Here is a 57671-nt window from a genome sequence, read left to right as displayed (position 1 = left end):
CCCGGCGGAGACCGGCCGGGCCGCCGGGAGCCGGCCCGGCCGGAGCCGGACCGCTGCGGCGTACGCCTCCCCGGCCAGGGCCCGCGCCGCCTCGGCGGCCAGGTCGGCGTCCCGCCACGCCAACCGTTCCCGCTCGGCGGCGGCCCGGTGCTCGGCCCGCCTCGCGTCGCGTACCGCCCGGGCCAGCGCGATCTCCTGCTCGACCGGGTGTCGGCGGGGATCCCAGCCGGCCCGGCGGCCGAACACCTCGCGGAGTTGGCGGGTGGAGAGGTCGCCGCGCCAGTGGGCCGCCACCGCCGCCTGGTGCAGCCAGCGCTCGCGGGCGGCGTACTCGGCGGGCGTGCGCGGGGTGCGCGGGGCGGGCAGGGCGGCGGCCCCGGTGAAGCGGCGGGCGGCGGTCTCCGCCTCGTCGTACGCCCGCCAGGCCCGGTCGGCCTCCTCCTGCGCGGCGAGCCAGTCGGCCCGCCGCCGCCGGGCGGTGCGGGCGGCCCGGCCCGCCGCGACGGCCACCTCCTCGGCGTAGCGGCGCAGGTCGGCGGCCTCCGCCGCAGGGTCGACCGCGGGCGGGGCGACCGGCTCGTCGGCGGGACGGACCCGCTCGGGGCGGGCGACCAGCACCGCGAGCACGGTCAGGGCCAGCAGGAGCAGGGCGGACCAGATGGCGGCGGCCCGCGGCACCTCGATCAGGAACTGGTAGACGACGGTCTCCATGGTCGGCACCTCACGGGGAGCGAGTGCGGCAGCGGGGCGCACGCGGCGCCGGGTGGCGGGGCGCGGCGGTGCCACGTCCCGCCGCCGGGACGGGTGCGGGTGGTGGAGAGCGGAGGACGGGCACCTTCGTCAACGCCTGCGATAGCGGAAGAGGCCCTTCCTACGCCGTTGCGGCGGGTGCGGTCGCGGGGCGCGCGTGCCCCGCGGGGCGGTGCGGATCAGACGTGCGGTGGGCCCCGGGGGCCGACCGTCCCCGGGGTGTGCCCGACCGGCGCGGGGACCGGGCCGACGGTGACGGCCCCGGCGGCTGCGCCCGGGTCGGCCGGAGCGGCGGGTTGGCCGGGGCCGGTGGCGGCCCGGTCGACGGCGGCATCGTCGGCGACGACGCGGTGGTCGGCGACGGCCACGGGTGGGTCGGCGGGTGCCAGCGTGACGGGGAGCGCCGGGGCCGGGGGCGCCCAGGCGTGAGCCGGGGGCGCCCAGGTGTCGGTCGACGGCACTCCGGCCTGGGCCGAGGCGGCGGCGGGAAGAGCCCCGGCGCCGACGGCGAACGCGACCGCGACGGCGAGGCCGGTCAGCAGCCGCGCGGCCCACCGCGCCACCCACCACAGGGGACAGGTGAGCGCGACGGGAAGCACGCGACCACGCTACCGCCGATGCCGCCGGTCCGCATCGCCGCCGGGCGTGTCCCGTGCACGGCGGCCTCGGCGGCCCTCCGGCCCGGTGCTCTGCGCGTCCGGCCGTCCACCCCGGACCGCACGGACCAGGGTGGACGGGTGGTCCGGCCGCCCAGTTGGTCGACCTGCGCCGATGGACGCGGTCGTCCTACGCCCGGGGGCGCGGCCGGCCGGCGGTCGCACGGGAATCGACGTACGCCGGTCGGTGGTCCGCCTCCGGCTCGGTGTGCCGGGGGCGCGGCACGACGCGCCCCCGCTCCCCCGGCACGGCCGGCGGTCGCTGCCGCCCGGCGGCCACACCCTCGACCGGCGGCGTCGCCCGGGCCGGGCGGCGCGGGCCGAGCAGCCGCATCATCGGCGTCTCGACGAAGCGGTGCAACGCTCCGGCGAGGGCCAGGTTGACCAGCAGGAAACCGAGCACCGCGGCCAGCCCCCACCAGCCGCGGTACCCGACGCCCCAGTCCCCGGTGAGCCGGAGCACGGTCACCATCACCAGCACGTGCACCAGGTAGAAGGCGAAGGAGACCTCGCCGAGCCAGACCATCGGCCGGGACCGCCACGGCGACCGCCGCCCGCGCACGTCCGCGTCCGCCGCCGCGGTGATGACCAGGATGTACGCCACCGAGAGCAACGCCGCCCACAGCTCGGCGCGCACCCACTGCGCGGCGACCACCCAGGTGGCCACGAAGACCAGGCTCGCCACCGGCAGCCCCGGCCCCCGCCACCTGCCGCGCCGCATCAGCTCGGCGGCAGCCACGCCCATCCAGAACTCCAGGGACCGGACGGGCGGGAAGATCTGGGTGAACCACCAACGGCTCTCCTCGGGCACCAGGGCCTGGGCCGGCCAGAGCGCCAGGATCAGCAGCGGCACCGCGACGACCACGGTCCACAGTGCCCACGGCCGGGCCCGGCGGAGCAGCGGCAGCGCCAGCGGCAGGCAGAGGTAGAAGAAGAACTCGCAGGACAGCGACCAACTGACCGTGTTGATGCTGTAGAACGCGCCCGGCCGGGGGTCCCACGCCTGGAGCAGGAAGAGGTTCTCCACCGCGACGACGCGGTCCACCGGGTCGGCGAACCAGGCCGCGACCAGCAGGGCGAGCACCCACAGCGCCACGTGGCTGGGCCAGATCTTGGCGATCCGGCGACGCCAGAACGCCCGGCGGGAGTCGGTCGGCCGGGCCGACCACACCAGCACGAAACCGCTGAGGATGAAGAAGAACTGCACGCCGGACAGGCCCAGGGTGAAGACCCAGTTCACCACTGCCCGGTGGTCCGGCTCGGCGATGATCCCCATCGTGCCGGCGTGGAAGCCGAAGACGAGCAGGGCCGCCACCCAGCGCAGCCCGGTCAGCGAGGGCAGCCGACCGGCCGGGGACGCGGGCCGGGCCTCCGCCGCGACGGTCGCGGCCCCCGTCATGCCGGCGGCCCGGCGGTCCGCAGGGTCACCAGCACGTACGTCTCCTCCTTGGCCGTCGGCGGGCGGCGCAGGACGGCCCGCGGCGAGGCCTCCGGTCGGCGCCGCCGCCGGGCACCCTACCCGCCGCCCCGGATGTCCCCCTGCGTCCCCGTCCACCGCGTGACGGTTCCGTCCCTCCGCGTGCCGGAGTGACGCGCGTCTGTGCCGGGGTCGGCCGGTGGCCTAATATTCCGTGACCCGGAGGTGACGAGAGGCGGGGACGGATGCACCAGCGGATCCTGATGCGGGCGAAGAAGGGCCCGTTCGACGTCTACTCTCCCGAGGAGGCCTTCGAGGGGAACTGGATCGGCGAGAACAACGGCAACCTCGTCTTCAGCCACGCCGCGCACAAGCTGCTGCAGACCAGCACCACCGAGATCACCTCGACCGAGTTCAAGGTCAACCCGCGCGACGCCGACATGATCAACGAACGGTACGACGTCTACGTCGTACCGCTCGCCAACGCCTTCCGGCGCAGCTACGCACACCGCATCGAACTCATGACGAAGCTCGTCGAGCGGCTGAAGATCCCGGTGGTGGTGCTCGGAGTGGGTGTGCAGACCGACGTCAAGGGCGACCGGGAGTACCTGCGCCCGATCGACGACGCCGTCACCCGCTTCGTTCGGGCCGTGCTCGACCGCTCGCACAGCATCGGCGTACGGGGTGAGATCACCGAGGGCTACCTGCGCACGCTGGGCTTCTCCGCCGTCGACGTGATCGGCTGCCCGTCGATGTTCCTGCACGGCGACAGCCTGCGGGTGGAGAAGCGGAAGGCGGCGCTGACGCCCGACGACCGGCTCGCGCTCACCGTCTCGCCGTACGTGAAGTCGATGGCGAAGATCATCGCCCGGCACCACGAGCGGTACCCGAACCTGCGCTACCTGCCACAGGACCTCAAGACGCTCGGCACCCTGCTCTACGGCGACGCCCCCGACGACCGGGGCAAGTCCAGCGCGATCCCGATCCACACCTCGCACCCGCTGTTCACCGAGGACAAGGTGCGGATGTTCGTCGACCCCTGGACCTGGATGGACTACCTCTCCGGGTTCGAGTTCGCCTTCGGCACCCGGATCCACGGCACCATCACCGCGCTGGTCGCCGGCACGCCCGGCTACCTCTTCGCGCACGACTCGCGCACCCTGGAGCTGGCCCGGTACTTCGACATCCCGCACCGGGTGATGAAGGAGGTGCCGGCCGACGTCGACGCCGCCCAGCTCTACGACGAGGCGGACTACACGGCGCTCAACGACGGCCACAAGGCACGCTACGAGACCATGCTCGCCTTCCTCGCCAAGCACGACCTGGGCAACGCCTTCGCCGACGGCGACAGCGCCGCCCGGTTCGACGCGCGGGTGCGGGCCACCGCCTTCCCACCCGCCGTGCGCCCGGCCGGCGCGACCGCCCCGGAGGTGCTGCTGGAGCGCCTCCAGTGGCTGCGTGACCGCAACGCCGAGTTGCAGACGGACGTGGAGATGCTCCGTGAGCAGCGCCTGCGGGCCCGGGTCAAGCGGGCCGTCGGCGGCCCGGTGCGGCGGATCCTGAACCGTTAACCCGACGCTGGGCCGCTGTTCAAACACTCCACCCGCACCGGCCACGTGAGGTTCCGGGGCCGTCCATCCGCGCGGTCGATGGTGTCGGCGTGGTCATTGAGCCGACGCAAGCACCGCTGCTGAGCATCGTCGTGCCCGTGTACGGCGTCGAGCCGTACCTGTACCAGTGCCTCGAGTCGATCCGCGCCGACATCCCGGCCGGCGAGGCGGGCGCGGTGGAGCTGATCGCGGTGGACGACGCCTCCCCGGACCGTTGCGGGGAGATGCTGCGGTCGTACGCGGCCGGGCGGGTCGGCATCCACACCGTCCACCTGACCGACAACGTCGGCCTCGGCCTGGCCCGCAACGCCGGTCTCGACGTGGCCACCGGCGCGTACGTCTGGTTCGTCGACAGCGACGACTGGCTGCCGCCGGGCACGATCCCGGCGGTGCTGGACCGGTTGCGCCGGGACCGGCCCGACGTGCTGATGCTGGACCACCTGCGGGTGCACGAGGGCGGCCGGCGGGAGGTCGACGCGAGCAGCCACCTGCTGCGCGGGGTGCCGGGCGTGGTCCGCCTCGCCGACCGGCCACAACTGCTGAAGGTGCAGCACACCGCCTGGAACAAGGTGGTCCGCCGCGGGTTCATGGCCGAGCTGGAGCTGCGCTTCTTCCCCGGCTGGTACGAGGACATCCCGTTCAGCCACCCGCTGCTGATCGGCGCGGAGCGGATCTCCGTACTGGACCGGGTCTGCTACCTCTACCGGCAGGGCCGGCTCGGCGCGATCACCTCCACCCGCAGCCGCCGGCACTTCGACGCCTTCGACCAGTACGAGCGGCTCTTCGACTGGCTGGACCGGCACGCCCCGGACGACCGGCTGCGGGCCGAGCTGTTCACCCTGATGATCAGCCACTACCTGGTGGTGGCGGGCAACGACGGCCGGCTGCACCCGCGGCTGCGCCGGGCGTTCTTCCGCCGGGTCGCCGAGCACTACCGCCGCTACCTGCCCGACGCGGGCTACTCCCGCCCCGCCGGAGTCGCGGGGCTCAAGCACCGCCTGGTCCGGCGGAACAGCTACCTCGCGTACGCGGCGCTGCGCCGGGCCCACCGGGCGGCGGGCCGGGTGCGGGGCGGCCGGCCCGCCCCGCCGGCCCTCCCCTCGCCCGAGGCCGGCCAGGCGGGGCAGGTCGCGGAGACCGGGCGACCCGCGACCGGGACGGCGGCGGACCAGACCACCGCGATGGCGAGCCGCCGATGACCGGGCTTCCGACGACCGGGCTTCCGTCGACCGGGCATCCGGTGGCCGGGCCGCTGCGGCCGGCAGACAACGGCGACCTGCACCGGATGCTGCTCTGGCGCAACCACCCGCAGGTGCGGGCGGTGAGCCTGACCAGCCACGAGATCGGCCTGGTCGAGCACACCGCCTGGTGGGCGCGGGTCCGGGTCGACCCGGACCGGCGGGTGCTGGTGCACCTGCACGACGAGGTGCCGTCCGGCATCGTCACGTTCTCCGGGGTCACCGCCCCGGACCGGGCCCTCACCTGGGGCTTCTACCTCGACGTCGACGGCCTGGACGCCCGGGGGCAGCTGCTGCCGGCGTGGCTGTCGCTGGAGCGGGCCGCCATCGCGTACGCCTTCGACACCCTCGGGGCGGAGACGCTGGGCGGCGAGACGCTGGCCGCCAACAAGCCGGTGCTGGCCCTGCACCGGCGCTTCGGATTTCGCGAGGTCCGGCGCTACGAGCGGGACATCGACGGCACGCCGCACCAGGTGGTGTGGACGGAGAAGAGCAGAGGAAGATGACGGCGACACTCAAGATCGGCCCGCACGCGGTCGGCCCCGGCGAGCGGCCCCTCGTGGTCGCGGAGATGTCCGGCAACCACAACGGCAGCCTGGACCGGGCGCTCGCCATCGTCGACGCGGTGGCGGCCAGCGGGGCGCACGCGCTCAAGCTCCAGACGTACCGGCCGGACACCATCACCATCGACGTGGACGCCCCCGCGTTCCGTCTCTCCGACGGGCACGACCTGTGGGGCGGCGAGCGCCTCTGGCAGCTCTTCGAGCGCGCCCACACCCCGTACGAGTGGCACGCGCCGATCTTCGAGCGGGCCCGCCGGCACGGTCTGACGGTGTTCTCCTCGCCGTTCGACGCGACGGCGGTGGAGCTGCTGGAGGAGCTGGATGCGCCCGCGTACAAGATCGCGTCGTCGGAGCTGGTGGACCTGCCGCTGATCCGGCTCGTCGCGGCCACCGGCAAGCCGCTGGTCATCTCCACCGGGATGGCCACCGTCGGCGAGATCGACGCGGCCGTCCGCGCAGCCCGGGAGGGCGGCGCCGGCGGCATCGTGCTGCTCGCCTGCACGGCGTCCTACCCGGCGCCGCCGCAGGACAGCAACCTGCGCCGGCTGCCCGTGCTGGCCGACACGTTCGGCCTGCCGGTGGGCCTGTCCGACCACACGCCGGGCATCGGCGTCCCGGTCGCCTCGGTGGCGTTCGGCGCCTGCCTGATCGAGAAGCACGTGACGCTGCGCCGCGCCGACGGGGGCGTCGACTCGGACTTCTCGCTGGAGCCGGCGGAGCTGACCGCCCTCACCGTCGAGTCGGAGCGGGCGTGGGCGGCGCTGGGCGGCACCGCGATCGGGCCCACCCCGACCGAGCGGGAGGGGCTGCGGTTCCGCCGGTCCCTCTGGGTGGTCGAGGACGTCCGGGCCGGCGACCCGGTCACCGCGGCGGTCGTACGCTCGATCCGGCCGGCCGGCGGACTCCCCCCGGCCGACCTCGACCGGGTCCTCGGCCGCGCCTTCACCCGGGACGTACCGAAGGGCACGCCGCTGAGCTGGGACATCGTCTGACCGACGGACGACGCGAGGGGGCCCGGTCCGTGCGGACCGGGCCCCTCGGCTCGGCTGCCGGATCGGCCGGCGCCCGGCCCGGACGCGGCGGCCGTACCGGTGTCAGTCGGTGAGGACGACGCCCTGCTTCTCCAGGATCTGCCGGGCGCGGTCGAAGGAACTGAGGTCGATCACTTCGTCGGTGTCCAGCGTGACGCCGAACTCGTCCTCGATGGCGGCCACCAACGACATGTGCGCGAGCGAATCCCACTTCTCGATTCCGCGATATTCGAGACCGTCGACAACGGCGTCGTCGGAAAGCTCCAACGCCGCGCGGAAGACGACCCTCAGTCGCTGAAGTTCCACCGCGTTTTCCTCCGTAACTGGTCCGCACGCGTCGACGTGCGGGCCGAGTGTAGCCGAGTTCGAAGGCCCCTCAACCTGGCCCTGAACTGGCGAAAAGTGTTTGCCTGCAAGGTGTTCCGCATTCACTCCAGGCGCGGCGACCGTTCACCGAGGGGCGTCGAGGTGTTAACCCGCCGGGTCTAGCGTCTCGATCCGGTCGACCGGGCAAGGTCGCCGCGGAAACAACCACGACCATGGGAGCACCAATTGAGCGAGTTGAATGGGTCTTCCATTCTGATCACCGGCGGAACCGGTTCCTTCGGGAAGACGTTCCTCCGGCACGTCCTCACCGAGGCCGACCCGGCCCGGGTGGTGGTGTTCTCCCGCGACGAACTCAAGCAGTACGAGCTGCGCCAGCAGCTCGGCGACGACCCGCGGCTGCGCTGGTTCATCGGTGACGTCCGGGACCGGCACCGGCTGACCCGCGCGATGCACGGGGTGGACCACGTGGTGCACGCCGCCGCGCTCAAGCAGGTGGACACCGCCGAGTACAACCCGTCGGAGTTCATCGCCACCAACATCACCGGCTCCCAGCACGTCGTGGACGCGGCGATCGAGGCGGGCGTGAAGAAGGTCATCGCCCTCTCCACCGACAAGGCGTCCAGCCCGATCAACCTGTACGGCGCGACGAAGCTGGTCGGCGACAAGCTGTTCGTCTCGGCCAACCACTACGCCGCGCAGCATCCGACCCGGTTCGCGGTCGTCCGCTACGGCAACGTGGTCGGCAGCCGGGGCTCGGTCGTCCCGCTGTTCCGCCGGCTGGCCGCCGAGGGCAAGAGCCTGCCGGTCACCGACAAGCGGATGACCCGGTTCTGGATCACCCTCGACCAGGCGGTCCAGTTCGTCATGGACTCGTTCGACCAGATGCAGGGCGGCGAGCTGTTCGTCCCGCGGATTCCCAGCATGCGCATCCTCGACCTGGTCGAGGCGGTCGCCCCGGAGGCCACCACGCACGAGGTCGGCATCCGCCCCGGCGAGAAGCTGCACGAGGAGATGATCGCGCCGGACGACAGCCGCCGGACCCTGCGCGCGAAGGACCGGTACATCGTGCAGCCGACCATCGCCACCTGGGGCTACCAGCCGCCGGTCGGCTGCGAGCCGGTGCCGGACGGGTTCGCGTACCAGTCGGACAGCAACGACGAGTGGCTCAGCGTGGAGCACCTGCGCGACATGCTCGGCATCGCCGCATGACGGGGCTGCTCCCGTACGGCCGGCAGTCGGTGACCGAGGACGACGTCGCGGCCGTGGTCGCCGCCCTGCGCAGCGACTGGCTCACCACCGGCCCGCAGGTCGACGGGTTCGAGGCCGACCTGGCGGCGTGGACCGGCGGCGCCGGCTGCGCGGCGGTCTCCAACGGCACCGCGGCGCTGCACGTGGCGTACGCGGCGGCCGGGGTCGGCCCCGGCGACGAGGTGGTCGTGCCGCCCATGACGTTCGTGGCGACCGCCAGCAGCGCGGTCGCCCTCGGCGCGAAGATCGTCTTCGCCGACGTCGAGGACGAGACGTTCACCCTCGACCCGGCGGCGGTCGCCGCGGCGACGACCAGCCGGACCCGGGTGGTGTCCGCCGTCGACTACGCCGGCCACCCGGCCGACTACGACGCGCTGCGCGCCGCGACGGCCGGCACGGACGCGCTGCTGCTCGCCGACGCCGCGCACTCGATCGGCGCCACCTACCGGGGGCGGCCGGTCGGCTCGCTGGCGGACCTGACCACGTTCTCGTTCTTCCCGACGAAGAACCTCACCACCGCCGAGGGCGGCGCGGTCGCCGCCACCGACCCGCACCTGCTGAAGCGGGCGCGCCGGTTCCGCAACATCGGCCTGGTCCGGGAGCGCGACGAACAGCGCTGGCCGGACGAGGGCGGCTGGCACCAGGAGGTGCACGAGTTCGGGCTGAACTACCGGCTCCCCGACGTGCTCTGCGCGCTGGGCCGCAGCCAGCTACGCCGGCTCGGCGACTTCCTGGCCCGCCGGGCCCGCCTGGTCGCCCGCTACGACGAGGCGCTGGCCGACCTGCCCGGCGTGCTGACCCCGGGCCGGCGGTCCTGGGCCGCCCCGGCGTGGCACCTCTACCCGATCCGGGTGCTCGACGGGCGCCGCCGCGAGGTGTACGACCGGATGCGCGCCGCCGGCATCGGGGTGCAGGTCAACTACATCCCCGTGCACTGGCACCCGGCCTTCGCCGACCTGGGCTACCGGCGCGGATCCTGCCCGGTGGCCGAGTCGTTCTACGAGCAGCAGCTGTCCCTGCCGCTGTTCCCGGACCTCACCGAGGCCGACCAGGACCGCGTCATCGACGCCCTCGGCACGGCGCTGCGCGCCGCCACGGCGCGTTCCGCCGCCTGAGGGGACCCGATGCACCACGCGAACCACTTCTACGGCCACGCCCACGTGCTGGCCCGCTACGCCGGGCTGGGCGACGGCCATCCGCCCCGGATCAACGGGTACGTCCAGCACGGCTGGAACATCGGCGACGGCCTCGCCCCCGGCCACCCGTACGCCGAGCGGACCCCGAGCCTGCTGTGGTCGGAGCAGACCCGGCGGCGGGCCTGGTCGGTGGGGCGGCGCAACGTGACCGTCATCGGGGCGCCCTTCGCGTACCTGCTGGCCATGCGGCCGGAGGACCCGCCGGAGTCGGAGCGGGAGGGCACCATCTGGTACCCGTTCCACGGTTGGGAGGGTCAGCACGTGCGGGGCGACCACCGGGAGCTGATCGCCCGCATCCGGGACACCGAGCCCGGCCCGGTCACCGTCTGCCTCTACTGGCACGAGTACGGCATGCGCCGGGTGCGCCGGCTCTACGAGAACGCCGGCTTCCGGGTGATCTGCCACGGCTACCGCGGCCACTGGTGGAAGGACACCGATCCGCTCTTCCTCGACAAGCAGCTCACCGAGCTGCGCCGGCACCGGCGGGTGGCGTCGAACCGGCTGACCAGCGCCATCTTCTACGGCATCGCCGCCGGCTGCGAGCCGGCCGTGTACGGCGACCCGATGGTGCTCGCGGACGAGGACCCCACCTTCGGCGGGACCGCCCGGATCCGCCGCCAGTGGCCGGAGCTGCACGGCGAACAGGTGGACCTGCCCACCGCCGTCTCGATCGCCCGCGCCGAGCTGGGCACCGACCACCGCTGCACGCCGGCCGAGCTGCGCGAGCTGCTCGGGTGGGCGAACCTCCAGGAGGAGAAGAGTGACGACTGAGACGGCGCCGCGGATCGCGCTGCCGGGCGGGGAGATGCTGGCCTGGTCCGACCTGCCGGCGGAGCGCCTGGCCGAGGGCGGGCCGCTGGCGGCGCTGGCCGCCCGCGTGGTGCCGGCCGGCGCGCGGGTGCTGCTGGCCGGGCCGCACGACCCCGCGCTGCTCGACCGGCTGGCACACGCCGAGGTGACCTGCCTGCTGCGCAGCCACCCCGACGGGGTCGCCCTCGCCGAGCGCGCCGCGCAGGTCGTGGTGGCCGGCCCGGCCGGGCTGCCGGCGGGCGAGCGGTTCGACGTGGTGATCGCCGGCGCCGGCCTGGACGCGGTCGAGTCGGTGGAGGGGACGCGGCTCGGCTGGGCCGGCGTGCTCGACCGGCTGACGGCGGCGCTGCGTCCCGGCGGCGTGCTGCTGCTGCGCCTGGACAACCCGCTCGGCCTGCACCGGCTCGTCGCCACCCCTCCCTGGTACGCCGGGCGTGACGACTCCGCCTGGGCGATCGGCGGGGTGCTCGACGCGGACCGCCCGGCCAACCTGGAGCAGTTGCGCGGGCGGCTGGGCGCCCGGGGACTGCGCGCGGACGCCTGCTTCGCCGCGTACCCGCACCCGGCGGCGCCGACCGCGCTGGTCGACACGGGCGCATTGGCTCGACGGACCACGTCCGGGTTCCTCGACGCGGCGCTGCACGGCGCGTGCTCCCGCGCCGGCGCCCGGGACACGGTGCTCCAGGACCCGGCCCGGCTCGCGGTCGACGCGCTGCACGCCGGCCGGGCGGGCGAGCTGGCGCCGGCCTGGCTGGTGCTCGCCCGCAAGTCCGACGACCCGGCCGGCGCGGACCTGGCTGTTGCGGACCCGGCTGTTGCGGACCCGGCCGGCGCGGACCCCGCCGCCGCAGGCCCGGCCCGCGTGGACCCGGCCGTCCGGGGGCGCGTCGACCTGCCCGTGGCGCTGGTGCAGACCGGGCCGCCCGGGGCCGGCGTGGTCGAGGTGGTCGACGCCCCGGACGGCTGGCGGTGGCGGGCCGCCAGGGCGGAGACCCGGGGCGGGCCGGCGGCGCCGTTCGCCAGCCGGCTGGCCGCGTACCGGGACCCGGGGGCGCTCACCGGGTCGGTGCCGGACGGGCGCCTGCTGCGCACCCTGCTGCTGGACGGCTGCCTGCGGCGGGACACGGACGCGCTGCGCCGGCTCCTGCGCGGGTACGCGCGTTGGCTCGCCGGGCAGGTCGACGCCGACGGCCGGCTCGCCGGCCCGTTCGGGCTGGCCAGCGTGGACAACGTCGTCGTGGCCGGGGACGCCTACGCGGTGCTCGACCCGAGCTGGCGGGCCGCCGAACCGCTCGCCGTGGACGTGGTGCTCGCCCGGAGCCTGTGGCGCTTCGCCGCCGAGCTGCTCACCGGCGGATACGCCCACCCGTGGACGTCCACGCTGGACGTGGCGGGCCTGACCGTGGTGCTCGGCGGCGTCGCCGGCCACGACCTGGACCGGCCGACCGTCGCCGCGGCCGTGGAGGCCGAGGCGGCGATCGCCGCCGCCCTGCACGGGCTGGACGCCGACGGGCGCGTCGCCCTCGCCACCGAACTGCGGGCCGTCGAGCCGACCGACCCGCCGATCGGCAGTCGCAGCTACCAGCAGTTGCGGGAGGCGTGGCTGCGCCAGCGCGAGGAGCTGACCCGGCTGGCCGCGCTGCTCAAGTGGACCGAGGAACTGCTCACCTCGCGGGAGCGGGCGCTGCGCCGCGCCGACGCGACGATCCACCTGCTCAGCGGCTCGCTCAGCTATCGGGTGGGCCGGCTGGCCATCGCCCCGGCGCGGATCGCGAAGCGGGGTGCCCGGGCGGCCAAGCGCCGGGCCCGGCAGGCCCTCGCCCCGAAGCCCGAGGAGAACCAGTGACCGACACACCGACCGCCGGCATCCCGGCGGCGCCCGGCCCGACCGGCACCGCCTCCCGGTCGACGGCGGGCAAGACCGGCACCGGCCCACGGATCGTGGGCGTCGTGCAGGCCCGGATGGGCTCGTCCCGGCTGCCCGGCAAGGTGCTCCGGCCGCTCGCCGGGCGCAGCGTCCTCGGCCGGGTGGTGCGGGCCGCGCGGGAGAGCGCCGTCCTCGCCGACCTGGTCGTCGCCACCAGCACCGAGCCCGCCGACGACGCGGTGGTGGCCGAGTGCGACCGGCTGGGCGTGGCGTGGCACCGGGGCCCCGTCGACGACGTGCTCACCCGCTTCGTCGGCGCGCTGGACGCCCACCCCGGCGACGCGGTGATGCGCTTCACCGCCGACTGCCCGCTGCTCGACCCCGAGATCATTGCGCTGGTCGCGGCGGTCTGGCGCGCGGTGCCCGGGCTCGACTACGCCAGCACGTCCATCGCCCGCACCCTCCCCCGGGGCCTGGACGTCGAGATCGTCCGGGCGGACACGCTGCGGACGCTGGACCGGCTCGCCACCGACCACCACCGGGTGCACGTGACCTCGTACGCGTACTCCCGTCCGGAGCTGTTCCGGGTGCTCGGGGTGACGCTCACCCCGGACCGGTCGGACCTGCGGCTCACGCTCGACACCGAGGCCGACTGGACCCTGGTGCGGGCGGTGACCGACCATTTCGGGGACGTCAGCGTGCCGCTGGCCAAGCTCGCCGACTGGCTCGACGGGCAACCGGCGCTGCGCGCCGTCAACGCCGGCGTACGACAGAAGCGGCTGGAGGAGTCCTGAGCACCGTACGCGTCGGACTGCGCTGCGACGCCGGGCCGCGGCGCGGCGTCGGGCACCTGGTCCGCTGTCTCGCCCTCGGCGAGGAGTTCCTCGCCCGGGGAGCCTCGGTCGAGATGTTCGGCACCGTCGAGCGGGTCGGCTGGGCGGGCGCGCAACTGGCCGCCCGTGGCATCCCGCTGCACCCCGGCCCGGAGACCCCGCAGGAGTTGGTGGCGACCGCGCGCCGGCACGCGCTGGACGTGCTGGTGCTCGACTCCTACGAGCTGGACCCGGCCGGGGCGGGCGCGCTGCGCGCGGCGGGCGTGCTGACCCTGGCCGTCGTCGACGGCGACACCCGGGGGCAGGACGCCGACCTCTACCTGGACCAGAACTTCGGCGCGGCGACCGTCGCGCCGGCCGGCCGGCTGCTCGCCGGCACCGCGTACGCCCTGCTGCGGGACTCGGTGGTGGCCGCCCGGCCGGCGGCGCCCCGGCCCGCGACGGCGGTGGGCCGGCCCCGGGTGCTGGCGTTCTTCGGCGGCACCGACGCGGTCGGGGCGGCCCCGGTGCTGACCCGGGTGCTGCTGGCCACCGGGCACCCGATGGACCTCACCGTCGTGGTCGGCCGCCCCGAGGTGGAGGCGGAACTGGCGGCGGTGCCGCCGGGGCGGGGGCAGTCGCTGCGCCCGGTGCCGCCCACCGACGAGCTGCCCGCGCTGATCGGCGCGGCGGACCTGGTGGTGAGCGCGGCCGGCACGTCGACCTGGGAGCTGTGCTGCCTCGGCGCGCCGTCCGCGCTGGTCTGCGTGGTGGACAACCAGCGGGAGTCGTACCAGCGGGTGGTCGCGCACGGTCTCGTCGCCGGCCTCGGCGAGCTGCCGGAGCTGGCCGCCGCCGGGGTGCCGGGGCGGGCGGCGCGGGCCGCCGCCGCCCGGACCCTCACCGGGCTGCTCGCCTCCCCGGAACGCCGCGCCGCACTTTCCGCCCGCGCCTGGTCCACCGTGGACGGCCTGGGCCGGGGCCGGGTGGCCGACGCGGTGCTCGCCGCCCTCGCCGCCACGCCGGCCTGATCCCGGAGGGGAGCCGTCGGCGCCGCTGGTGTCAGACGAGGCGTTGGATGCGCACCTTCGGCCTTTCGTTCCTCAGGTGGCCCCGCTTGTGCTGGCGGACCTGCTCGTCCCAGACCTCCTGGTCGTAGTCCGGGTCGGGCGGGATCCACTTGTGGGAGCCGTCGCTGTAGTGGAACTTCTCGTCGCCGGCCCGCAGGATGCTCACCGGGTCCAGCCGAGGAAGCGTCGGTGCAGGGTGCCGGCCGGAGCCCAGGTCAGATCCTCGGCGGCGCGGACGAACTGCGCCCCCATGTACAGCGCCAGCGACATCGGGACGTCCGCGAACTCCGCCCGCAACTCCTGGCGACGGGTCCGGCAGGGCCAGGGCGCGCCGCACCCGCCGCAGCTCCAGATCGGCAACACCGGGCCGTGGGTGGTCACGCTTCAACCTCCAGGAAGCGGGCCATGATCGCCCGGGCCTGCCGGCTGGTCGCCCAGTCCATCTGCCAGCACGGGTACGGCACCAGCCGCGACCACCACGCCCGGCACCCGATGCACATTCCGTCGAGTCCGTGGACATGAGCCGCGAGGATCGCCAGTTCCTGGTCGTTCACCTGGCTGTCCCTGCCGGCCAGTCGCCACGGTTGTCCCGCAGCCGCTCCGCCTGGTCGAGCAACCGCCGCTGCGCGGCTGCCTGTTCGGCGGCCTCGTGGCGCTGGCCGACGCCCGACGGCGGGTGCGAGTCAGGCCGTCGCAGTAGCCACCGCACGATGCCACACAGCTCGGACCACATCGCCACCGGTTCCGCCTTTCCTCTGTCGGGGAGGGGAGGGTGGCGAACGGCAGCGCAGACGTCAGGCATCGCACCAGGGTTGACACCGCCGCCACCCATCGGACACGACCGGCAAAGCAGGCGCTTCCTGCCGCCGCGTCCTGATCGGGACGTTATGGACGGCACGGTGCGTGATGGAACACCTACGCACCACTAATGGCTGAAGACCCCCATGCGCTCGCACAGGCCCCGCAGCTCGGTGGAGACGAGCCCTCGACGCAGCAGCCCACGCGCGATCTCCCGCGCAGCCGTCGACGACCGGGCGTGCTGCGGACCGACCCGTTCGGCGGCGAGCAGCATCCGCACCGCGTCTCGCTCCCGGCCGGCCGCCACCACCGCGCGGGACATGTCCAGCCAGAAGTACACCTGACGCACCGCCGGCAACTCGGCTGCGACCACTCCGGCGGCTGTCCGCAACGCCCCCTGCGGGCGCCCCGTGTCGAGCTGGTAGGCCATCCGCCACAACGCCACGTTGCGCGGCCCCCACGCCAGGTCCCAGCTCGTCGTCTCGCCGGTGTGCGCGGCGATCCGGGCCGCCTCGGCGAGGTGATCCTCGGCCGCAGTCTGGTCCTTCATGCCAGCGAGGTGATGCGCGCGGGCCAGGTGCAGGAACCCGAGCACGTCCAACGCCGTGGCCGCGCCACTGCCGTCCAGGTCCGCCCCGGCCCGGTCGCAGTACGCCCGGGCCGGACCGTACGCGCCGGTGTATGCCGAAACCCGGGCGCGGTTCGCCGCCGCCACCCCCACCGCAACCGGGTCGTCGAGCAGGTGCGCCGCCTCGGCACACCGTTCGGCGGCCAACCAGGCGTGGGCCGCGTAGCCGATGTTCAGCAACGAACCCATCGCCACCCCGTACACCGGCACCATCAACCGGTACGCCGCCCGCTGATCGGTCACCCCGTGCAGGGCGGGCAGCAGATCCACCAGCCGACGCAGGGCTCCGGCGTATTCACATCGGCCGTACAGATCGCGCACCAACGCCGACTCCCGGGCCACCTGCTCCACAGTGGCGGCCCCGACGACCGGCGGCGCGGCAAACGGGTGGGCCATCATCATCCGCCACACCCGTTCGGCGTCGATACGCGCACCATCAAGCTGCCGGTCAGCAGGCGTGTACGACTGCCCTGTCAGGTCGAACACCGAGCACTCCAGGGCGGCAGCCAGGTCGACCACCATGTACCGATCCGTACGCTGGACACCGCGCTCGATACGCGACCACGTCGTATGCGAGATGCCCGCGCGGCTCGCGGCGTACCGGATGCTCCAGCCACGCAACTCGCGACGGGCCCGGATGCGGTCGCCCACGGACGGATCAGCGGGTATGGCTCGGCGAGGCACAGCCATCTCCTCGGACAGCGGTCAGTGCGGCGGGCAGCCGAGCACGACAACCGGCAACCGCGCCGCCACCGACGGTACCCCTGACCGATGGCGCTTCACAGACCGCCACCAGCCCCGCTGGCAGGCTGGATCGAGAAGAGCAGTCTCCCGGAACGCGAAACACCCCCGTCAACGCGGCCCTCGGCCAACGCCGCTGACTACAGCTCGCGCCGGGCCTTTCGCGCGACCAGCTCCAACACCGCGATCACCGTGCCGGCGCCCACGATCTCACCCCGCGACACCAGATCCCGCGCCTCCTCCAACGGAATCCACGCCACCCGCTCGGCCTCGTTGACATCCACGGGAGCGCCGATGTGCTCCGCGCCTCGGGCAAGGAACAGCAGGTTCTCCGCGTCCGCGGTCGCCACCCACGGCTGGAACGACAGCAACGGTTCCACGGCAGCCGGACGCCAACCGGTTTCCTCCTCGACCTCCCGGACCGCGCACTCCGCCGGCTGCTCCTCGTCATCGACGTAGCCACCGGGCAGCTCCCACACCCACCGGTCGAACACGAACCGATGCCGCCGCATCAGCAACAGGCGCTCCTGCTCATCGAGGACGGCGACCATCGCCGACCGGGGCGCCCGAATCACGTACTGCTCGAACCTGACACCGTCCGGCAGTTCCACGTCAGCGATGCTCAACCGCGCCCGCCGGCTGTCGTCCACGACCCGCTCGCCATGAATCGTCCACCTGGTCAACTCGGTAACCTGCTCCTCCGCCACCCGACCAGTATCCGGTTCTGTGCGGGTTGTCCGGCGTCGTCCGTCCGGGCCCCGGCCTCGGGGCATTGACCGCACCCGTCCGACGTGGGTCTCCTCTTCTGGGCCAAATGCTGTCAGCCCTGCTGTCGTCGCCTCGGGGAATCAGTCGGATTCGGCAAGCCCTGCGACCAGGCGAGCAGCCGGCGGACCACAGCCAGGCTCAGCCCCTCGGCAGGGTCGATATCGACAAGGAGGGTGGGTGCCGCACGGGCTTCGGCCCATGCCCGCGCCTCCGTCGTCAGCGCGTCATCGATCCAGGCCACCGGACGTGAGCCGACGTACGCGGCCACGGCGGGCACCTTCTCGCGCGGTTCGAACGGGCCCGACGGAAGGCTGATGACCGGCAGTTGCGGAAGACGCAGTACCGGCGCGAGGAGCCGGTTCGCTTCCGCGCCCCACCCGGTGGCCCACACCATCTCGAACCGTTCGCCCAGGTCTCGGAGCCAATCCGCGTGAGCTGGGCACAGCCGTACCGGAGCCTCCCCCGGAAAGAACTGGAACTCCTGGTAGCTGACCGGGCACTGGTCCCCCGCGAACGGATTCAGGACACCGTCCACGTCCAGCAGTAGCAACGGGAGGTCGCGCGCCACGGTCCTCAGGATACGGAGTCGCGCGTGCCGGCCAGCCTCAAGCGGTGCGGAAAGGCGACGCCGTCAGTGCAGCAGTTCGAGGGTGATGCGGGAGCGCAGCTCCGGGCGCTCGGCGAGGAGCCGCTCGACGACCGCCGCGGCCTCCGGCCCGGTGGCGAGGAAGCGGATCGGCCGCCGTTCCTGCTCGACCAGGGCCGCCGAGCGGGCCGGCTCCGACAGCGGCAGGTTGTAGAACGCGGGCGCGGAGTCGCCGTGGGTGCCCTGGAGGGTGGCCAGGAAGAGCGTCTCCAGGTAGCCCTCCCGCCGGTGCTCGCTGACGACGACCGTGACCTCGCCCGCGCGTACCGGCGCGTGGGCCAGCGCGCGGACGGTCACGTCGGCCTGCCTCGGCCGGTCCAGCAGGCCCGACCACCAGGCCGCCGCCCAGGTGGTGGTCCGGGCGCCGAACGGCTGGGCGAAGATCCCGCCACCGCGCGCCACACCGGCCACTCCGACCGTCGCCGCCACCAGCGACAGCGCCACGAGCACCCGGGCGACCGCGCCGGACCGGCCCGGCTGCCGCCGCGCGCGCCACGGGACCGGCCGCAGCAGGAACACCGCGCCCACCCCGACGAACAGCACCACCAGCAGCAGGTGCAGGGTCTTGCCGTAGTAGTAACGCGGGTCGGTGCCCTGCAGGGCGAACCAGAGGTGGAAGCCGGCCGCGAAGGCCAGCGCCGCGGCCAGGGCGCCCGCGTACCGGCGCCACACCGGCAGCCGCAGGCCGCCGGCGAGCAGCCCCGCGGCGACCACGCCGGTCAGCGCCAGGTAGGCGTCGTAGCGCGGGAAGACGCCGCCGCCGGTGGCGGCGTTGTCGACCTGGTCGGTGAAGAGCAGGCCCGCCACGCTCGGCAGCGGCGTGAGCACGGCCGTGGCCAGGGCCACCACGCCGGCCAGCCAGGGCCGCCGGCGCACCGCCCGCCGGTGCCGGACCAGCCAGGCCAGCACCAGCGCCCCGACCATCGGCAGGAACATCAGGTACGCGAACCCGACCCCGACGCAGAGCGCCCCGAGCAGGCAGAGCTGGGTGCCGGTGCGGGCCACCGGGCGGCACACCAGCGCGACCAGGATCGCGGTCAGCGCCAGGCCGAGGCTCTCCCCCGGGTAGCCGTACACCACGAAGCGGGCCAGCTCCGAGTCCAGGGCGAGCGCGGTGACCGCGCCGGCCAGGGCGGCGGCGCGCAGCGGGTCGAGCAGTCGGCCGGCGATCCGCGCGGCGGCCCAGAGCACCGCGAGCACCAGCAGGGCGTACGCGGCCAGCGACCAGCCGAGGTAGTGGTCCAGGGTGCTCGTCGCCGAGCCGGGCGCGGTCGAGGAGCGCAGGAAGCCGTCCAGCAGCGCGGCCGTCACGTGGAAGCCCTGCGGGTACCAGACCATCGCCTCGGGTGCGATCCGGGCCGCGCCGTCCGGGTCGCTGAACAGGTAGCCGCCGACCGCCCGGATGCCCTCCACCGCGGCCAGGTGCCGGCTGTTGTCCTCGCCCGTCATCGCGTACGCGAGCCGGCCGGCCAGTCCGTCGGCGCGCAGGTAGGGCCAGGCCAGGGCCAGGGTCGCCAACGCCGCCGCGACGACCGGCGCCGCGTCGGCCGCCACCGGGCGGGGCAGGCGCGGCCGGACCCCGGTGACCAGGGCGAGGCCGAGCAGCACGGTCAGCGCCGTGCCGGCCACCGGGACCGGGTGCAGGCCCCACGGCCAGACCGAGAAGAGCAGGGCGGCGGCGCAGAGCGCCCCGAGCAGCAGCGCCGTCGCCAGCACCAGCCGGTCCAGCAGGGTGCGCCCGACCCGCAGCAGCGCGGCCGTCAGCACGAGCACGAGCGGCGGGAGCACGGCGGCCACGCCCAGCGCGTACGCCAGCACCGGGACGACCCAGGCGGCGGCGAGCCAACCGGCGGCGACCGCGGCCCGGCGGGCCGGGCCGACCGGGGTCGCCTGCGGCGGGGCCGCCGGGCGGGGCGCCACCGGCACGCGGGTGGAACTGCTCTGCACTGGTCGTCTCCTCGGCGCGCGGCCCGCCCGGGCCCGGACGGAGCCGCCTCACGGTAGGGGCGGCCCGCCGACGCCGGGCGACGCCGACGTGTGCGCCAGGTGACGGGCGGGCAACGAGATCCCCTGCGTCGTACACCTGTGCCAATCGGGGCGGTAGGCTGGGCGGATGACCGGGGCCGCCTACCAGCCGTCGATGCTGGACCTGACCGACGCGGGGCCGTCGCTGGGTCCGCTGGCCGGCCGGCTGCGCCGGCACCCGCTCACCCGGGGCGCGTGGGTCGACCACCTCCCCGGCTGGGTCGCCGGCTCCGACCAGGTCTTCGACACGCTGCTGCGGGACGTGCCGTGGCGGGCCGAGCGCCGCACGATGTACGACGCCGAGGTCGACGTACCGCGGCTGCTGTGCTGGTATTCCGGCCACCGGCCGTTGCCGCACCCGCTGCTCACGCAGGCGCGCGCCGCGCTCACCCGGCACTACGCCCCCGAGCTCGGCGAGCCCTTCGTCACCGCCGGCATGTGCCTCTACCGCTCCGGCCGGGACAGCGTCGCCTGGCACGGCGACACCCAGGGCCGCTCCGCGCACACCGACACGATGGTCGCCATCGTCTCGTTCGGCTCGCCACGCGCGCTGCTGCTGCGTCCCCGGGGCGGCGGCGACAGCCTGCGCTTCCCGCTCGGGCACGGCGACCTCGTGGTGATGGGCGGCTCCTGCCAGCGCACCTGGGAGCACGCGGTGCCGAAGACCGCCCGCCCCGTCGGGCCCCGGGTCAGCGTCCAGTTCCGACCCGCCGGCGTCGCCTGAGCCGCCCTCGGGTCCGGGTCGATGCACCCACCGCCACCGATCACCGTGTTAGCGTGACCACTCAATCACTCTCCGCTGCCTCCTGGAGCTTCTTCCGTGCTCGTTGGACGCCCGGCCGCACGGCGGGCCGGCGCTCGCTCCCTCCCCGCCCTGTTGCGTCGCCACGTCGGGTTCTTCGTCGTGCTCGCCGCCGGGCTCGCGCTGCGAATCACGATGATGGCGGCGTACCCGCCCGCGCTGTGGTTCCAGGGCGACTCCGGCACGTACCTCCGGCTCTCCGCACAGTGGCCGGACATGCCGGCCCGGTGGACGTACCCGTGGCTGCTCAGGGGCTTCGAGTGGACCGGCACCGTCGCCTCCGTGGTGGCCCTGCAGCACCTCGCCGGGCTCGCCCTTGGCGTCGCGGCCTACCTGCTGCTGCGCCGCCTGGGCGTCGGCCCCTGGCCGGCCACGCTCGCCGCGACGCCGATCCTGCTCGACGCCACCCAGCTCACGCTGGAGCAGTACCTGCTCACCGAGACGCTGTTCACCACCGCGCTGGCCCTCGCCGCGCTGCTGCTGGTCCGCCGGGAACGGCCCGGGACGCTCGCCGCGCTGGGCGCGGGCGTCGCCGTCGCGCTGGGCATGGCGACCCGACCCACCGGCGTGGTCGCCCTCGGCGCCCTGCTGCTGTTCCTCCTCGTGTCGTGGCGCGGCTGGCGGGCACCCGCCGCGTACCTGCTCGGCGTCGTCGTGTTCTTCGGCGCCGCCTTCGCCGGCATCGGCACCGTCAAGGGCGCGCTCGGGATGGAGGGCGGGAAGTTCCTCTACGGACGGACCGCGCAGATCGCCGACTGTGACCGGCTGGAACTGCGGCCGGGGCTGCGCAAGCTCTGCCCGACGCAGCCGCTGGACCAGCGCCCCGCCCGGCCCGACTGGTTCATCTGGAACCGGGACAGCCCCATCCGCGACGCCGAACGCCCCGAGGACCTCGACGAGTTCGCCCGGGAGGTGCTCCGCCAGCAGCCCGGCGACTACCTGGCCGCCGTGGCGTCGGACACCGCGCGCTACTTCTGGCCGAGCCCCCTCGCGCCGACCGAGTCGTGCCTGGCCGGCCTGTGGCGACCGCAGCCGGCGCCGACCGACTGGGCGGCCGACTACGACTGCGTGCCGCGCACCGCCAGCCCCGGCTACGAGTGGAAACCGGCGCCGTCGCGGGACGTCGAGCCGAACGCGGCCAGCCGCTTCCTGCACGGCTACGGCCGGTACGGGGTCACCCCGCCGCCGGTCCTGGCCGCCATGGTGCTGATCGCGCTGGTCGGTGCGGTGTGGCCGCGCCGGGGCCGGCTGCGGCTGAGCCTGATCGCCCTGCTGTACGCCGGCATCGGCCTCGGGATCATGGTCTTCTCGGTGGCCACGTCGATGTTTGACCACCGCTACGGCCTGCCGGCCCTGGCGTTTCTCCCGATCGCCGCCGCTCTCGGCTGGCAGCGGCTGCGGTCGACACCTCATCCGACGGGCCGGCCCGCGCCGGCCGACAGCGAGCCGAACCGGCCCACCCCGACCGACAACGAGCCGGACCACCCCGCGCCCACCACGGCAGAGAGCGACGGGAAGCATGACAAAGGAACGGGAGATCGAGGTCACGGTGCTGCTGCCGTGCCTCAACGAGGCTGAGACGCTGGAGGTCTGCGTCCGCAAGGCGCTGCGCTCGCTGCGGGAGTGCGGGGTCGTCGGGGAGGTGCTGGTCTCCGACAACGGGTCCACCGACGGGTCGCGGGAGATCGCCGAGCGGGCCGGCGCCCGGGTGGTGCCCGCCCCGATCCGCGGCTACGGCGGCGCCCTGCTCAACGGCATCGACCAGGCGCGCGGCCGGTACGTCATCATGGCCGACGCCGACGACTCGTACGCGCTGGCCGACCTCGGCCCGTTCGTCGAGGCGCTGCGCGCCGGGCACGACGTGGTGATGGGCAACCGGTTCCGGGGCGGCATCGCACCGGGCGCCATGCCGCCCCTGCACCGCTACCTGGGCAACCCGGTCCTGAGCTGGCTCGGCCGGCGGCTGTTCGGGCTGCGCGGGGTTCGGGACTTCCACTGTGGCATGCGCGGCTTCAACGCCGAGCGGATCCGCGCGCTCGGGCTGTGCATGCCGGGCATGGAGTTCGCCTCCGAACTGGTGGTGCGTGCCGCGCTGGCCGGGTACGACATCGTCGAGGTGCCGACCACCCTGTCGCCGGACGGCCGGTCCCGCCCGCCGCACCTGCGGACCTGGCGGGACGGCTGGCGGCACCTGCGGTTCCTGCTGGTGTTCGCGCCGCGCAAGACCCTCGTCAGGCCGGGCGCCGCGCTGACCGCGCTCGGGCTGGCCGGCGTGGGGGCGCTCACCCCGGGCCCGCTGACCCTCGGCCCGGTCCGGCTCGACGTCAGCACATTGGTGTACGCCTGCCTGATGGTGCTCGTCGGGGTGCAGCTCGTGCTCTTCGGTGGCCTCGCGGAGATCTACGGCCGGCAGGAGGCGCTCGTCCCGCGGCGCGCGTCGGACCGCTGGATCCGTCTGCTGCGGCTGGAGACCAGCGTCACCGTCGGCCTGCTGCTGCTCGTCGCCGGCGTCGCCGGCACCGTCGGGGCGGTCGCCTACTGGGGGCTGGACGGGTTCGGCGACCTGAACCCGCACGACACGCTGCGGGTGGTGCTCCCCTCGGCCACCGCGATCGCGCTCGGCGTGGTCGTGCTCTTCTCCGGCCTGGTGGGCAGCCTGCTCACGCTCCGCCCCACGCATCCGGCACCGGCGATCGTCCGCCAGTCCGGCCCCGACCACGACCGGGTCCTCACCGGCAGATAACCCGCCGCGCCCACCCCGCCCGCCGGCTCCGGTCGGCCTCCGGGCGCTCCGCGCCACCCCGGCCTCGGCCCGTCTCTGGTCCGGTCCGCCGATCTCCCGCTCTCCGCCCCGACGAAAGCGGCATCGTGTGCATGACAGGGCTCAGGTGCGGGACCGATCGTGCCTGGTGGCCGGGGTGGCGGGCGGGGCGAGGCGGCGCTCTGCTAGAAACGACTCCTGGGTTTCGTCAGCGCCCCCGTCACCTCTTGACGACGCGAAGGGCGACGCATGACCAAGTCCTCCACCGAGCCGCGCTCCCGATGGTCCGCCTGGGCGGTCCACGGCGACGGCCGGTCCATCCGCCCCGGCGACGTGGTCCACCCCGACGAACGGCTGTCCTGGCCGCGCACGCTCGGCGTCGGCGTGCAGCACGTCGTGGCCATGTTCGGCGCCACCTTCACGGTGCCGCTGATCACCGGTTTCCCGCCGGCGACCACCCTCTTCTTCTCCGGGCTCGGCACGCTGCTGTTCCTGCTGATCACCGGCAACCGGCTGCCCTCGTACCTCGGCTCGTCGTTCGCCTTCATCGCGCCGGTGCTGGCCGCGAAGGCCGGCGGGGACATCGGCCCGGCGCTGGGCGGCATCGTCGTGGCCGGCGTCGCGCTGGCCGTCGTCGGGCTGGTCGTTCAGCTCGCCGGGTCGCGCTGGATCGACGCGCTGATGCCGCCGGTCGTCACCGGGGCGATCGTCGCGCTGATCGGCCTGAACCTGGCCCCGGTCGCGTGGGACGGCGGCGGCAGCGGCACCGGGGTGAAGGCGCAGCCGCTGATCGCGGTGGTGACCCTGGCCGCGATCCTGCTCGCCACGGTCGCCTTCCGGGGCTTCCTGGCCAGGCTGTCCATCCTGCTGGGTGTGCTGGTCGGCTGGCTGCTCGCCGCCGCGCTCGGCGACCTGGACCCGAAGGCGGTCGACGGGCTGCGGGACGCCGCCTGGGTCGGCCTGCCGGAGTTCCACGCGCCGAGCTTCGGCCTGCGCGCGGTGGTGCTGGTGATCCCGGTGATCCTGGTGCTGATCGCCGAGAACGCCGGGCACGTCAAGGCGGTCGCCGCGATGACCGGCCGCAACCTGGACCGGGACATGGGCCGGGCGTTCCTGGGCGACGGGCTGGCCACCGTGCTCGCCGGCTCCGGCGGCGGCTCCGGCACCACCACGTACGCGGAGAACATCGGCGTGATGGCCGCGACCCGGGTCTACTCCACCGCCGCGTACTGGGTGGCCGGCGTGGCGGCGGTGTTGCTGGGGCTCAGCCCGAAGTTCGGCGCGCTGATCCTCACCGTGCCGGCCGGCGTGCTCGGCGGCGCCACCACCGCCCTCTACGGCCTCATCGCGATCCTCGGCGCCCGGATCTGGATCGAGAACCGGGTGGACTTCCACGACCCGGTGAACCTGATGACGGCGGCGGTCGCGGTGATCGTCGGCGCGGCCAACTACACCCTCACCGCCGGCGACCTCTCCTTCAACGGCATCGCCCTGGGTACCGCCGCCGCCCTGGTCGTCTACCACGGCATGCGCCTGGTGGCCCGCCTCCGCGGCACCACCCCCACCCCCCGCCACACCCCCGAACCCGAACTCTGACCCCGGCCCGGAGCGCCCGTTGGTCATGAGGTTGTTGTCCTCGACACCGGCGTGTCGCGGCAACAACTTCATGATCGACGCGGGAAGTGGGGGCGGGAGGGTGGACGGTCGAGGGGGACGGGTGCGTCAGCAGCCGTCCCCCTCGACCGGTCCGGGGGTCAGTCGCGTTCGACCTGGTGGCCGACGACGGTCGGGCCGAGCATGACGGCGAAGCCGGAGCCGTCGCGGCGCGGGTCGGCCGCCGGCAGTTCCACCGGCTCGCCGGTGGCGGTCGCGCCCACCGGACGCGACCCGACCCAGGCGACCACCACGTCGGTCTCACCCTTGAGGAAGCGATGGGCGCGCACCCCGCCGGTCGCCCGCCCCTTCGCCGGGTACGCCTGGAACGGCGTCACCTTCACCGTGGCTCCCGTGGAGGTGACCACCATCGGCTCGCCGTGACCCGTGTCGTCGGTGCGGACCGCGCCGAAGAAGACCACCCGGGCGCCGGCCGGCAGGTTGACACCCGCCATGCCGCCGCCCTTGACACCCTGGGGACGGACCAGCCCGGCGGAGAAGCGCAGCAGCGACGCCTCCGAGGTGACGAAGGTGAGCGTCTCCGCCCCGTCGGTGAGCCAGGTCGCCCCGACCACCTCGTCGCCCTCACGCAGGCCGATCACCTCGAACTCGTCGGAGCGGACAGGCCACTCCGGCGCGCAGACCTTGACCACGCCCTGCCGGGTGCCCAGCGCCAGCCCCGGTGAGCCCTCGGCCGTCGGCCCCAGCGGCGCCAGCCCGACCACCGTCTCCCCCGGCTCCAGCGGCACCAGCTCGGCGGCCGCCATCCCGCCGCGCAGCGACACCGTCCCGGCCTGCTCGGGCAGCACCGGCAGCGGCAGCACGTCGACCTTGAACGCGCGGCCGGCGCTGGTCACCAGAAGCACCCGCCCCCGGGCGGTGGAGTGGACGATGGCGCGTACGGCGTCGTGCTTGACGCGGCCGTGCCGCCGGCGCCCCTCGGACGCCTCCTCCGACTCCGCCGCGGTCCGGGCGACCAGCCCGGTCGCGGACAGGATCACCTGGCACGGGTCGTCGGCGACCTCCAGCGGGCCGGCCGGCACGGACGCGGCCAGCACCTCCTTGAGGTCGCCGTCGACCAGCGTGGTGCGGCGCGGGGCACCGAACTGCTTCACCACCGCGGCCAGCTCGTCCGAGACGACCTTCTTCAGCACCTTCGGATCGTCGAGGATCGTGGAGAGCTGGGCGATCTCCGTGCGGAGCTTCTCCTGCTCGGCCTCCAGCTCGATCCGGTCGTACTTGGTCAGCCGGCGCAGCGGAGTGTCCAGGATGTAGGTGGCCTGGATCTCGGAGAGCCTGAACTTCTGCATCAGGCCGTCCTTGGCGGCCTGGGCGTCCTCGCTGGCCCGGATTAGCTTGACCACCTTGTCGATGTCGAGCAGGGCGATCAGCAGACCGTCGACCAGGTGCAGCCGCTCCTCGCGCTTGCGGCGGCGGTAGGAGCTGCGCCGGGTCACCACCTCGTAGCGGTGGGCCAGGAAGACCTCCAGCAGCGCCTTCAGCCCGAGGGTCTGCGGCTGCCCGTCGACCAGCACCAGGTTGTTGACGCCGAACGACTGCTCCAGCGGGGTGAGCCGGTAGAGGTCGGCGAGCAGGGCCTGCGGGTTGACCCCGACCTTGCACTCGATGACCAGGCGGGTGCCGCTCTCCCGGTCGGTGAGGTCCTTGACGTCGGCGATGCCGGTGAGCCGCTTGGTCTTGTTGACCTCGTTGGTGATCGCGGCGATGACCTTCTCCGCGCCGACGCCGTACGGCAGCTCGACGACCGTGATCGCCTGCCGGCCCCGGCTGCCCTCCAGCGGGCCGATCTCCACCCGGCCCCGCATGCGGACCACGCCGCGCCCGGTCTCGTACGCACGGCGCACCTCGTCGAGCCCGAGCAGCAGGCCACCGGTGGGCAGATCGGGCCCGGGGACGAACTCCATGAGCTTGTCCAGCGTGGCGTCCGGGTGGTTGATCAGCCAGCGGGCGGCGGAGACCACCTCGCCGAGGTTGTGCGGGATCATGTTCGTCGCCATGCCGACCGCGATCCCGGACGCGCCGTTGACCAGCAGGTTGGGGAAGGCCGCCGGCAGCACGGTGGGCTGGGTCAGGGAGCCGTCGTAGTTCGGCTCCACGTCGACCGTGTCCTCGCCCAGCTCGCCGACGAGCAACATCGCCTCCCGCGACATCCGGGCCTCGGTGTAGCGCGCCGCCGCCGGCCCGTCGTCCGGGCTGCCGAAGTTGCCGTGCCCGTCGATGAGCGGAGCGTTGAGCGAGAAGTCCTGGGCGAGCCGGACCATCGCGTCGTAGATCGCGGTGTCGCCGTGTGGGTGGTACTTGCCCATCACGTCGCCGACGATGCGGGCGGACTTCACGTGCCCCCGGTCGGGGCGGTGCCCCTGCTCGTACATTGACCAGAGGATGCGCCGGTGCACCGGCTTGAGGCCGTCGCGGGCGTCGGGCAGAGCCCGCGAGTGGATCACCGAGAAGGCGTACTCCAGGTAGGAGTCGGAGACCTCGGTGACCAGCGGGTTGTCGAAGACCCGCGCGCCGGCCTGGTCGAAGGCGGACAGGTCCACCTTGGCGCGGTCGTCCTTGCGGCGTGCCATCGGTCAGCTCTCTTCCGGACGGGTGGTGGCGGGCCTGGTCATGCGTCGATCGCCTCGCGGTCGACCCGGTCGGCGGAGTCGATCAGCCAGTTGCGGCGCGGCTCGACCTTCTCCCCCATCAGCAGCTCGAGGATCCGCTCGGCGGCGTCGACGTCGTCGAGGGTGATCCGGCGGACCGCCCGGGTGGCCGGGTTCATCGTGGTCTCCCACAGCTCGTCGGCGTCCATCTCGCCGAGACCCTTGAAGCGCGGGATCGGGGTGACGATCTGCTTGCCGGCCTTTTCCAGCTTGCGGACGGTCGCCTCCATCTCGGCCTGGGTGTAGGTGTAGATCGTCTGCGGGTTGCGCCCCTTCGTGGTGATCTTGTGCAGGGGCGGCATGGCCGCGTAGAGCCGGCCGGCCTCGATCAGCGGCCGCATGTAGCGGGCGAAGAGCGTGATCAGCAGGGTGCGGATGTGCGCGCCGTCCACGTCGGCGTCCGCCATGATCAGCACCCGGCCGTACCGCATCGCCGAGAGGTCGAAGGTGCGGCCGGAGCCGGCGCCGAGCACCTGCACGATGGCGGCGCACTCGGCGTTGTCGAGCACCTGCTGGAGGTTGGCCTTCTGCACGTTGAGGATCTTGCCCCGGATCGGAAGAAGCGCCTGGTATTCGGCAGACCGGGCAAGTCGACCTGTCCCGAGGGCGCTGTCGCCCTCCACGATGAACAGCTCGCTGCGCTCGATGCCCGCCGCGCGACAGTCGACCAGCTTGGCCGGCATCGACGCGCCCTCCAGGGCGGTCTTGCGCCGGGCGGCGTCCTTCTGCTGCTTCTGCGTCAGCCGCACCCGGGCCGCGTCGACGATCTTCTGCAGGACCGTGCGCGCCTCGGCCTTGGTCCTCCGGTCCTCCAGCCAGGACTTCAGGTGCTGCTCGACCAACGACTGCATGACCTTGGTGATGCCGGCCGTGGAGAGCTCGTCCTTGGTCTGCGAGGTGAACTGCGGCTCCGGGATCCGGACGTGGACGACCGCCGTCATGCCCTCCAGGACGTCGTCCAGGGTGGGCGGGTCCTCCTTGGCCTTCAGCAGGCCACGGGTGTTGCGGACCGCGTCGGCGAGGGTGCGTGCCAGGGCCCGCTCGAAGCCCTTGCGGTGGGTGCCGCCGTGGGCGTTGCGGATGGTGTTGGTGAAGCACTCGACGGTGCGCTCGTAGCCGGTGCCCCAGCGGAAGGCCACCTCGACCTCGGCCCGCCGCTGCACGTTGGACTGCATGACGCCGTTGGCGTCGGCGGCGTTCTCCCGGTAGGTGCCCTCGCCGGTGACCAGCAGCGTGCCGGAGACCGGCCGGTCGCCGGCCGGGGCGAGGAACTCCACCATGTCGGTCAGGCCGTTGGGGTAGTGGAAGCGCTCCTCGGTCGGCTCCTCGCCGGTGTGGTCGCGCAGAGTGTAGCTCACGCCGGGGACCAGGAAGGCCGTGTTGCGCAGCTTCATCCGGACGGCGTCCGCGTCCAGCGCGGCGCCGGTCTCGAAGTAGCGCGCGTCGTGCCACCAGCGGATCGAGGTGCCGGTGCGCTGGCCGCGCTTCATCGCGCCGACGATCTGGAGCCCGGGGCCCGGGGTGAAGGCCGCCTCGGGGCCGTCGCCGTCGAAGATCCCCGGCACGCCGTGCCGGAACGACATCGCGTGGATCTTGCCGCCCCGGCGGACCGTGACGTCGAACCGGCGGGACAGGGCGTTGACCGCCGAGGCGCCCACGCCGTGCAGACCGCCGGAGGTCTTGTAGCCGGAGCCGCCGAACTTGCCGCCGGCGTGCAGCCGGGTCAGCACCAGCTCGACGCCGGAGATGCCGGACTTGGCGTGCACGTCGGTGGGGATGCCCCGCCCGTCGTCGTCGACCTGGACAGAGCCGTCGGCGTGCAGCGTCACCTCGACCTTCGAGGCGTGGCCGGCGACGCCCTCGTCGGTGGAGTTGTCGAGGATCTCGTTGACGAGGTGACCCACGCCACGGCTGTCGGTGGAGCCGATGTACATGCCGGGCCGCTTGCGGACGGCGTCCAGCCCCTCGAGGTGCGTGAGGTCGTCGGCCCCGTACAGGGTCTCAGGCTCTGCGGTCAACTGGTCGTACTCCCAGGTCTCGGCGGTGTGGTGCCGCGTCCGACATCGGCGGTCGGCCGGCGCGCCGCAGCGAGCCTAACCGGGAGATGCGACAGGACGACGGCGCCCCGCAGCAAGGCCCGCACCACGTCGTATGGTGCGGGCCTCGGCGGCGTCGTCGCGTGCTCTGTCCGGATCCGGCGCCCGGCGGCGCCGTGACCGGTTCGCGGGTCAGCCGGCCGCGGGCGGGTCCACCTGGACAACAAGGGAGCCGTACCCGACGTTCCCGGCACTGTCCACGGCCGCCACGTACAGGGTGTTCGTGCCGTACGCCGGGGTGGTCAGCGTCACGGAGGCGGTCTTCCCGGGGTAGCCGAGCGTGGTGCCGGCCTCCGCCTCCTCCGTGGGCGGGCTGGTCCAGCCGTAGCGGAAGGTCACCACGTCGGAGTCGGGCGAGCGGAGCTTGTAGGTGTAGAACTGGCCGGGCGGGGCGGGGTTGGTGACCGGGTCGACGGTCACCGTCGGGGCGTTGTCGTCGACGGTGAACTCGCACCACGCCGACCAGGGGCTGAGCAGGCCGTACGGCGCGGGGTCGGTGCTGCGGGCGCGCCACGCGTACGACTTGCCGCCGCTGACGCCCGCCACGGGCGCCGTGGTGGAGCGGGCGCCGGCGGTCACCGCCGAGCCGGCCGGCGGGGTCAGCCGCGGCGTGCTGCTGTCGTAGCTGCCCGAGGCCGGGATCTCCAGCAGCTCGTACGCGGTCTGCAGGGTCTGGCCGGCGTCCTCGTCGGGGAAGACGGCCGACAGGGTCGGCGGGGTCGCGAGGGCGACCCGACCGCCGGTGACGCAGGCCTGCCCGCCGACCTGCAGGCCGGTCGGCTGGCCGGGCAGGGAGTCGTAGTCGACCACCAGTTTCGCGTTGGCGGGGATGAACTTCTTCCAACGGTCCAGGGTGCTCTCACCGGTTCCGGACGAGTCGCTGCACGCGCAGAAACCGTAGGTGATCGCCGTCATGCCGCTGGTGAGGGCGCTGCTGAGCCCGGCGGTGACGCCGCTGCCGGTGAAGTTGACCGTCATGTCCGGCTGGGGCCCGTCGATGCAGCCGCCGCTCTCGTTGGCGTGCGAACTGGCGGACGCCTGCAGGGTGCTCAGCGTCGGCGCCCACGCCGTGCGGGGGGTGCTGGCGATCCCGGCCGACCGGTACATGTAGGTCGGCGTGTCGCCGCAGGAGAAGGAGTGGTCCAGCCTCATCTGCACGTAGGCGGACTCGATGTGCTTGCCCCGGAGGGCGGAGATGGGGAACTCGAAGTAGGAGCGGTAGATGACGCCGGTCCCCGAGTCCTTGCCGACCCGGGCGGCGGTGAGGTCGCTGTTGGTGGAGTTGTTGTTCGTGGCGTACGCCCAGCGGGACGCGCCCGCGGACCAGGCCGGGTCGATGTAGACCGGGAAGCTGGCGTTGGCCGGGTCGAGCAGGCCCGGCGTGGGGCGCAGCACCAGGTCGCCGGCGGCGTCGATCGCGGTGGCGACCGGCGCCGTCCGGGCCCCCACGCCGGGGCCCGCGGCGGAGGACTTCCCCGCGGCCGACCGGCCGGTGGCGGAGGCCGTGGTCGAGTCCCACATCTCGGCCGGCGCGCTGCGTGCCACCTCGGCCGCCCCGGCCAGCGCCCGCAGCGAGCCGTCGGCGTCGCGCCGGACCCGCACGTCGCCGCCGAGGTCGAAGCGGATCTCCCGCAGGGCCGGGTTCGCGGCCGCCTGCGGGGTCTTCACCGCGAGCACATGGGTGAAGCCGGTGCGGGTGGCCCGGAGCACCAGGTCCACGCCGGGCAGCACCTCCGGGTAGGTGGCGGCGTCCCCGCTGACCACCGGCGCGGGCAACTCCCCCGGCCAGGCGAGGGTCAGGGACTTGCCGCCGCTGGTCAGCGTGGTGGCCGGGCCGCGACCGCCGGCCGAGAACCGCACGTCGGCCGGGGAGACCGCCGGACGGAACCCGCCCGCGCCGTCGCGGCGCAGGGTGAGGTCGACGTCGGCCCAGGACCCGTCGGTCTGACGCACCCGCTGCGGGACGGCAGCGGTCTCGACGACGAAGCCGCCGGAGGGCTTGGCGAAGACCTGGGTCAACTCGGTGCGGGCGGAGAGGACCTCCACCCGCTGGCCGGTCCGCTCGGCCGCTGCGGCGGCCCGCGCGGCCTCGGTGGTGGCGCCCGTACCGGCGGCGGCCGGCGACGCGGCCGACACGGGCGGGGCCAGCACGGTGGCGCCGAGCGCCGCCGCGAGCCCGCCAGCCATCAGGCGGCGTACGGATCGTTTCTGGACTTGGACAGCGTGCATCGAGCGGCCGACGGCCACCGCAACCCCCGTGGAAGTAGAAAGCCGGACGCCGGAACTGTAGAGACGGGCTTCGACCGGTGTCCATAGCTGTCACATCCTGTGAGCACAAGCGGGACATAGGCAGTCAGGACAGACCCCGGGCCATCCGATGATCGACGTTCCGTCATGGGCACCCCGATGCCCGGTGGCCGCCGGCACGCGGTGTGGTCGACGCCGGGAGGGCCGCCGCCAGGTGGAAACGGACCGGTGCGGCGGGGCGGGCGCGTCCCGCAGCGGACCATTCCGCGCCGAGCCATTGACGTCCGTCGGGCCGAGGTGATGGGATCGCGGCCGAGAGGATCTTTCACATTTCGATGTACAGATGGAGGACGTCATGTCCAGGTTCCGTCGTACGACTCTCGCGGCAGCGCTCGCCGTCGCCGCCGCCGCTCTGTCGACCGCCGTCGGGCTGCCCGCCCCGGCCGCGGCGGCGCCACCCACCGCCGCGGTCGCCCTCGGCGACAGCTTCATCAGCGGCGAGGGCGCCGGGGCGTACACCCCCGTCGTCGACGTCACCGGGGTCGCCCAGGGCTTCCCCGGTTGGACCGCGCCCAACAGCAACGCGTTCTTCTGTCACCGCTCGGCGAACGCCTCGCTGCACCGGGCGAGCCTGCCGGGCATCCAGGACCGGTTCAACCTCGCGTGTTCCGGCGGGCAGCCGCACGACATCGCCACCGCCTCGTCGGCCCGGGCCGGCGGCCGGCAGGTGGCCGCCCAGCTCGACCAGCTCCGCGCGGTCGGCCGGACCCACGACATCGACCTGGTGCTGCTCGGCCTCGGCTCGAACAACAGTTCGTTCACCTTCGGCGACGTCGCCGAGAAGTGCGCCAACCGGTTCATCGCCGACGCCTGGACCGGCTGGTGGGAGTTCTGGGCCTACCTGGGCGGGCCGGTCGAGCAGGAGCCCTGCACGGACGCCGACCTGGCCACCGCCGCCCAGTGGAGCGCCGCGACCGCGGAGACCACCTCGGCCGTACGCCAACTGCTCACCACGCTGCGCGAGATCGACGCCGACGGCCAGCACCGGATCGTCTTCCAGGACTACACCAACCCGCTGCCGTTCGACCTGGAGCCGAGTTTCCACAGCGAGGACAGCCGGGACGACACCCGGGACAAGTTCCGCGCGCTGGGTGCCGAGCGGTACGCGGCCGGCTGCCCGATCCACCGGGCCAGCCTGCTGCCGGGGCACCGCTTCTCGCAGGGCCTGGGCACCCTGGTGAGGTCCACCCGCGACGCCCTGGCCGCCGAGTTCCCCGGCGCGGACCTGGTCCACCTCAACGTGCAGCGGGCCTTCGACGGCGCCCGGCTCTGCGAGTCGGGGGCCAGCCCGACCGGGGCGCTGGCCACCCCGATCCGCCTCCAGGACAGCCCGCCGAACGGCGTCTTCGTCACCAGCCTCGCCGGCAAGGACAAGATCGCCATCCAGCGGATCGCGAACACCTGCGTGAGCTACTTCCAGACCTGCCAGGAGTCGTGGCACCCGAACGCCGCCGGCCACCAGGTGCTCGGGCAGTGCCTGACCGGCGCGGCCGCCACCGGCGCCCGATCCGTGGCCTGCGTCCGCGCCGCCGACGGCTCCGTCACCGTGTCCTGACCCCGACCGCGTCCCGGAACCCCGTGCCGCCCGGCGCGGGGTTCCGCCACGTCCACGCCCGGATCAGTCACGTCCCGGGGCGGGGCGGGCGCGGGGCAGGCCGAGGGCGAGCAGCACCGGACCGGTCGGCCCGTCGACGAGGCCGCCGAGGGTCACCCCGTCCAGCACGGCGAGGAAGGCGTCACGGGCCCGGCGCAGCTCGTCCCGGAGCCGGCAGGCCGCGCGCAGCGAGCACGCCGGCTCGTCGCAGGACACCACCTCGTCGTCGCCCTCGAACGCCCGGACCACCCGCCCGACCGTGGTCTCGTGGCCGCCCTCGGCGAAGGCGACCCCGCCGGAGCGGCCCCGGATCGTGACCAGCACGCCGAGCCGCTGCAACCGCTGCACCACCTTCGCCACGTGGTTGCGGGGCAGCGCCAGCTGGTCGGCCAGCTCGTCCACGGTCATCCGCCGTGGGTTCGCGGCGGTGAGCATGGCGATCCGCAACGCCATGTCGGTGGACCGGTTGAGCTTCACGTCCCGACCCTAGCCAGCGCCGACGGGCCCCACCACGGGCCGACGGACGCGATCTGTGATCCACCCGAACCCCGACCCGGGACCTTCGGCCCTAAAGAGGTATCTGGAATGCCTGTTTTGCTGGCAGGGTCCGAGCGGTTCAGCGCAGAAGGAGACAAGTCGTGCTCTCGGAGTCCTCAACAGCAGTGGTGACGGCGACCCTGCCCGCCGTGCAGGCGCACGGCGAGGCGATCACCGGCCGGTTCTACCAGCGGATGTTCGACGCCCACCCGGAGCTGCTCGACATCTTCAACCGCGGCAACCAGGCGACCGGGGCGCAGAAGGCCGCGCTCGCGGCCTCCGTGGTCGCGTACGCGGAACACCTGACCGGCGGCAGCGACGCGCCGTGGGGCCCGATCCTGGACCGGATCGCACACAAGCACGCCTCGCTCGGCATCACCCCCGGCCAGTACACGATCGTCGGCCGGCACCTGCTCGCCGCCGTCGGCGAGGTGCTCGGCGACGCGGTCACCCCGGAGGTCGCGGCGGCCTGGGACGAGGTGTACTGGCTGCTGGCCTGCGAGCTGGTCGCCCGGGAGTCCCGCCTCTACGCCGGGGCGGGGCTCGCCGAGGGCGCGTCGGTCTGGCGGGACTGGCGGGTCACCGGTCGGGTCACCGAGGCGGTGGACGTCGTCTCGTTCACCCTGGTCCCGACCGACGGCGGCCCGGCGCCCGCCTTCGTCCCGGGCCAGTACACCTCGGTCGCCGTCGACCTCGACGAGGGTCGCGGGCAGCAGATCCGCCAGTACAGCCTCTCCGGCCGGCCGGGGGCCGACCACTGGCGGATCACCGTCAAGCGGGTACGCGGCACCGGCGCCGGCGCCGACGGCATGGTCTCCACCTTCCTGCACGAGCACGTGGCCGAGGGCGACACCCTCCGGCTCAGCCCGCCCTTCGGCGAGGTCAGCGCCGTGGCCGGGGAGGGCCCGCTGCTGCTGGTCAGCGCCGGCATCGGGCTGACCCCGGCGATGGCCGCCCTGGAGCACCTGGCGGCCACCGAGCCGCAGCGCCCGGTGGTGCTGGTGCACGCCGACCGGGCCGGCGCGGCGCACGCGTTCCGCGGCGAACTGCCACGCCTGCACGCCGCGCTGCCCAACCTGCGCACCGCCCTGTGGTACGAGGACGTCACCGACGCCGAGCTGGCCGGGCTGGCCGCCGAGGTGGCCGGCGGCCGGGTCGACCCCGCGTTGATCCCGCTCTCCCCCGACGCCCACGTGCACCTCTGCGGGCCGCTGCCGTTCATGAACACCGTCCGGGGCGGCCTGCTGCGGCGGGGGGTGCCGGCGGAGCGGATCGCCTACGAGGTGTTCGGTCCGGGCATGCTCCGCGACGACCGGAACTGACCCTCCGCGACCGACCGGCCACCGCTGGTGAGGCGGTTCGCCCCACCACCGGCCGGGTCCGCGCCGCCGGCCGGGCGGCCCGCCGAGAACTCGGCGGGCCGGCGGTTAGGCGACAAGGCCGGGGGTAGGGGACTCCGCATGCGGGTGCGACGGGCTCGCGGGGCGGCACCGTCCGCGGCGCGACCCGTTCCCCGACGACCGGGCCGGCCGATGGAGGAAGACATGCGCATCGCGATGATCTCGGAGCACGCCAGCCCGCTCGCCGTCCTCGGGGAGGCCGGCGGGCGGCACACGCGGGTGGCGGAGCAGGCCGCCGCGCTGGTGCGCGAGGGGCACGACGTCCGCGTCTACACCCGCCGGGAGTCCACCGCCCAGCCCGACACCGTGTCCACTCCGGACGGCTACCAGGTGTGCCACGTGCCGGCCGGGCCGGCGCTGCGGTTGCCCGGAAGTGAGCTGATGCCGCACCTGGGTGAGTTCGGGCGCTGGCTGGCCGGTCAGTGGCGCGACGGCGACTGGACCCCGGACGTGGCGCACGCCCACCACTGGATGAGCGGCCTGGCCACCCTGCACGCCGGCCGGCGCACCGGGGTCCCGGTGGTGCTGACGTACCACTCGCTCGGCACCGTCGAGCGGCGGCAGCAGGGCGCCCGGGACACCAGTCCACCAGGCCGGATCGGCTACGAGCGGGCCCTGGGCCGGGCCGCCGACCGGATCGTCGTGCAGTGCCAGGACGAGATCGGCGAGCTGGTCCGCCTCGGCGTGCCCCGGTCCCGGATGGTGCTGGTCCCCTGCGGGGTCGACCAGCAGGTCTTCCGTCCCGACGGGCCCGTCGCCCCGCGCGACCCGACCCGCCCGCGGATCGTCACCGTCGGCCGGATGGTGGAACGCAAGGGCTTCCAGGACGTCATCCGGGCCCTGCCGGCCGTGCCCGACGCGGAGTGCGTGGTGGTCGGCGGCCCGCCGGCGCGGTTGCTCCCCACGGACGACTTCGCCCGCCGGCTCCGGGCGCTCGCCGAGTCCTGCGGGGTGGCCGACCGGGTGAAGCTGGTCGGCGCGGTGCCCCGCACGGAGTTGGCCGGCTGGTACCGCTCGGCGGACCTCCTGGTGGCCGCCCCCTGGTACGAGCCGGTCGGGCTGGCCCCGCTCGAGGGCATGGCCTGTGGCGTGCCCGTCGTCGGCTCGAATGTCGGCGGCATCGCCGACACGGTCGTCCACGGCCTCACCGGCGACCTCGTGCCGCCCCGGGACCCCCGGGCGTTGGGCACCGCGATCCGCCGGCTGCTCGCCGACAAGGTCCGCCGCTTCGCGTACGCCACGGCGGCGCTGGACCGGGTCCGCAGCCGGTACTCGTGGAAGCGCTGCGCCGAGCAGTTGAGCGCGGTCTACGCCACGGTCAGCACGGTCGGCCGGACCGCCCCGGCCCTGGCCTGATGCGGCGGTACGGTAGGCGGTGACGCGGGTGATCCGCACCACCCCTCGGTTACCCGCCGGTAGCCTCGGGCCGTAGCCTGGGGCGATGAACGCGACGGGGGAATACCGGCAGGAGTTCGTCGAGGTCGACGGGGCCCGGATCGGGTTGCAGGTCTACCCCGAGCCGGACGGCGTCGCCGACGCGCCGCTGGTGCTGGTCTCACCCGCGATGGGGGTGCGCGCACGCTACTACCGGCTGTTCGCCGCCGAGCTGCGCGCCGCCGGCCTCGCCGTGGCGGTGGCCGACCTGCGGGGCACCGGGGAGAGCACGCCGGCGCCGAGCCGCGCCTGTCGCTACGGCTACGCGGAACTCGCCGCCGACGTGGGCGCCGTGCTGGCGGCGCTCAAGGCCCGGCGGGACGGGCGGAAGACCGTGTTGCTCGGGCACTCCCTCGGCGGGCAGACCGCGCTGCTGCACCTCGCCCTGCACGGCGACCACGACGTCGACGGGCTGGCCCTGGTCGCCGTCGGCATGCCCTGGTGGCGCAGCTACCCGGGCCTGCGCGGGTACGGCGTCCTGCCGTACACCCAGGGGATCGCGGCGACGGCCCGGCTGCTCGGCGTATGGCCCGGCTGGGGCTTCGGCGGCCGGCAGGCCCGCGGGGTGATCCGGGACTGGGCGCACACCGCGCGGACCGGCCGCTTCCCGCGCCTGGGCGGGGTGGACGCCGAGGCGGCCGTCCGGGAGCTGCGCAGCCCCGTGCTCGCGGTCAGCGTCGACGACGACCAGTACACGCCGCACGAGACGCTCGACCACCTCTGCGCGAAGCTGGCCGCGGCGCCCGTCGTGCGCGAGCGCTACACCGCGGCCCAGGCCGGCGCCCGGATGGACCACTTCACCTGGGTACGCGCCGCCGCGCCGCTGGCGGCCCGGGTGGCCCGCTTCGCCGCGGACCTGCCGGCCCGCTGAGCCGTCCTCGGCCGACCGCGGCGCGCCACGGTCGGGTCGGTCCCGCCGACGTCACGCCGTCGCCCGCACGCCTCCCCGGGCGGCGCGCGGCGTGCCCGCCGCCCGGGGCCCGGTCACTCGTCGGTCTCGACGGGCACCATCTCGCCGTCCCGCTCGACGCGGGTCTCGCCGCGCTCGGGCGGCGGCGGCACCTGGGACGTCGTCTTGCGCGGATCGTTGCCCGGGTGCATCAGCACCGCGTCGGTGGAGGCGGTCTTCTCCCGGCTCTCGTCGGGCTGCGACATCCTCTTCCCCTCTCGCTCGGATCGTCCGTCCCGCGATCTACCCGCACCGGCCCCGCCGACTCCTCCCGGCCGCGCCCCGTCGCCGGCGCGACCGCCGTACCCGCCGCCGGCGACGGGTCGCGCCGCGGCGCGGGGCGTACCCGTGGCCACCGGTTCCCGGTCTTCCCCGGTATCCGCGTGACCGCGCCCTATCGGCGGGTGACGGACGGGCATAGCCGACCGGGCGGCGGGTATGCCGCAGCGCCCGACACGGTGGAAGGGGATCAGATGTCCGAACGGCACACCGCACTGCGCTCGATGCACGATCTGGGCCTGGCGGCCTGGTTCGGGGGCTCCCTGATGGGAGCGTTCGGCGTCAACGGCGCGGCGGCACAGATGAACGACTCGACCCAGCGGTTGCCGATGGCCTCGGCCGGCTGGGCCCGGTGGACGCCGGTGAACGCCGCCGCGATCGGGGCCCACCTCGCGGGCGCCGTCGGGGAACTGGTGACGGAGAGCCCCCGGGTGGCGGCGCAATCGGGAGTCGCCCGGGTCAGCACCCTGAAGACCGCGCTGACGGTCAGCGCGCTGGCGGTGACCGGCTACAGCCGGTTGCTCGGCATGAAGCTGGAGAAGGCCGGCGGCCCGTCGGTCGAGGGGGTCACCGAACCCAATTCGCAGACGCCGTCGAACGTGGCGTCCTGCCAGCGGAAGATGCGGATGCTCCAGTGGGCGGTGCCCGCGCTGACGGGGGCGCTCATCGTGGTGACCGCGTACATGGGCGAGCAGCAGAAGCCCGGCGAGGTGTTCCGGGGGATGCTCGGACGCGCGGGCGGGCTGCCGAAGGGGATGGGCGCGATGATGGCGATGGGCGCGGCGGCCAAGAAGAGGCGGATGGCGATGTCCGGTCGCTGACCGGGCGACGTGCGCACCGGCGTCCCGCCGACTCCTCGGCGGCGGGACGCCGCTCCGCGTCCGGAGTCGGGCGGGGAGTCCGCCCGGCACGACCCGACGGGGCGCCGGCGCAGGCATGACCGGCCCCGGGACGGGCAATCGGGGCCGGTAGCGGCGGACCCGACCAGCGAGGTGACCATGGCGGCAGGAGACGGACGCAGCGGGGGCAGGCGCACACCGGAGTCGATCACCCCGTGGGTGACCAGGGACGGCTTCGACGCGGAACCGCCCTGGGGCACCGGCGAGCACGACCCGATGGACGAGGGCAGTGAGGAGACCGCCGTGCCGGAGGGCCGGCGCGGGGACCGCCGCGCCGGCGAGCCGGCGGAGCCGACCGGGAAGGGGGGCCGGCACGGATTCGGGCCGGTCGAGCCGACCCGTACGCTGCCGGCCGGACCCGGCGCGCCCCCGGACCCGGCGCCGTCCCGGCGGACCTTCCCCGACGCCGCCGACGTCGAGGAGCGGACGGAGGACGCGCTACGGACCCGGGGCCGGCGCTCCTGAGCGACGTGGGCGGCGGCGCGGTACGTCCCGGCCGTCCCCGGCCTCGGGGCGCGGCCCGGTCAGGCCCCGGGTCCCGCCGCGCGCAGCAGCCGGAGCTGACCGATCTCGGCGGCGTTCTTCATCAACTCGGCGTTGACCCAGCCGAGCATGTGCGTCACCGTGTGCTCGGCGTCGTCCTGCCAGGGGAACGGCGCCGTGCGGTCGAGGTCGGCGTCGGTGAGGCGGTCGAGGACACCGAGCCACTCGGTACGCAGGCCGCGTAGCCACGCGACGGTCGGCTCGCCCGCGCCCGGCCACTCCACGTCGGCGCGCTGTCGTGGCGGCTGCCCCCGGAGGTGGTCCGCGGTGACCGTCCACCACCAGCCGATGTGCCAGGTCAGCCAGCCGATCGTCGGGACCGGAACCGGGTCGGGTTCGGTGTCGGCCCAGTCGGGCGTCCAGCCGCCGTCGGGGCCGCGACGCCCCGTCCAGCAGTGCCCGGCCGGCTCCCAGAGGAAGTCCGCCGGGTCGAGGCGCTCGAGGTGGTATTCGAACAGCGACCACGTCAGGTCGAACTGCCAGCGCAAGAGCGCGCGAGAGGATGCCGCCACCCGGCGATCATGCCGGAGCCCACGCGGCCCGGTCGACGGAATTGGTCCGGCTGGGCCGGCCCACACGGGCCGCACGCCCGCCGTCAGGAGGGCGACGCCGCTCCCGCCCGCGCCGGGCGGCCCCGCCCCACCGGTTCGACGCCCAGCAGTTCGGCCAGCCGGTCCGCGTCGCGCTGGGCCTGGTCGCCGCAGCAGTTGTTGAACAGCACGTGCAGCTCGCCGGCCTGCCCGGCCAGCTCGGTCAGCAGCTCCGACCAGCGGCGCAGTTCCTCGTCGCCGTACGCGTAGCGGAACTTCTCCTGCTTGTCCCCCGTCCCCCAGGCGCTGCTGTGCCCGTGGAAGCGGACGACCGCCAGCTCCGCCGTGGCGAACAGGATGGGCGGCACCGACGAGGGGTGCCCCTGCGGCATGTCCACGCAGACGAACGACAGGTCGCGCTCCCGCAGGAAACCGAGCGTGTCCAGCGCCGCGGTGCCGTCGAACCAGGACCCGTGGCGCAGCTCGACGGCGACCCGCCACGGCCGGCAGCGCTCGGCCAGCTCGGCGATGCGCCGCTCGGCGGCGGCGCCGCGGGCCAGCCACGGCGGGAACTGGAGCAGGACCGCGCCGAGCCGGTCGGCCGCCGCGATCGGGTCGAGCGCCGCCCGGAACCGGTCCCACAGCTCGTCGTACGCGGTCGCCGGCAGGTCCCGGCGCCGGATCCGGCTCGGGCCGCCGGCCGGGCGCAGGTCGCGGGGCAGCGCCGCCACCGGGGTCGGGTGGCCCGTGAAGAGGCTGAACGCCTTGACGTCGAAGGTGAAGCCGTCCGGCGTGGCGTCGACCCACCCCTGCGTCGTCTCGCGCACGGGCACGGCGTAGTAGGAGGTGTCGACCTCGACCAGGGGAAACCGCCTGGCGTAGAAGCCGAGCCGACCGGCCGGGGTGTTCGCCGCGCGCGGGTACCACCCCGAGCGCAGCAGCTCCTGGTCCGCCCAGGACGCCGTGCCCACCTTGATGACACCCATGTGATTCAGTGGATCGCGGATCGGACGAATCGGCAACCGCTGGCGGAAAACCGGCACGGCGGGACGCGGTTCTGTCGGTGGCCGGCCCTATCGTGAGCCCGTTCGGACGTCCGTGAAGAGGGGTGGCGGGATGACCACGACAGAGCAGCTGACCGGTGAGCGGGCCGACCTGGTGGAGACGCTGCGCCTGCACCGCGGCTTCCTCCGGCAGACCGTCGCGGGGCTCACCGACGAGCAGGCCGCGACCCGCAGCACGGTCAGCGAGCTGTGCCCGGGCGGCCTGATCAAGCACGTGACGCAGGTCGAGCAGCGGTGGATGCGGTTCGCCGTCGGCGGCGCCGAGGCGATGAACAGTGATCCCGTCGACTGGGCCGGCCAGTTCCGCATGCTCGACGGCGAGACCCTCGCCGGGCTGCTCGCCGACTACGACCGGGTGGCCGCCGCGACGGACGAGCTGGTCGCCACGCACGACCTCGACGCCGCCCACCCGCTGCCGCAGGCCCCCTGGTTCGAGCCCGGCGCGAGCTGGACGGTCCGCCGCGTCCTGCTGCACCTGATCGCCGAGACCGCCCAGCACGCGGGGCACGCCGACATCCTCCGCGAGGCCATCGACGGCGCCAAGACCATGGGTTGACGCCCCCGCGCGGCCCCGCCCCGCCCCGCTTCCCGGCCCGGTGATTGTCGGACGTCACACTCCACCCCGTGTGACGTCCCGGCATCCGGCGGCGCTGAGGGACACGAGATGAAAGCACACCGGATGGACCAGGAGACTGTCGAGCGACTGCTCGGCGGTCCGGTCGTCGACCCGCGAGACGCTCCGCAACCTGTCGCGTCGCTCCTGACGGCGGTCCGTGCCGCACCCCGCGCCGCTGAGCTCGCCGGCGAGGACGCCGCGGTACGGGCGTACCGGCTGGCGCGGGCCGGCACCCCCGTCGGCAGTCCCGAGCGGAGTCGTCGGGGCCGGGCCCTCGCCGGCTTCGGCGCCCGCGCCGCGCTGGCCGGTGTCGCCCTCGCCGTCACCGGCGGGGTGGCGTTCGCCGCGGCCGGGGGCACCCTGCCCGGACCGCTGCGTGGCCCCGCCCCCACCACCGCCGCGCCCGCGCCGCCCCCGGCCGTCTCCCCCACCGCGGGTCCCGGCCGGCCGTCCGCGCCGCTCACCACGACCGAGGGTCGGCCCGACCCGAGCGCGTCCGTGGCAGCGCTGTGCCGGGCCTACCGGACGGACGGCGACGGCCCGGGCCGCGCCCTGGACAAGCCGGCCTTCGACGACCTCGTCCGCGCGGCCGGCGGCCGCGGCAAGGTGGCCGGCTACTGCGACCGCCTGCTGCCCGGGGAGTCGGCGGGCCCCGGGGCATCGGGCACACCGGTCGACCGGCCCGACGGCACCCCGACGCCCGAACAGCCCGGGCGGCCCACGACATCGCCCTCCGTCCCGGCCGGCCGGCCCTCGGCGCCCGGCAACGTCCAGGTCTCGCCCGGCAACATCCAGGTCTCGCCCGGCAACATCCGGATCTCGCCCGGCAACGACCAGGTCTCGCCCGACCACGGTCGCCCCGCACCGGGCAGCGGCGGCAGCCGCTGACCTCCCCCACGCCATCGCTCCGCGGGGCACGGCGGACCAACGTCTGCGCGGGGTCACGTGCCCCGGGGCATCGTGGGGAAGGGGCCGCACGTGACGAACGCGCCGCGCGGGCGGCTCGGCCAACTGGTGGGACGCCGACGCGCACCGGCCGGCGCTCGCCCGGTGACCCGGCTCGGCCCGGCTGATAGCTTGCCCCGATGAGTCTGCGGCGTCGACGCGTGGCGACGGTCTTCCGCGTGGTGATCGTGATCAGCGTGCTGGCCGGGATCGTGCTCACCGCGCGGGGTCCCGCCACCGTCACCGGCCTGCTGCCGTACTTCACCATCCAGAGCAACGTCGCCGTCGGCCTCCTCGCCGGATACGCCGCCTGGCTGGCCTGGCGGGACCGTCCCGAACCGCCGTCGCCGCTCAAGGGCGCGGTCACCCTCTACATCACCATCACCGGCGTGGTCTACCACCTGGTGCTCGCCAACCCCGCCAGTCCGTTCGCGATGCCGCAGCCCGACCGCGCGCTCGGCGAGGCGCTCGGTAACCAGTTCCTGCACACCGTCGTGCCGCTGCTCGCGGTGGCGGACTGGGCGCTGTTCGACCGGCGGGGCCGGCTCCGCCCGCGGTACGCGGCATGGTGGCTGGCCTTCCCACTGGGCTACCTCGGTTTCGCGCTGGTCCGTGGGCTGGTGGTCGAGCGGTACCCGTACCCGTTCCTCGACGCCGGGGAGCTGGGCTACGCCGGGGTGGGCGTCAGCGCGGTCCTCTTCGCCGTCGCGTTCTGGCTGCTCGGCCTGCTCTTCGTGGGCGTCGACCGGGGCCTGGCCCGCCGTGCCGGGCCAGCGGCCGCCCCCGCCACGGCCCCGTCCGGGACGGCCGCCCCGGCGCAGCGGCCGGCGGCCGTCGATTCCGCTCCGGCGTCGGGCGCCACCCCGGGCGGCCGGCCCGACGCGCCGGCCGTGCCGTGACGACCGCGCTCCCGGCGGCTGTCGCAGAGCTGTACGCGGTCTCCGGCCGGTACCCACGGCCAGCGGTGCGGCCTCGACATCGGGCCGTACCTGCCGGTGTGGGCGGCCGACGGTTCGGAGCGGGCTCCCACCGGCGGGGGTGAGCCCGACTCACCCGGACGGGGTGAGACGCGGGAGGTGGGAGGCGGCCGGCACCGCGCCGCTCGGCGTGGCGCAGGCGCTGCGGCCACCGAAGGCGGATCGTTTGACCGGGCGCTGAGCGGGCAGGCGGCGGGCGGAGCCGGAAACCGGAGGACAGGAGACGTTCATGCGCGCGCTGCGGTTGCCGAACTGGAAGTCGGAACCCGAGCTGGTCGAGGTCGACGAGCCGACCCCGGGCCCTGGGCAGGTGGTGGTGAAGATCGGGGCCGCCGGCGCGTGCCACTCCGACCTCCACCTCATGCACGACTTCGAGGCCGGCGCCGTGCCGTGGAACCCGCCGTTCACCCTCGGCCACGAGAACGCCGGCTGGGTGCACGCCCTCGGCGACGGGGTCACCGGGCTGACGGTGGGCCAGCCGGTGGCCGTCTACGGCCCGTGGGGCTGCGGCACCTGTGCGCGCTGCCGGGTGGGCATCGACCCGTACTGCGAGAACATCGCCGAGGCGCCGGTGCCCGGCGGTGGCGGCGGTCTCGGCCTGGACGGCGGCATGGCCGAGTACATGCTGGTGCCGCACGCCCGGCACGTGGTGCCGCTGCCCGAGGGGCTCGATCCGGTGCTGGCGGCGCCGCTGACCGACGCGGGCCTCACCCCGTACCACGCGATCCGCCGCTCCTGGCAGAAGCTCGGGCCGACCAGCACCGCCGTGGTGATCGGCGTCGGTGGGCTCGGCCACGTCGGCGTGCAGATCCTCAAGGCCACCACCGCGGCCCGGGTAATCGCGGTGGACACCCGCGAGGAGGCGCTGAAGCTCGGCGAGGAGTGCGGCGCGGACCTCACCATGCTCTCCGGCGAGGGCACCGCCCAGGAGATCCGCCGGGCCACCGGCGGCCGGGGCGCCGACGTGGTGCTGGACTTCGTCGGGGCCAGCCCCACCCTCGCGCTCGGCGCCGCCGCCGCCCGCACCGTCGGCGACCTCACCATCGTCGGCATCGGCGGCGGCACGCTGCCGGTGAGCTACTTCGGCGTGCCGTACGAGGTGAGCATCCAGACCACGTACTGGGGCAGCCGGCCGGAGCTCATCGAGGTGCTCGAACTGGGCGCCCGGGGCATGGTGAAGCCGAAGGCCACCACCTTCCGGCTCGACGAGGCGGTCGTCGCGTACCGGAAGATGGCCGACGGCACGCTGGAGGGCCGGGCCGTCGTCGTGCCGTGACCACCGCGTCCTAAAGTGATCATGTGGTCGCGGCGCTGGAGCTCTACCTGGACACCGACGCCACCCGGCGGATCCGGGTGCTCTGGGACGCGCTGGAGACCGAGGGCGTGCAGAGCATGCGGTCGCTGCTGGAGCAGCGCCACCGGCCGCACGTCTCGCTCGCCGTCGCGCCCCGCTTCGACCCGGAGCGGGTCGCGGCGGCACTGCGCGGCGCGGTGGTGGCCGCGCCGCTGCGGCTGAGCTTCCAGCACGCCGGTCAGTTCGTCGGGCGGGTGCTCTGGCTGGGCCCGACCCCCACCGCCGAACTGCTCGCGCACCACGCCGAGGTGCACGGCCGGCTGGCCGAGGCCGGCATCGGGCTGGTCGAGCACTACCAGCCGGGGCGCTGGGTGCCCCACTGCACGCTGTCGATGCGGGTGCCGAACGCGCTGATGGCCGCCGCCGTGCGCCGCTGCCTGGAGGTGCTGCCGCTGGAGGCGACCGTGGTCGGCGCGGCCCTCACCGACCACGCCCGGGGCATCTCGGTCCCGCTGCCGTAGCCGGACCGCACCCGTGGGCGAACGCCGACGATGTCGGTGGTGCCACGTACGGTCGGCGGCCGTGAGCACGATGAGCGATCCGTGGGACGTCGGCCTGCTCACCGTGCCGCCGCCGGCCGACACGTGGCACGGCGACTGGGTGGCGTTCTGGCCGGCGGCAATGCCGGGCTACCGGGGCATGGTCGCCGCCCACGTCCTGCCGACCGTCGCGAAGGGCGCCGACCACAACGCCTCGGGCGCCGCCGCCGTCCTGCCGTTGTTGGCCGAGGGCACCGGGGACGGCGGCCCGGCCCTCGACCTCACGCTGGCCTACGGGCTCGGCGCCCGGCACGAGGCCGACCAGGTCGCCGCCCTGGACGCCCTGCTCATGCTCGCCACCACCGGTGACCTCGACGCACCCGCCGTCGGCGCGCACCTCGGCACCCTGGCCGCCGACGGCGCGTTCCCCCTCTCCCGGGTGCTGCGGCCACTGCGGGACGCGGCGGGGGCCGGCGCCGCGCTGACCGTCTGGCGTCTCCTCGCCGCGGCCCTGCCCGCGGTGCTCGCCACGTCGCCCCCGCCGCGCGGCACCCCGGACGTGCTCGGCCTGGCCGCGGAGACGGCCGGCGCGCCCGGCCTGCGGATCTAGGTGCCGGGTTTGGCGGACGTGGTCGCCCGGGATGGGTCGAGCCGCCTGGTCGGCGAGGCACGACGGCTGTCCGCGCTCCTCGACCGGTAGGTGACGGGCCGGTTCCCGGCGGCAGGCGGGCGGACGGCGCTCGCCGCTTGTCCACGTCAGGGCCCCGGGTGGATCCTGTAGGGAATCGGCAGAGACGGATCTATCGGAGGTTCGGATGCGTCGTCTCCCGCTCGCCCTGCTCCTGCTCGCCGCGCTGCTGCTCGGCCTGCCGGCGCCCGCCCACGCCGCCCCCGACCACGCCGACGCCGCCCGCGCCGCCGCCGTGCTCGCGGCGGTCCGCACCCCCGGCACCGCCTGGGGGCTCGACCCGGCCACCGGGCGGATGACGCTGACCGTCGACGACACCGTCTCGGCCCGGGACGTGGCGGCGCTCCGGGCGGCCGCCGCCCGTGCCGGGGCGCTGCTGCACCGGGAGCCAGGCCACCTGCGCGTCCTCATCGCCGGCGGGCAGGCCGTCTACGGCGGCGGCGGACGGTGCTCGCTGGGCGCCAACGTCCGCAGCGGCACCACCGCCTACTTCGTCACCGCCGGCCACTGCACCGTCGCCGCCTCGACCTGGTACGCCGACAGCGCGCAGACCACCGTCCTCGGCACCCGGACCGGCACCAGCTTCCCCGGCAACGACTACGGTCTGGTCCGCTACACCGGCGGGATCGCCCACCCCAGCGCGGTCTACACCCACCCCGGGCTGCTCACCGTCTACGGCGCCGGCAACGCCTACATCGGCCAGGCGGTCTGCCGCAGCGGCGCCACCACGGGCGTACGCTGCGGCAGCGTCACCGGGCTCAACGCGACCGTCAACTACGCCCAGGGCACCGTGACCGGCCTGATCCGGACCAACATCTGCGCCGAGCCCGGCGACAGCGGCGGGCCCCTCTACGTGGCCGCCACCGGCACCATCCTCGGCATCCTCTCCGGAGGCAGCGGCAACTGCGCCACCGGCGGCACCACCTACTACCAGCCGATCACCGAGATCCTGGCCGCGTACGGGCTGACGATTCCCTGACCGACCGGGCCTTGCGCGCCGCCGGCCGCTCGGCCGTGGAGGCGCGGGTCGACGTCCGCGCACCCGGACCGGCCCGACCCGAACGGCGGGTCGGGCCGGTCCGTGCGTCAGCCCTTGCGGCCGGTCGTGGCGATGCCCTCGACGAAGTGGCGCTGGGCGAGGAAGAACAGCACCAGCATCGGCACGGTCGCGATGACGCTGCCCGCGAGCACGATCTCCCACTGTTGCTCGCCGCCGTAGCCGAAGCGGTCCAGCACCACCTTCAGCCCGCGCGGCAGGGTGTACAGCTCCTCGTCGCGCAGGTAGATCAGCGGCTTCATCAGGTCCGTCCAACTCGCCTTGAACTCGAAGACGAAGGCCACCAGCAGGGCGGGACGGATCAGCGGAAAGGCCAGCTTCCAGAACAACTGCGGGTAGCTCGCCCCGTCGACCCGGGCCGCCTCGAAGTACTCGCGGGGCAGCGAGAGCAGGAACTGCCGCAGCAGGAAGATGTAGAACGCCGAGCCGAACAGGTTGCCCGCCCACAGCGGCACCTGGGTGCCGGTCAGCCGCAGCTCCGACCAGATCAGGTACGTCGGGATCATGGTGACCGCGAACGGCAGCATCATCGTCGCGAGCACCAGCCCGAACAGGATGTCCCGCCCGGGGAACCGGAAGTACGCGAACCCGAACGCCACCCACGCGCTGGACAGCGTCACCGCGACCGCCGCCGCGACGCCGACCACCAGGCTGTTGAGCAGCCAGGTGACCATCGGCACGGCCTGCCACGCCTCGGCGTAGTTCCCCGGCGCGAACGGGGTGGGCAGGAACCCGGTGGAGAAGACGTACTCACGGGGCCGCAGCGAGGCGCTGATCAGCCAGACGAACGGCGCCGTGAACACCACGGCGACGCCGACGAGCGCGAGCACGAGCAGCACCCGACGCCAGACCGGCCGCCCGGCGTCCTCGGCCGCCGGCCGGCGCTCGACGGCCGACGGCGCGGCGGCGGCCACGGGGGCGGCGGCCGTCCGCTCGATCGCGGCCGTCACGACCGGCCTCCCTCGGCCCGGCGCGCGCGGGCCACGCCGCGCCGCCCCCGGTGCCCCGTCACGGCCGGTCTCCCTCGTAGTACACGAAGCGGTTGCTCAGCTTCACCTGCACCAGCGTGATGATCAGGATGATCACGAAGAGTAGCCAGGCCATCGCGGAGGCGAAGCCCATGTGCAGGAACTGGAACGCCTCCTGGAACAGGTGGATGACGTAGAACGACGCGGCGTCGCTGTTGAACGAGCCCTGCGTCTGCCGGTTGCCGAAGTACATGGTGTAGACCTCGGTGAACATCTGCAGGGACGCGATGGTGTTGACGACCAGGGTGAAGAAGAGCGCACCGGAGATCATCGGCAGCGTCACGTGCCGGAACCGGGCCCAGCCGCCGGCGCCGTCGATGCTCGCCGCCTCGTACAGGTCGCGCGGCACGTTCTGCAGGGCGGCCAGGTAGATGATCACTGTGGAGCCGAGGCTCCACAGGCTCATCAGGACGATGCCGGGCATCACCCAGTCGGGGTCGGTGGTCCAGCTCGGACCCTCGATCCCGACCAGGGCGAGGCCGCGATTGATCAGGCCGTCCTGGGTGTTGAGCAGGAGCAGGAACAGGATGCCGACCGCCACCGCCGGGGTCATCACCGGCAGGTAGAAGACGGTACGGAAGAAGCCCTGCAACCGTCCCACCCGCTTGAGCAGCAGCGCCAGCCCCAGCGAGATGGCCATCGCCAGCGGCACGTGCAGGGCCGTGTAGTAGACGGTGTTGCCCAGGCTGCGGGCCACCATCGGGTCGGCCATCAGCTCCCGGTAGTTGTCCAGGCCGGTGTACCGGGGCGCGTTGATCACGTCGTACTCGGTGAGGCTGAGCCAGGCGCTGGCGATCATCGGCCCGGCGTTGAAGACCAGGAACCCGACGATCCAGGGCGCCAGGAAGACGTACGCCCAACGCGCCTCCCGCCGGGCCAGCGGCGTACGCCGGCCGGCGGGGGCAGGGACGGTGGTGGTGGCCATCCCCGGGCCTACTTCGACGCCTTGTCCAGCGCGGCGGTCGCCTCCTGCTGGGCGCGGGCCAGCGCCTGTGCCGGCTGCGCCTGGCCGGAGAGCACCCGGTTGACGGCGTCCGTCCACGCCTTGTCGAACTCGGCGCCGGCGGGCGAGGCGGGCATGGCGAACGCGGTGTCCTGCACCGAGCGGATGGTGGCCACCGCGTCGTCGAACCGCTTGTTGCCGGTGGGCTGGTACAGCTCGTCGAAGATCCGTTTGTCGGCGGCGACGTTGCCCGTGTAGACGCCGGTGAACGGCTGGCCCGCGGCCCTGCGCGCGTCGGCGCGGGCCTTGGCGGCGGCGACCCAGGTGTCGGTGGCGGTCACCGTCTTGGCGAAGGCGCACGCCGCGTCCGGGTTCCTGGCTCCCTTGGGGACCACCCAGGCCTGCCCGGCGGACAGGGTGACCGGCTTGCCCTGCCGATCGACGAAGGGCTTGACGACCAGCTCGGCCTTCGGGCTGTTCTTGGCGGCCTGGTTGAGGAACCACTCCTCCATCGGCCACGCGACGATCTGGTTCTTGGCCAGGGGGTTCTGCGCGCCGAAGAAGTCGAAGGTGTCCCGGAAGGACTTGAACTTCCCCCAGCCACCCTGGTCCTGGATCAGCTTGACGCCGGTGGTGAGCGCCTCGACCACCCTGGGGTCGTCGAGGTTCGCCTTCGTCCCGTCGGCGGAGAGCAGGTCGGCCCCGTTGGCCTTGGCCCACATGGGCAGGAACTCGGGGATCTTCGGGTCGATGCCGATGCGGGAGAGCCGGCCCCCGGAGACGGTGGCCAGCTTGGCGTTGAGCGCCGACAGCCCCGCCCAGTTCGCGAGGTCGACGTCGTCGGGGGTCAGCCCCGCCTGCCGCAGCAGCGCCTCGTTGAGATAGACCACCCGGACGCTGGAGAACTCGGGAATGCCATAGACGGTGCCGTCGAGGGTGACCTGCTCCTTGGCGGCGGGCCGGTACTGCCCCATGTCGATGTCCTGCTTCTCGACGCAGTCCGTCAGCGATTGGATGGAGCCGCGCTCGGCGTAGGTGCCGATCAGCTTGCGGTCCATGTAGACCAGGTCCGGCGGGTTGCCGGAGGCGACCGCGGAGAGGAACTGCTGCTCGTCGAAGGCCCCCTCGGTGATCTTCAGGTCGACGTCCGGGTGGTCGCGCGTGAACGCATCCACCCGGGTCTTGGCGATCTCGTCGGACAGGCCGAAGCCCATCGTGCTCAGTGCGCCCTTGGTGGCCGTGCCACCGCCACCGTCTCCACCGCCGACGCCTCCGCAGCCGCTGAGCGCCAGGGCGAACACTCCGACGAGGGCAGCCGCCCGCACCATCCGTGTCATGACAGTTCCTCCCGAGAGCCGGCGGGCGGCAGTGCCCGCGCCAGCGCACCTTCTCCGATCCTCGGGATCGTCAAACGTCTCGGGAGGAACTGACGTCCGTGGGAGGGCCGGCGCCGCCCGCCGGCACGGCCACCGGTGTGGTCAGGAGGACTGCGGGGTGAGCAGGTAGTCGTCGGCCTCCTGGCTCCACCGCAGGTCGACGATGCCGCTGGTGGCTGCCGCCTTGCAGAACTGGAGGAAGCTGCGGTATCCGAGCTTCTTCTCGCTGAAGTCGGGCCGCGCCCGGCGGAGCTGGTTCTTCAGGCCGGACAGCGCCACCGCCCCCTCGTCGCCGGCCAGGTCGGACACCACCGAGCGGAGCAGCCCGAACGCCACCTCCCGGTCGCCGTGCTCGGGCAGGGACACCTCGGGGTCGCCCTTGGCGGGGCCCTCCCCCAGCTCGACGACGTTGTGCTGGGCGAGGTGTCGCAGCAGCTCGCCGAAGGTGCGGAACCCGTAGTCGGACTCGCTGAACGTCGGGTCCTTTCTAAGCAGGGTCCGCTTCAGTGTCGAGGCGGTCACCTCGCCGCTGGAGCTGCCCTGCAGGCCGGCCACGGTCTGCGCCACCAGCACGGCGAGCGTGTCGACGTCGCGGGCGACCTCCTCGCCCACCGGCTGCGGCTCGGGCTCCCGCTCCGGCTCGGCCTGCTGCGCCTCCGGGCCGGGCAGCCGCGCCGGGCGGGCGCGCCGGCCCCGCGCCGGAGGGACGTCGACGCCCTCCAGGCGGTCGTAGTAGAGGAACTCGTCGCACGCAGGCGGCAGCAGCGCCGAGGTCGACTTCTCCACGCCGACCCCGATGACGCGCTTGTTCAGCTCGCGGAGCTTGTGCACGAGGGGCGTGAAGTCGCTGTCGCCGGTGCAGATCACGAACGTCGAGATGTAGCCGCGCTCGAAGGCCAGCTCCACCGCGTCGACGGCCATCTTGATGTCGGCGGCGTTCTTGCGGGAGGCGCCCATGCGCTGGGGAATCTCGATGAGTTCGACGTGGGACCGGGTGAGCATCCGGCGGTCCTCGTCGAAGTACGACCAGTCGGCGTACGCCCGGCGCACCACCACCCGGCCGCGCTCGGCGAGGGCGTCGGCGATGGGGCGCAGGTCGAAGGCCGCGCCGCCGAGGTGGTCGCGCGCCCCCAGCGCGAGGTTCTCGTAGTCGAGGAACAGGGCGATGCGGTCCTCTTGATCCACGCGAACCACCCTACGCCGCCGACGGGCCGACGGCCGGCGACGTGGCGGACCGCGCCGCCGCGATTCTCCTGCCGGCGGCGCCGCCGGTGCTCTCCGTCGGGCTGGTCGTCGGGGCGCTTCCCCTAGCCACCCAGTCGCTGGCGCGCGAGGAACTTGGGCACGACCATCCGCCAGGCATCCGTCACCAGCTCCGTCATGTGGTCGCGGTCGAGCCGGTCAAGGCGACCGCACACCCAGTTGAAGCGCAGGTCGGCCGCGTCGGGCAGGAAGAACAGGTCCGGGTCGCCGGCGACGAGCCCGGCGCGTTCCTCCTTCGGGTACGCGAACCCCATCGTCGTCTCGTCCCGGGAGAACGCGACGTAGACGAGGGCACCGACGCGGAACTTCACGCGGTCCCGGATGAGGTGCTCGGTGGTCCGTGGCAGGGTCAGGGCCAGTGCGCGGACGTCGGCGACGGTGACCATGCCCCGACGGTAGTGGCCCGCCGGGCCGAGGGAGGGACGCGCCGCCGACGGCTCGCGCCCGAAATGTTGCGCTCCCGCTCTCCCGGCGTTCACGCCCGCACCGATAGCATCGCTGTCCATGAATACGAAGAGCAGTATCCGCTCGCGGCCCAGAAGGCTCGCGACGGCGTTCGCGCTGGCCGCCGTGCTGGTGGCGCCCGTGGTGGTGACGACGGCGGTGGCCTCGGCCGCCACCACCCTGACCGTGGCCCAGGCGCTCGCCGCACAGGACGGTCGGACGGCGACCGTGACCGGCTACGTGATCGGCCAACCGACCAGCAACACGACCGTGCTGCGGTCGGGTTTCACGTCCGACACCGCGATCGCGATCGCCGACACGGCGGCCGAGACCAGCCCGAGCAGGATGCTCTACGTCCAGGTCACCGCCGCGTACCGGAGTACCTTCGGGCTGCTCACCAACCCGGGCCTGCGGGGCCAGCCCGTCACCGCCACCGGCACGCTGACCGCCTACTTCAGCCACGGCGGCCTGAAGGACCCGACGGCGATGACCCTGGGCGGCGGTGGCGGCACGCCCTCGCCGACCCAGTCGCCGACGCCGGGCCCGACCCCGACCTCGCCCGGCGGCGGGTACGACTCCACCTACTACGCCAGCGCGATCGGCAAGACCGGCCCGGCGCTGCGCAGCTCGCTGCACTCGATCATCAAGGTGCACACCAAGCTCTCCTACGACCAAGTGTGGGAGGCGCTGCGGGACACCGACCAGGACCCGGCGAACACCAACAACGTGATCCTGCTCTACACCGGCCGGTCGCAGAGCAAGACCAGCAACGGCGGCGGTGTCGACGACTGGAACCGCGAGCACGTCTGGGCCAAGTCGCACGGCGACTTCGGCACCGCGACCGGCCCCGGAACCGACGTCCACCACCTGCGGCCGACTGACGTCTCGGTCAACTCCACCCGGGGCAACAAGGACTTCGACAACGGCGGCAGCCCCGTCGCCGAGGCGCCCGGCTGCTACACCGACGCCGACTCGTGGGAGCCGCGCAACGCGGTGAAGGGCGACGTGGCCCGCATGATCATGTACATGGCGATCCGGTACGAGGGCACCGACGGCTGGCCCAACCTGGAGATGAACCAGTCGGTCAACAACGGCACCGCGCCGTACCACGGCCGGATGTCGGTGCTGCTGCAGTGGAACCAGCTCGACCCGCCGGACGCCTTCGAGAAGCGCCGCAACCAGCGGATCTACGAGCGCTGGCAGGGCAACCGGAACCCGTTCGTCGACCACCCGGAGTGGGCGACGGCCATCTGGGGCTGACCCGCCGCACCGACGCCGCGGCCGGTCCCCTACCCGGGGGGCCGGCCGCTCGTGCGTTCGCCGTGGTGGTGGCGTGCCGGGCCGTGCCCGTCCTCACGGTCGATGCGCAGCTCCCGTTCGAGTTCCGCGATGACCGCCCGCAGGTCGTCCAGCCGCTGGGTGAGCGCGATCCGGTCCACCTCGTCCGGCACGCCGTCGCCGTCCTCGTCGTAGTCGGGCGACAACCGCTCGGTCATCTCCAGCCGGCGGGCCTCCTCCATCGAGTTCACGATGACGGCGATCAGGATGTTCAGCAGCAGGTTCACCGTGATCATCACGTAGCTGACGTAGTAGAGCAGCGTCCACGGCGACACCGCCATGCCCTGCGCGATGAGGTCCGGCAGGGTCTCCAGCGACAACAGCACGAACAGGGTCAGCAGGGAACGCCCGATGTCGCCGTACTGCTCCGGATAGCGCTCCCCGAAGATCAGCCAGCCGGCCATGCCGTAGACGTAGAGGGTCACCGCGGCCAGCGCGAGGAAGCCGGCCACGCCGGGGATGCTGCGCCACAGCGCCGCCACGATCGTGCGCAGCCCCGGCGAGAACCGCACCAGCCGCAGCACCCGGGCGACCCGTACGAAGCGCAGCAGCGCCGAGTCGCCGTGCAGGCCGGGGATGAAGATCGCCGCCGTCACCAGGAAGTCGAAGACGTTCCAGCCGTGCCGGAAGAAGTCCTGCGGCCGGCGGCCGTACGCCAGCACCCGGATGGCGATCTCGACGACGAAGACCAGCCGGAACAGCCACTCGCACCAGCGCAGGGCCCGTCCCGCGGCACCGAGGTCCGGGTACGTCTCGACGCCGAGCACCACCCCGTTCGCCATGATGACCACGACGATGAGCACGTCGAACGGCCGCGACCGGGCGATCCGGGCGCAGCGTTCCGCCACGCCCGGCGGGCCCCCGGGCGCAGCCGTCGACCCGCCACCCCGCTGGGTGGGCACGGACGGGCGGCTCACCGCCCCCACACCCCCGTACCGCTCCGTGCGGCCACGGACGGGTCGTCGGGCAGGTGCGGGGTAGGCATGCGGACAGCCTAAGAGGACATCTGATCTCGCTTGGTGAAGGTTGGTCCGGTTAGGTGGTTGCGTTTCGCCAGGTTGGGGTGGATTCTCCGGTGAGATAACGGCTCATTGTGTTAGCCATCGCCCAATGGATCATCGCCCGGGTGCGTTGAGGAAGGGCCTCGTAGTCACGGACGAGCCGTCGGTGCTGCATCAGCCAACCGAAGGTCCGTTCCACGACCCACCGTCGGGGCTGGACGTGGAAGCCCTTCCCGGCGTGGCGGGGTACGCGCTCGACGTCGATGCCGAGCCGGGCGCCGGGCGCCCGTACGGCGGTGACGATCACGGCGAGGAGTAGGCCGAGGGTGTAGGTGACGATGTGCCGCTTGCGTCCCTTGATCTTCTTCGCCGCGTCGATGCCCTGGCTGGACTCGCCGACGTTGCTGGAGGTCTTCACGCTCTGCGAGTCCAGGACCACCGCTGAAGGGCTGCGCTGCGGCCCCGGGCCGCGCGAGCCCGCTCCCGCAGCAGCTCGACCCGTCGCTGCTGATCTGCGCCGCCCGTGGGAACCAGCCAACCCCACCCGAGCGCCTCACCCCGGCCAGGGCCCGCTGCGGATTTCGGTGCTTGTGCGCCGTCCCGCACAAGCACCGAAATCCGCCATTCATACCGCGTCGCGAGTTAGGCGGTGTCGCGCCTACGTCCGATCAGCCGTCGATGACTGAGCGCGATAAATGCCGCACCGAGGCCGATCACAGTCAGGGCGATGGTGACGTAGGTTGAGTATCGGATTCCGGTGACGGGCAGAGTGCCTTTGCGGACCGTGATGCTTGCCGAGGCGGAGGAGCCCGGGCCGCTCTGGACCGAGGTGACCGCTTCCGTCGTATTGACCTTTTTTCCGCTGGTGGTGCCGGTGACGTTTACCGAGAAGGTGCAACTCCCGTTGGCCGGCAGGGTGGCGCCAGCCAAGCTGATGCTGCTGCTACCGGAAGTCGCGGTGATCGTGCCGCCGCCACAGGAACCACTCAAACCGTTAGGTGTGGCGACCACCAGTCCCGCAGGAAGGTTGTCGACGAAACTGACGCCGGTCAGCGACGTTTTTTTATTCGGGTTGGTGAGGGTGAAACCCAGTGACGTCGTCCCGTTGAGGGGGATGGTGGCCTTCCCGAAAGATTTGGCGATTGTCGGCGGCGCGACGACCGCCGCGCGGACCGTGACGGTAGCCGAGGCGCGGGCGCCCGGGCCGCTTTCGTTCGAGTCCACCGGGCCGGTGGTGTTCACCTTCGTTCCGCTGGTGGTCCCGGTGACGTTCACCGAGAAGGTGCAACTCCCGTTGGCCGGCAAGGTCGCACCAGCCAGGCTGATGCTGCCACCACCAGCAGTCGCGGTGATCGTGCCGCCGCCGCAGGAACCGGTCAAGCCGTTGGGCGTGGCAACGACGAGCCCTGCGGGCAGGGTGTCACTGAAACCGACCCCGGTCAACGACGTACGCGCGTTGGGGTTACTGAGGGTGAAACCAAGCGACGTCGCCCCGTTGAGGGGGATGGTCGCATCCCCGAAAGCCTTGGCGATTGTCGGCGGGGCGACGACCGCCGCGCCGACTGTGACGGTTGCCGAGGCGGGGGCGCCTGGGCCGCTTTGGACCGAGGTGACGGGAGTCGTCGTATTGACTTTTGTTCCGGTGGTGGTGCCGGTGACGTTGACCGACACCGTGCAACTCCCGCTGGCCGGCAGGGTGGCGCCGAACAGGCTGATGCTGCTGCTACCGGGAGTCGCCGCGATCGTGCCGGAGGCGCAGTTGGTCTGCGCGGCACTGGGTGTGGCGACCACCAGTCCCGTAGGAAGGTTGTCGACGAAACTGACGCCGGTCAGCGACGTCTCTGTATTGGGGTTGGTGAGGGTGAAACCCAGTGACGTCGTCCCGTTGAGGGGGATGGTCGCATCCTCGAAAGCCTTGGAGATCGTCGGTGGTGCAGCGACGGCGACCGTGATGCTCGCCGCAGCAGGGGTACCCGGGCCGCTTTCGTTCGAGTCCACCGGGCCGGTGGTGTTCACCTTCGTTCCGCTGGTGGTGGCGGTGACGTTCACCGAGAAGGTGCAACTCCCGTTGGCCGGCAAGGTCGCACCAGCCAGGCTGATGCTGCCACCACCAGCAGTCGCGGTGATCGTGCCGCCGCCGCAGGAACCGGTCAAGCCGTTGGGCGTGGAGACGACGAGCCCTGCGGGCAGGGTGTCACTGAAACCGACCCCGGTCAGTGACGTGCCCGGGTTGGGGTTACTGAGGGTGAAACCGAGCGACGTCGTCCCGCCGGCACCGATGGTCGTGGTCCCGAAAGCCTTGGAGATCGTCGGTGGTGCAGCGACGGCAACCGTGATGCTCGCCGCAGCGGGGGCGCCTGGGCCGCTTTCGTTCGAGTCCACCGGGCCGCTGGTGTTCACCTTCGTTCCGCTGGTGGTGGCGGTGACGTTCACCGAGAAGGTGC

53 protein-coding genes and 1 pseudogene (1 of these 54 cut by a window edge) are annotated in these 57671 nt (G+C 73.8%); 28 read left to right on the top strand and 26 right to left on the bottom strand.

Features of this window, described 5'->3' with window-relative positions; all coding sequences use genetic code 11:
* From ABZ793_RS04485 to ABZ793_RS04475, 3 genes are all read right to left on the bottom strand, one after another.
* Positions 1-711, bottom strand: partial view of a hypothetical protein gene (locus ABZ793_RS04485; RefSeq protein WP_357451772.1) — the 5' portion only. The gene continues 48 nt to the left of window position 1, outside the view; the window shows 711 of its 759 coding nt (coding positions 1-711); its start codon is at positions 709-711; the stop codon falls past the left edge of the window.
* Positions 712-929: 218 nt separating this feature from the next.
* Complete coding sequence (locus tag ABZ793_RS04480) at positions 930-1349, bottom strand: hypothetical protein (RefSeq protein ID WP_357451769.1); 420 nt, start codon at positions 1347-1349, stop codon at positions 930-932.
* A gap of 187 nt (positions 1350-1536) precedes the next feature.
* Entirely contained in the window at positions 1537-2805 is a 1269-nt protein-coding gene (locus ABZ793_RS04475; protein ID WP_357451766.1) for an acyltransferase, read from the bottom strand.
* Positions 2806-3068: 263 nt separating this feature from the next.
* On the opposite strand from ABZ793_RS04475, the gene ABZ793_RS04470 reads away from it, so the two are divergent.
* From ABZ793_RS04470 to pseI, 4 genes are all read left to right on the top strand, one after another.
* On the top strand, positions 3069-4394 hold the full coding sequence (locus ABZ793_RS04470) for a polysaccharide pyruvyl transferase family protein (protein WP_357451764.1): 1326 nt from the start codon (positions 3069-3071) through the stop codon (positions 4392-4394).
* Between the two features lie 89 nt (positions 4395-4483).
* A complete protein-coding gene (locus ABZ793_RS04465; RefSeq protein ID WP_357451760.1) occupies positions 4484-5632 on the top strand; it encodes a glycosyltransferase in 1149 nt (382 codons plus the stop codon).
* Between the two features lie 41 nt (positions 5633-5673).
* A complete protein-coding gene (locus tag ABZ793_RS04460; RefSeq protein WP_357452320.1) occupies positions 5674-6177 on the top strand; it encodes a GNAT family N-acetyltransferase in 504 nt (167 codons plus the stop codon).
* Entirely contained in the window at positions 6174-7226 is a 1053-nt protein-coding gene (gene pseI, locus ABZ793_RS04455) for a pseudaminic acid synthase (RefSeq protein ID WP_357451757.1), read from the top strand. Before ABZ793_RS04460 ends, pseI begins: the two co-directional genes overlap by 4 nt.
* Before the next feature lie 102 nt (positions 7227-7328).
* Here pseI and ABZ793_RS04450 read toward each other — a convergent pair whose 3' ends face one another.
* Positions 7329-7571 (bottom strand): phosphopantetheine-binding protein, encoded by a 243-nt coding sequence (locus tag ABZ793_RS04450; protein WP_357451754.1) that lies wholly within the window; start codon positions 7569-7571, stop codon positions 7329-7331.
* Positions 7572-7817: 246 nt separating this feature from the next.
* Here ABZ793_RS04450 and pseB point away from each other — a divergent pair, with 246 nt between their 5' ends.
* The 6 genes from pseB (at position 7818) to ABZ793_RS04420 (ending at position 14556) form a co-directional block, all read left to right on the top strand.
* On the top strand, positions 7818-8801 hold the full coding sequence (gene pseB, locus ABZ793_RS04445) for a UDP-N-acetylglucosamine 4,6-dehydratase (inverting) (protein WP_350706545.1): 984 nt from the start codon (positions 7818-7820) through the stop codon (positions 8799-8801).
* On the top strand, positions 8798-9955 hold the full coding sequence (locus ABZ793_RS04440) for an aminotransferase class I/II-fold pyridoxal phosphate-dependent enzyme (RefSeq protein ID WP_357451750.1): 1158 nt from the start codon (positions 8798-8800) through the stop codon (positions 9953-9955). Before pseB ends, ABZ793_RS04440 begins: the two co-directional genes overlap by 4 nt.
* A gap of 9 nt (positions 9956-9964) precedes the next feature.
* Positions 9965-10807, top strand: a complete 843-nt coding sequence (locus tag ABZ793_RS04435; protein WP_350685080.1) for a hypothetical protein — start codon at positions 9965-9967, stop codon at positions 10805-10807.
* Positions 10797-12692, top strand: a complete 1896-nt coding sequence (locus ABZ793_RS04430; protein ID WP_357451747.1) for a class I SAM-dependent methyltransferase — start codon at positions 10797-10799, stop codon at positions 12690-12692. The genes ABZ793_RS04435 and ABZ793_RS04430 overlap by 11 nt, the downstream gene beginning before the upstream one ends.
* 92 nt (positions 12693-12784) lie before the next feature.
* Positions 12785-13507, top strand: coding sequence for a glycosyltransferase family protein (locus ABZ793_RS04425; protein WP_357452317.1), 723 nt, complete (start codon positions 12785-12787; stop codon positions 13505-13507).
* Positions 13504-14556 carry a spore coat protein gene (locus ABZ793_RS04420; protein ID WP_357452314.1) on the top strand — a complete coding sequence of 351 codons (1053 nt, stop codon included), beginning with the start codon at positions 13504-13506 and terminating at the stop codon, positions 14554-14556. Before ABZ793_RS04425 ends, ABZ793_RS04420 begins: the two co-directional genes overlap by 4 nt.
* A 31-nt stretch (positions 14557-14587) precedes the next feature.
* Here the strand turns inward: ABZ793_RS04420 and ABZ793_RS04415 are convergent, their stop codons facing one another.
* The 7 genes from ABZ793_RS04415 to ABZ793_RS04385 all read right to left on the bottom strand — a co-directional run bounded on the left by ABZ793_RS04415 (position 14588) and on the right by ABZ793_RS04385 (position 20123).
* Entirely contained in the window at positions 14588-14761 is a 174-nt protein-coding gene (locus ABZ793_RS04415; protein ID WP_357451744.1) for a hypothetical protein, read from the bottom strand.
* Positions 14758-14976: a hypothetical protein gene (locus tag ABZ793_RS04410; protein WP_357451742.1), complete on the bottom strand. Its 219-nt coding sequence runs from the start codon at positions 14974-14976 to the stop codon at positions 14758-14760. The genes ABZ793_RS04415 and ABZ793_RS04410 overlap by 4 nt, the downstream gene beginning before the upstream one ends.
* Positions 14973-15149, bottom strand: coding sequence for a hypothetical protein (locus ABZ793_RS04405; protein ID WP_357451739.1), 177 nt, complete (start codon positions 15147-15149; stop codon positions 14973-14975). Before ABZ793_RS04405 ends, ABZ793_RS04410 begins: the two co-directional genes overlap by 4 nt.
* 371 nt (positions 15150-15520) lie before the next feature.
* Positions 15521-16672: a helix-turn-helix transcriptional regulator gene (locus ABZ793_RS04400; RefSeq protein ID WP_357451736.1), complete on the bottom strand. Its 1152-nt coding sequence runs from the start codon at positions 16670-16672 to the stop codon at positions 15521-15523.
* A 230-nt stretch (positions 16673-16902) separates the two neighbouring features.
* A complete protein-coding gene (locus ABZ793_RS04395; protein WP_357451733.1) occupies positions 16903-17469 on the bottom strand; it encodes an NUDIX hydrolase in 567 nt (188 codons plus the stop codon).
* Positions 17470-17582: 113 nt separating this feature from the next.
* Positions 17583-18098: an HAD domain-containing protein gene (locus tag ABZ793_RS04390; protein ID WP_357451730.1), complete on the bottom strand. Its 516-nt coding sequence runs from the start codon at positions 18096-18098 to the stop codon at positions 17583-17585.
* Positions 18099-18161: 63 nt separating this feature from the next.
* Positions 18162-20123, bottom strand: coding sequence for a hypothetical protein (locus ABZ793_RS04385; protein ID WP_357451727.1), 1962 nt, complete (start codon positions 20121-20123; stop codon positions 18162-18164).
* Between the two features lie 166 nt (positions 20124-20289).
* On the opposite strand from ABZ793_RS04385, the gene ABZ793_RS04380 reads away from it, so the two are divergent.
* The 4 genes from ABZ793_RS04380 (at position 20290) to ABZ793_RS04365 (ending at position 25360) form a co-directional block, all read left to right on the top strand.
* Positions 20290-20925 carry an alpha-ketoglutarate-dependent dioxygenase AlkB gene (locus ABZ793_RS04380; RefSeq protein WP_357451724.1) on the top strand — a complete coding sequence of 212 codons (636 nt, stop codon included), beginning with the start codon at positions 20290-20292 and terminating at the stop codon, positions 20923-20925.
* A gap of 96 nt (positions 20926-21021) precedes the next feature.
* Entirely contained in the window at positions 21022-22581 is a 1560-nt protein-coding gene (locus tag ABZ793_RS04375; RefSeq protein WP_357451721.1) for a glycosyltransferase family 39 protein, read from the top strand.
* Complete coding sequence (locus ABZ793_RS04370) at positions 22523-23746, top strand: glycosyltransferase family 2 protein (protein WP_357451718.1); 1224 nt, start codon at positions 22523-22525, stop codon at positions 23744-23746. Before ABZ793_RS04375 ends, ABZ793_RS04370 begins: the two co-directional genes overlap by 59 nt.
* Before the next feature lie 267 nt (positions 23747-24013).
* Positions 24014-25360 carry a solute carrier family 23 protein gene (locus ABZ793_RS04365; RefSeq protein WP_357451715.1) on the top strand — a complete coding sequence of 449 codons (1347 nt, stop codon included), beginning with the start codon at positions 24014-24016 and terminating at the stop codon, positions 25358-25360.
* A gap of 158 nt (positions 25361-25518) precedes the next feature.
* On the opposite strand, the gene ABZ793_RS04360 is transcribed toward ABZ793_RS04365, so the two are convergent.
* From ABZ793_RS04360 to ABZ793_RS04350, 3 genes are all read right to left on the bottom strand, one after another.
* Positions 25519-28008: a DNA topoisomerase IV subunit A gene (locus ABZ793_RS04360; protein ID WP_357451712.1), complete on the bottom strand. Its 2490-nt coding sequence runs from the start codon at positions 28006-28008 to the stop codon at positions 25519-25521.
* 38 nt (positions 28009-28046) lie between these two features.
* Positions 28047-30104 carry a DNA topoisomerase IV subunit B gene (locus ABZ793_RS04355; RefSeq protein WP_350706572.1) on the bottom strand — a complete coding sequence of 686 codons (2058 nt, stop codon included), beginning with the start codon at positions 30102-30104 and terminating at the stop codon, positions 28047-28049.
* A gap of 210 nt (positions 30105-30314) precedes the next feature.
* A complete protein-coding gene (locus tag ABZ793_RS04350; RefSeq protein WP_357451709.1) occupies positions 30315-32369 on the bottom strand; it encodes a hypothetical protein in 2055 nt (684 codons plus the stop codon).
* A 415-nt stretch (positions 32370-32784) separates the two neighbouring features.
* Between ABZ793_RS04350 and ABZ793_RS04345 the strand changes: the two genes are divergently transcribed.
* The gene (locus tag ABZ793_RS04345; protein ID WP_357451706.1) at positions 32785-34044 is read left to right on the top strand and encodes a hypothetical protein; all 1260 of its coding nucleotides are present in this window, start codon (positions 32785-32787) and stop codon (positions 34042-34044) included.
* A 63-nt stretch (positions 34045-34107) separates the two neighbouring features.
* On the opposite strand, the gene ABZ793_RS04340 is transcribed toward ABZ793_RS04345, so the two are convergent.
* Positions 34108-34560: an Rrf2 family transcriptional regulator gene (locus ABZ793_RS04340; RefSeq protein ID WP_357451703.1), complete on the bottom strand. Its 453-nt coding sequence runs from the start codon at positions 34558-34560 to the stop codon at positions 34108-34110.
* Between the two features lie 101 nt (positions 34561-34661).
* Here ABZ793_RS04340 and ABZ793_RS04335 point away from each other — a divergent pair, with 101 nt between their 5' ends.
* From ABZ793_RS04335 to ABZ793_RS04325, 3 genes are all read left to right on the top strand, one after another.
* Positions 34662-35942 carry a globin domain-containing protein gene (locus ABZ793_RS04335; protein ID WP_357452311.1) on the top strand — a complete coding sequence of 427 codons (1281 nt, stop codon included), beginning with the start codon at positions 34662-34664 and terminating at the stop codon, positions 35940-35942.
* Positions 35943-36164: 222 nt separating this feature from the next.
* A complete protein-coding gene (locus ABZ793_RS04330) occupies positions 36165-37376 on the top strand; it encodes a glycosyltransferase (RefSeq protein WP_357451700.1) in 1212 nt (403 codons plus the stop codon).
* 85 nt (positions 37377-37461) lie between these two features.
* Positions 37462-38325 (top strand): alpha/beta fold hydrolase, encoded by an 864-nt coding sequence (locus tag ABZ793_RS04325; RefSeq protein ID WP_357451697.1) that lies wholly within the window; start codon positions 37462-37464, stop codon positions 38323-38325.
* 113 nt (positions 38326-38438) lie between these two features.
* On the opposite strand, the gene ABZ793_RS04320 is transcribed toward ABZ793_RS04325, so the two are convergent.
* The gene (locus ABZ793_RS04320) at positions 38439-38609 is read right to left on the bottom strand and encodes a hypothetical protein (protein ID WP_350706584.1); all 171 of its coding nucleotides are present in this window, start codon (positions 38607-38609) and stop codon (positions 38439-38441) included.
* A gap of 267 nt (positions 38610-38876) precedes the next feature.
* On the opposite strand from ABZ793_RS04320, the gene ABZ793_RS04315 reads away from it, so the two are divergent.
* On the top strand, positions 38877-39503 hold the full coding sequence (locus tag ABZ793_RS04315; protein WP_357451694.1) for a hypothetical protein: 627 nt from the start codon (positions 38877-38879) through the stop codon (positions 39501-39503).
* A gap of 177 nt (positions 39504-39680) precedes the next feature.
* Positions 39681-40046, top strand: a complete 366-nt coding sequence (locus ABZ793_RS04310; protein WP_357451691.1) for a hypothetical protein — start codon at positions 39681-39683, stop codon at positions 40044-40046.
* 59 nt (positions 40047-40105) lie between these two features.
* Here ABZ793_RS04310 and ABZ793_RS04305 read toward each other — a convergent pair whose 3' ends face one another.
* Both ABZ793_RS04305 and ABZ793_RS04300 read right to left on the bottom strand, forming a co-directional pair.
* Entirely contained in the window at positions 40106-40636 is a 531-nt protein-coding gene (locus ABZ793_RS04305) for a DinB family protein (RefSeq protein ID WP_357451688.1), read from the bottom strand.
* Between the two features lie 83 nt (positions 40637-40719).
* Positions 40720-41640 carry a DUF72 domain-containing protein gene (locus ABZ793_RS04300; protein WP_357451685.1) on the bottom strand — a complete coding sequence of 307 codons (921 nt, stop codon included), beginning with the start codon at positions 41638-41640 and terminating at the stop codon, positions 40720-40722.
* 130 nt (positions 41641-41770) lie between these two features.
* On the opposite strand from ABZ793_RS04300, the gene ABZ793_RS04295 reads away from it, so the two are divergent.
* The 7 genes from ABZ793_RS04295 to ABZ793_RS04265 all read left to right on the top strand — a co-directional run bounded on the left by ABZ793_RS04295 (position 41771) and on the right by ABZ793_RS04265 (position 47756).
* Positions 41771-42274: a DinB family protein gene (locus tag ABZ793_RS04295; protein ID WP_357451682.1), complete on the top strand. Its 504-nt coding sequence runs from the start codon at positions 41771-41773 to the stop codon at positions 42272-42274.
* Positions 42275-42397: 123 nt separating this feature from the next.
* Positions 42398-43222, top strand: a complete 825-nt coding sequence (locus ABZ793_RS04290) for a hypothetical protein (RefSeq protein ID WP_357451679.1) — start codon at positions 42398-42400, stop codon at positions 43220-43222.
* Positions 43223-43419: 197 nt separating this feature from the next.
* On the top strand, positions 43420-44178 hold the full coding sequence (locus ABZ793_RS04285) for a Pr6Pr family membrane protein (protein WP_357451676.1): 759 nt from the start codon (positions 43420-43422) through the stop codon (positions 44176-44178).
* A 307-nt stretch (positions 44179-44485) separates the two neighbouring features.
* Positions 44486-45532, top strand: coding sequence for an NAD(P)-dependent alcohol dehydrogenase (locus ABZ793_RS04280; RefSeq protein ID WP_357451673.1), 1047 nt, complete (start codon positions 44486-44488; stop codon positions 45530-45532).
* 23 nt (positions 45533-45555) lie between these two features.
* Positions 45556-46071 carry a 2'-5' RNA ligase family protein gene (locus tag ABZ793_RS04275; protein WP_357451670.1) on the top strand — a complete coding sequence of 172 codons (516 nt, stop codon included), beginning with the start codon at positions 45556-45558 and terminating at the stop codon, positions 46069-46071.
* 61 nt (positions 46072-46132) lie between these two features.
* The gene (locus ABZ793_RS04270) at positions 46133-46699 is read left to right on the top strand and encodes a hypothetical protein (RefSeq protein WP_357451667.1); all 567 of its coding nucleotides are present in this window, start codon (positions 46133-46135) and stop codon (positions 46697-46699) included.
* A 205-nt stretch (positions 46700-46904) separates the two neighbouring features.
* A complete protein-coding gene (locus ABZ793_RS04265) occupies positions 46905-47756 on the top strand; it encodes a S1 family peptidase (protein ID WP_357451664.1) in 852 nt (283 codons plus the stop codon).
* A gap of 107 nt (positions 47757-47863) precedes the next feature.
* On the opposite strand, the gene ABZ793_RS04260 is transcribed toward ABZ793_RS04265, so the two are convergent.
* From ABZ793_RS04260 to ABZ793_RS04240, 5 genes are all read right to left on the bottom strand, one after another.
* Complete coding sequence (locus ABZ793_RS04260; protein ID WP_357451661.1) at positions 47864-48784, bottom strand: carbohydrate ABC transporter permease; 921 nt, start codon at positions 48782-48784, stop codon at positions 47864-47866.
* A 58-nt stretch (positions 48785-48842) separates the two neighbouring features.
* Entirely contained in the window at positions 48843-49787 is a 945-nt protein-coding gene (locus tag ABZ793_RS04255; RefSeq protein ID WP_357451658.1) for a sugar ABC transporter permease, read from the bottom strand.
* A gap of 8 nt (positions 49788-49795) precedes the next feature.
* Entirely contained in the window at positions 49796-51142 is a 1347-nt protein-coding gene (locus ABZ793_RS04250) for an extracellular solute-binding protein (protein ID WP_357451655.1), read from the bottom strand.
* A gap of 141 nt (positions 51143-51283) precedes the next feature.
* Complete coding sequence (locus ABZ793_RS04245; RefSeq protein WP_357451652.1) at positions 51284-52366, bottom strand: PIN domain-containing protein; 1083 nt, start codon at positions 52364-52366, stop codon at positions 51284-51286.
* 122 nt (positions 52367-52488) lie between these two features.
* Positions 52489-52830 carry an MmcQ/YjbR family DNA-binding protein gene (locus ABZ793_RS04240; RefSeq protein WP_357451650.1) on the bottom strand — a complete coding sequence of 114 codons (342 nt, stop codon included), beginning with the start codon at positions 52828-52830 and terminating at the stop codon, positions 52489-52491.
* Between the two features lie 118 nt (positions 52831-52948).
* Between ABZ793_RS04240 and ABZ793_RS04235 the strand changes: the two genes are divergently transcribed.
* Positions 52949-54148 carry an endonuclease gene (locus ABZ793_RS04235; protein ID WP_357451647.1) on the top strand — a complete coding sequence of 400 codons (1200 nt, stop codon included), beginning with the start codon at positions 52949-52951 and terminating at the stop codon, positions 54146-54148.
* 29 nt (positions 54149-54177) lie between these two features.
* Here ABZ793_RS04235 and ABZ793_RS04230 read toward each other — a convergent pair whose 3' ends face one another.
* From ABZ793_RS04230 to ABZ793_RS04220, 3 genes and pseudogenes are all read right to left on the bottom strand, one after another.
* A complete protein-coding gene (locus ABZ793_RS04230; protein ID WP_357451644.1) occupies positions 54178-55143 on the bottom strand; it encodes an ion transporter in 966 nt (321 codons plus the stop codon).
* A 118-nt stretch (positions 55144-55261) separates the two neighbouring features.
* A pseudogene (locus ABZ793_RS04225) lies at positions 55262-55687 on the bottom strand (transposase); the annotation flags it as partial.
* Positions 55688-55869: 182 nt separating this feature from the next.
* Positions 55870-57671, bottom strand: a 1802-nt coding sequence (locus tag ABZ793_RS04220) for a hypothetical protein (protein ID WP_357451641.1), incomplete at its 5' end; no start/stop codon positions are given.

The organism is Micromonospora sp. NPDC047465 (assembly GCF_040643125.1).
In the GTDB taxonomy this organism is placed as follows: domain Bacteria; phylum Actinomycetota; class Actinomycetes; order Mycobacteriales; family Micromonosporaceae; genus Micromonospora.
Note: the sequence above shows the minus strand (reverse complement) of the source record. Positions and strands in the feature narration are given on the sequence as shown.

Coding starts and splice junctions, on each gene's coding strand:
- ABZ793_RS04285 (WP_357451676.1), top strand. CDS start 43,420: ATGAGTCTGCGGCGTCGACGCGTGGCGACGGTCTTCCGCGTGGTGATC.
- ABZ793_RS04440 (WP_357451750.1), top strand. CDS start 8,798: ATGACGGGGCTGCTCCCGTACGGCCGGCAGTCGGTGACCGAGGACGAC.
- ABZ793_RS04250 (WP_357451655.1), bottom strand. CDS start 51,142: ATGACACGGATGGTGCGGGCGGCTGCCCTCGTCGGAGTGTTCGCCCTG.
- ABZ793_RS04280 (WP_357451673.1), top strand. CDS start 44,486: ATGCGCGCGCTGCGGTTGCCGAACTGGAAGTCGGAACCCGAGCTGGTC.
- ABZ793_RS04380 (WP_357451724.1), top strand. CDS start 20,290: ATGACCGGGGCCGCCTACCAGCCGTCGATGCTGGACCTGACCGACGCG.
- ABZ793_RS04325 (WP_357451697.1), top strand. CDS start 37,462: ATGAACGCGACGGGGGAATACCGGCAGGAGTTCGTCGAGGTCGACGGG.
- ABZ793_RS04295 (WP_357451682.1), top strand. CDS start 41,771: ATGACCACGACAGAGCAGCTGACCGGTGAGCGGGCCGACCTGGTGGAG.
- pseI (WP_357451757.1), top strand. CDS start 6,174: ATGACGGCGACACTCAAGATCGGCCCGCACGCGGTCGGCCCCGGCGAG.
- ABZ793_RS04240 (WP_357451650.1), bottom strand. CDS start 52,830: ATGGTCACCGTCGCCGACGTCCGCGCACTGGCCCTGACCCTGCCACGG.
- ABZ793_RS04235 (WP_357451647.1), top strand. CDS start 52,949: ATGAATACGAAGAGCAGTATCCGCTCGCGGCCCAGAAGGCTCGCGACG.
- ABZ793_RS04365 (WP_357451715.1), top strand. CDS start 24,014: ATGACCAAGTCCTCCACCGAGCCGCGCTCCCGATGGTCCGCCTGGGCG.
- ABZ793_RS04255 (WP_357451658.1), bottom strand. CDS start 49,787: ATGGCCACCACCACCGTCCCTGCCCCCGCCGGCCGGCGTACGCCGCTG.
- ABZ793_RS04345 (WP_357451706.1), top strand. CDS start 32,785: ATGTCCAGGTTCCGTCGTACGACTCTCGCGGCAGCGCTCGCCGTCGCC.
- ABZ793_RS04315 (WP_357451694.1), top strand. CDS start 38,877: ATGTCCGAACGGCACACCGCACTGCGCTCGATGCACGATCTGGGCCTG.
- ABZ793_RS04360 (WP_357451712.1), bottom strand. CDS start 28,008: ATGGCACGCCGCAAGGACGACCGCGCCAAGGTGGACCTGTCCGCCTTC.
- ABZ793_RS04330 (WP_357451700.1), top strand. CDS start 36,165: ATGCGCATCGCGATGATCTCGGAGCACGCCAGCCCGCTCGCCGTCCTC.
- ABZ793_RS04265 (WP_357451664.1), top strand. CDS start 46,905: ATGCGTCGTCTCCCGCTCGCCCTGCTCCTGCTCGCCGCGCTGCTGCTC.
- ABZ793_RS04435 (WP_350685080.1), top strand. CDS start 9,965: ATGCACCACGCGAACCACTTCTACGGCCACGCCCACGTGCTGGCCCGC.
- ABZ793_RS04290 (WP_357451679.1), top strand. CDS start 42,398: ATGGACCAGGAGACTGTCGAGCGACTGCTCGGCGGTCCGGTCGTCGAC.
- ABZ793_RS04370 (WP_357451718.1), top strand. CDS start 22,523: ATGACAAAGGAACGGGAGATCGAGGTCACGGTGCTGCTGCCGTGCCTC.
- ABZ793_RS04300 (WP_357451685.1), bottom strand. CDS start 41,640: ATGGGTGTCATCAAGGTGGGCACGGCGTCCTGGGCGGACCAGGAGCTG.
- ABZ793_RS04350 (WP_357451709.1), bottom strand. CDS start 32,369: ATGGCTGGCGGGCTCGCGGCGGCGCTCGGCGCCACCGTGCTGGCCCCG.
- ABZ793_RS04470 (WP_357451764.1), top strand. CDS start 3,069: ATGCACCAGCGGATCCTGATGCGGGCGAAGAAGGGCCCGTTCGACGTC.
- ABZ793_RS04475 (WP_357451766.1), bottom strand. CDS start 2,805: ATGACGGGGGCCGCGACCGTCGCGGCGGAGGCCCGGCCCGCGTCCCCG.
- ABZ793_RS04320 (WP_350706584.1), bottom strand. CDS start 38,609: ATGTCGCAGCCCGACGAGAGCCGGGAGAAGACCGCCTCCACCGACGCG.
- ABZ793_RS04310 (WP_357451691.1), top strand. CDS start 39,681: ATGGCGGCAGGAGACGGACGCAGCGGGGGCAGGCGCACACCGGAGTCG.